Origin of the sequence: Actinophytocola sp. (assembly GCF_050699935.1) — a bacterium.
Lineage (GTDB): Bacteria > Actinomycetota > Actinomycetes > Mycobacteriales > Pseudonocardiaceae > Actinophytocola.
The window spans coordinates 1-43,837 of the sequence record NZ_JBOHGB010000052.1 but is presented as its reverse complement, the minus strand read 5'-3'; the positions used below and the strand labels follow the sequence as shown (position 1 = coordinate 43,837).

Genomic DNA, 43,837 nt, shown 5'->3' with positions numbered 1-43,837 from the left:
GTCCGGCCGGCCCCGCCGTCCCGCCGGGCTGCGCCGGCCGGCCACCGCGGTCGCCGTGTCGCTCACGCTGTCCGACGCCGAGCTGCCGCCGGGGCTGCGGCCCTCGCCCCGGCCCAGACCCTCGCCGGTGCCGCGCGACGGGACTCCGGTCGCGCGTCCGGACCTGGTGCTCGTGCGGGTGGACCGGGCCCGGCTCGCGCGTCAGGTGCTGCTGTCGCCGCCGGTCGTGCTGGTGGTGACGCTGCTCGGGCTGGGCCTCTGGCTCAACTCCGCGCGGCTGGGCACGGACCTCGCCGGCGGCCGCCTGCTGCCGGTGCCCGGCCTCGCCGAGATCTGGTCGGCATACCTCGCCACCTGGCACCCGGTCGCCGGCGGCACCGCGGCACCCGCCCCGGCCGCGCTCGCGGTCCTCGGCGGGCTCGGCGCGGTGCTCGCTCCGCTCGGTGGCGTGCCGGCGGCGGTGGCGGTGCTGCTGATCGGCGACCTGCCGCTGGCCGGGCTCGCCGCCTACGTGGCCACCCGCGGCCTGCCGGTGGACCGCTGGGTGCGGGCGCTCGTCGCGGCCGCGTACGCGTTGCTGCCGACCGCCACCGCGGCCGTCTCGCAGGGGCGACTGGACGTGGTGGTCGCGCACATCCTGCTGCCGCTCGTCACGGCCGGCGTCGTGTCGCTGCTCGGTCGCTCGCCGGCCGACTCCACCCGCTGGCTGTCGATCGCGGCGGCCTCCGCGTTCGGGCTCGCCGTGCTGGGGGCGTTCGCGCCGCTCGTGCACCTGCTGCTCGTCGGTTACGCGCTCGCGGGGTTCGTGCTGGTGCCCGGCCGGCGCGGGGACGGTCGGCGGCGGGTGACCGCGCTGTTCGTGCTCGTGCTGATGCCGCTCGCGCTGCTGTTGCCCTGGCCGGCGGTGCTGATCCAGCATCCGGGCGTCGTGCTGCACGGCGTGGGCGCGCGGGTCGGGCCGGTCGGCACGTCGCTCGTGGAATTGCTGACCCTCGACCCGGGCGGGCCGGGGGCGTGGCCGTTCGTCGGGCTGCTGGTCGTGGTCGCCGCGCTCGCCGGTCTCGTGATGCGGCCGCGGCGGGCCGTGCTGCCGGGGCTGGCGCTCGCGTTGCTCGGCGGGCTGGCGGTCTGGTTCGTGCGGCAGGTCCCGGCGGTGCCGCTGACCGGTGGGCCGGCGGAGGTCGGGTGGGCCGGGGCCGGGCTGCTGGTCGTCGGCTGGGGGTTGCTGCTGGCCGTGCTGGGTGCGTGCCGGACCGGCTCCGTGCCGCGGTCGGGCCCGCACGCGGGCGGGCGTGCGGATGGGCGCGCGGGCGGGGGCTGGGTCGGCGTGCGGATCGCGGCCGGGCTTGGCGTGCTCGGGGTCGTCGGGCTCGCGGCGGGCGCGCTGGTCGCCGGGCCGGCCGGGCCGCTGGACGACGAGCGGGAGCCGCTGCTGGCCACCACGCTCGTCCGCGAGCTCGCGGTGACCGGCCGCTCGGTGCTGGTGCTGCCGCACGGGGACGAGCCCGCCCGGATGGCCGCCGGCCGCCTGCCCCGCCTCGGCGACGACGACCTCGCGCCCGCGAACGCCGGCGCGAGCCTGGCCCGGCTCGCCGAGAGCCTGGGGGCGGCTCGGGACGCGGGCGGGTCGGGGCGGTCCGGACCGGGTGCGGACCAGGTGCGGACCGCGGTGGCCGAGGCCGCGGCGGCGGGCGTGCTGTTCGTCGTGGCGCCGTCCGTGGACGAGGGTGCGCGGCTGGCCGGGGCGGCCGGCGACCTCGTGGCGGCCGCGCCGCCGGCGACCGACGGCCGGCCTGTGCTGCGGCTGCAGCCGGCGGCCGGTCCGGTCACGCTGCTGTCCCCGGAGCAGGCGCGCCGCGCGATCACCGCGAGCCCGCCGCCGACCGAGCTCGGCGCACCGGGGATCGTGCCGGTCGAGGCGTCCCCGCCGGCGGTCGCGGTCCGGGTGTCCGACGGGCCGGCCGGCCGGCTGCTGGTGCTCGCCGCCGAGGAGGAGCCGGGCTGGCAGGCCACTGTGGACGGTCGGCCGGTGCCCGTGGTGCGTGCGTGGGGGCACCTGGTGGGCGTCTCGGTCCCGATCCGCGCGGCGGACGTCCGGGTCGAGCAGCCGACCGCCCTGCGCAGCGTCCTGCTGCTCACCCAGGCGGCGATGGTCCTGTTCGTGCTGCTGACCGCCATCCCCGGCCGCCGCCCCCACTGACTCCGCGAGTCCAACGCCGGGAACCCGCGAGTCCAACGCCGGGAACCCGCGAGTCCAACGTTCGAGACCCGCGAGTCCAACGTTCGGAACGTTGACCTCGCCGGTCCGGAGTGTTGGACTCGCGGGTTCGGAGTGTTGGACTCGCGGGTTCGGAATGTTGGACTCGCGGGGTCAGTCGCCTTCGATGACGCCGGGGTCGAGGTTGAGGTAGCTGGCCACCTGCTCCACTAGGACGTGGTGGACGAGGTCCACGAGGTCGGCGCCGTCGCGGGCGCGGGCCTCGAGCGGGCGGCGGAACAGCACGATGCGTGCCTTCGTCGGCATCCCGCGCCGGTCCATGCCCGCCGGCACCAGCCGGGCCAGGGGCACGCCCGCGTCCGCGAGCAGGCCGTCGAGCGGCAGCTGCGTCCGCTCCGCGCCGCGCACGTCCGGCACGTCGTCCACCGCGATGTCGAGCTCGGTCAGCTCCGTGCGCCACCGGGCCTCGATCGGCTCGAGCGCCCCCAACACCAGCGCGTCGAACCGCTCCGAGCGCGTGGAGGCGGCCGGCAGGGTCGACGGGTACAGCGATCCGCGCAGCCCCCTGCCGTGCCGGTCCCGGTTGGGCCGGCGCCGGTGCCGCTCCCGGTGGCGGCGTGTGGTGGTCACCTGCCGAGGGTACCGGGGTGCGGCCCGCGGACCCCTGGCCGCGCGCCCGCGCGGCCGTCCCGCCCCGCCGGACACGAAAACCACAACGGTGCGCCTACCTGCCACGAAGCCGGTGAGGCGCTATCGTCCTCGATCGTGCGGAGCGTGCGGAAGTGTTCGCGGACCGGGTGCGGTAACCCGGCGGTGGCGACGCTGACGTACGCCTACGCCGACTCGACCGCGGTCGTCGGCCCGCTCGCCACCTACTCCGAGCCGCACAGCTACGACCTCTGCGAGGAGCACGCCCTGCGGCTGACCGTGCCGCGCGGCTGGGAGGTCGTCCGGCACGACGGCGAGTTCGCCGCTCCCGAGCCGTCGGTCGACGACCTGACCGCGCTCGCCGAGGCCGTCCGCGAGGCGGGCCGCCCGGACCGGCCCATCGAGCCGCCCGAGCCGGCGCCCGCCGGCCGCCGCGGGCACCTGCGTGTCCTGCCGGACCCGGTCACCGAGTAACGCCCCGAGCTACCCCGGCCGCCTCGCCGGTAGGCTGCGAGCCACATCCGTTGACCGTCCCGGGAGCTCTGGTGCGTGACCTGTCCGGCGTCTTCAAGGCCTACGACATCCGCGGGATCGTCGGCGAACAACTCGACTCGGACCTCGTCCGCAACACCGGCGCCGCGTTCGCCCGACTCGTCGGCGGGTCCGCGATCGTCATCGGCCACGACATGCGGGCCTCCTCGCCCGACCTCGCGGGCGCCTTCGCCGACGGCGTGCTGACCGAGGGCGTCGACGTCATCATGATCGGGCTCGCCAGCACCGACCTGCTCTACTACGCCTCCGGCAGCCTCGACCTGCCCGGCGCCATGTTCACCGCGAGCCACAACCCCGCCGAGTACAACGGGATCAAGCTGTGCCGGGCCGGCGCCTCGCCCGTCGGCCAGGACACCGGGCTCACCGACATCCAGCGCGAGGTCGAGGCGGACACACCGCCGTCGGTGGGCCGGACCCCCGGCACGCTCGAGACCCGCGACCTGCTCGCCGGCTACGTCGGCTACCTGCACGAGCTCGTGGACCTCACGTCCAGCCGGCCGCTGAAGATCGCGGTCGACGCCGGCAACGGCATGGGCGGGCACACCGTGCCGGCCGTGTTCGAGGGGCTGCCGATCGAGGTCGTGCCGATGTACTTCGAGCTCGACGGCACCTTCCCCAACCACGAGGCGAACCCGCTCGATCCGAAGAACCTCGTGGACCTGCAGGCGAAGGTGCGCGAGATCGGCGCGGACGCGGGCATCGCGTTCGACGGCGACGCCGACCGCTGCTTCCTCGTCGACGAGGTCGGCGAGCCGGTTCCGCCGAGCGCGATCACCGCGCTGGTCGCCGCCCGCGAGCTCGGGAAGGAGCCGGGCGCCACGGTGATCCACAACCTGATCACGTCCAAGGCCGTGCCGGAGATCGTCGCCGAGCACGGCGGCAAGCCGGTCCGTACCCGGGTCGGCCACTCGTTCATCAAGGCCGAGATGGCGCGCACCGGCGCGATCTTCGGCGGCGAGCACTCCGCGCACTACTACTTCCGCGACTTCTGGCGGGCCGACACCGGCATGCTCGCCGCGCTGCACATGCTCGCGGCGCTGGGCGAGCAGGACGGCCCGCTGTCCGAGCTGACCTCGGCGTACACCCGCTACGCCGCGTCCGGGGAGATCAACTCGACGGTCGGGGACCAGGCCGGCCGGATGGCCGCCGTCAAGGACGCGTTCGCCGGCCGCGACGGCGTGCACGTCGACGAGCTGGACGGTCTCACGGTCGAGCTGCCCAGTGGTGGCTGGTTCAACATCCGCCCGTCGAACACCGAGCCGCTGCTGCGCCTGAACGTCGAGGCGGCCGACGCCGCCGCGGTGGCGGCGTTGTGCGACGAGGTGCTGGGGATCGTCCGGGCCTGACACAGCGGCTTGACACAGCGGCCTGACACAGGAGGAGAACGCGATGGCAGTCCAGCTGGACCCGCAGCTGCTCGAGATCCTGGCGTGTCCGTCGGACGACCACGCCCCGCTGACCGTGGGCAGCCCCGGCGATCCCGAGGCGGACGTGCTGACCTGCACCTCGTGCGGGCGCCAGTTCCGCGTCGAGGACGGCATTCCGGTGCTGCTGCTCGACGAGGCGATCGAGCCCGGCGGTGGTGGGAAGGAGTCGTGAGCGGAGCGAACCATTGAACACAGTCGACGACACGCTGCTCGACGACCTCGACCGGATCGCCGAGGTCGACACCGACGGCCTGCTGCACGCCGCCGCGATGGCCGGTGCCCAGGTACGCGCCACCAGCGAGGCCGCGCAGGAGGCCGGCATCGCCCGGCTGGCCGGCGGGATGCCCCGCGCGCTGGTGCTGATCACCCGGCCCGGGCTCAGCCCGGTGGCCGCGAAGCTCCTGCACACGCTGCTCGGCCGGGCCTGCCCGGTGCCCGTCGTGCTCACCGACACCGCGCCGACCTGGCTCGGACCGCTGGACGTCGTGGTCGCGCACACCGACGACCCCGGCGACGGGATGCTCGCCGAGTCGATCGACCGCGCCCGCCGCTACGGTGCGGGCGTGGTGCTGACCGCGCCCGAGGAGGGTCCCGTGGCCGCCGCGGCGGCCGGCCAGTGCGTGCTGGTCCCGCCGCGGGTGCCCGTGCCGCCCCCGTTCGGCTTCCACCGCGCGCTCGCCGGCGGGCTCATCACCGCCACCACGCTGGAGCTGCTGCGCACCGACCTCGACATCGTCGCCGACGAGCTGGACCGCGAGGCCGAGCGGGACCACATGCAGCACGAGACGTTCGTCAACCCGGCCAAGTCGCTCGCGCTGCGGCTCGCCGAGCGCTCCCCGCTGCTGTGGGGGCTCGACGACGTGGCCACCGGCGTCGCGTGGTACGCGGCCCAGGTGCTCGCCACGCACACCGACCTCGTCAGCGACGTCGCCGCCTACCCGCAGGCGGCCAGCCGGACCGCGCTGCACCGGGCGGCCACCCGGGCCTCGGCCGGTACCGACATCTTCGCCGACCCGGACGACGTCGACCCCGCGCAGGTCTCGCCGCTGCGGGTGTTCCTGCTCGCCATCTCCGCCAGCGCGAGCGACCCGGTGCGCCGGCTCGCGGTCGACACCTTCCCGGCCGCGGACCTGCTCGTCCCGGCCGAGGAGATCACCGCCGACGAGACGACCTGTGCCGCCGTGCTCGCGCTGCGGTTCCAGCTCGCCGCGCTCTACCTCGGGCTCGCGGCCGGCACCACCGGGGGCACCACGACCTACGCACCGGCCAGGCCGCGGGAGTGAGGGCCCGATGGAGCTGCTGAACAACCGGGTCCGCCCCTACGCCTGGGGTTCCCGCACGACGATCGCCGCGCTGCTCGGCCGCGAGGTGCCGGCGCCGCATCCGGAGGCGGAGCTGTGGCTCGGCGCGCACCCGGGCGACCCGTCCTCGGTCGTCGGCGACGACGGCGCGGAGCGGTCGCTGCTCGACATGCTGGCCGAGGATCCGGCGGGCCAGCTCGGCGCGACGGTCGCCGCACGCTGGGGCGACCGGCTGCCGTTCCTGCTCAAGGTGCTCGCCGCGGAGGAGCCGCTCTCGCTGCAGGCGCACCCGTCGGCGGGCCAGGCGGCGGAGGGCCACGCGCGCGAGGAGCGGGCCGGCATCCCGCGGGAGGCGGCCAACCGCAACTACCCGGACCCGGCCGCGAAGCCCGAGCTGCTGTGCGCGCTGACCGAGTTCCACGCGCTGGCCGGGTTCCGCGACCCGGCCCGGACCGTCGAGCTGCTGCGTGCGATCGAGACGCCCGCGCTGTCCGCGCACGTCGACCTGCTCGCCGGGGAGCCCGACGGGGAGGGCCTGCGGGCGCTGTTCACCACGTGGATCACGTTGCCGCAGCCGGCGATCGACGCGCTGCTGCCGGACCTGCTTGACGCGTGCGTGGCGCACGTAAGGGCCAAGGGCGAGTTCGAGCGCGAGTGCCGCACGGTGCTCGAGCTGGGCGAGCGGTACCCGGGTGACTGCGGGGTGCTGGCCGCGCTGCTGCTCAACCGGCTGGTGCTCGAGCCGGGCGAGGCGATCTTCCTGCCGGCCGGGAACCTGCACACGTACCTGCACGGCACCGCGGTGGAGGTGCTGGCGAACTCCGACAACGTCCTGCGCGGCGGGCTGACGCCCAAGCACGTCGACGTGCCGGAGCTGTTACGGGTGCTGGACTTCTCCTACGGCGACATGGCGGTCTGCACGGGCGAGGTCGCCGGGCCGCGCCGGGTCTACCGGACGTGCGCGCCCGAGTTCGAGCTGTCCCGGATCGAGTGGGACCCCGCGAGCTCCGGCGCCGGCGACCCGCGCGCGGAGGTGAAGCTCGAGGGCGGGGCGCCGCGGATTCTCGTGTGCGTCGACGGGGGCACGCGGGCCGCGTCGGTCGACGGCCGGGAGCTGACGCTCACGCGCGGCCAGTCGATGTGGCTTCCCGCGGCCGACCCCGACGTCGTGCTCGCACCGGCGGGAGACGGGCGGGTCCGGTTGTTCGCCGCGACGGTGGGCAGTATCGACGGGCGCTGAGCCGGCGGGCGTGGCGAGTCTCTAAGCTCGCGCAGGCATTAGGGACAAATCCGACTCTAGGGAGTTGCCGTGGCTGCAGGCGGCGGAACCAGGGCGATCATCGCGGCGCTGTTGGCGAACGCGGGGATCGCGGTGGCGAAGTTCATCGGCTTCCTGATCACCGGGTCGTCGTCGATGCTGGCCGAGTCGGTGCACTCGGTCGCCGACACGTCCAACCAGGGCCTGCTGCTGCTCGGCCAGAAGACCTCGCGACGCAGCGCGACCCGCGAGCACCCGTTCGGTTTCGGCCGGGACCGGTACTTCTACTCGTTCATCGTCGCGCTGATGCTGTTCAGCCTCGGCTCGGCGTTCGCGATCTACGAGGGCGTCCACAAGCTGCAGCACCCCGAGGCGCTGACCTCGCCGATGGTGGCGGTCGTGATCCTGGTGGTCGCGATCATCCTGGAGACGTTCAGCTTCCGCACCGCGATCGTCGAGTCCCGCAAGGTCAAGGGTGACGTCTCGTGGTGGGGCTTCATCCGCCAGTCCCGCAGCCCGGAGCTGCCGGTCGTCCTTCTCGAGGACGCGGGCGCGCTGTTCGGTCTGGTGTTCGCGCTCTTCGGTGTCGGCCTCTCGGTGATCACCGGTGACGCGGAATGGGACGCCGTCGGCACGCTCATGATCGGCGCGCTGCTCGGCGTGATCGCGATCATCCTGATCATCGAGATGAAGAGCCTGCTGATCGGCGAGGGCGCCACCCCGCGCGAGTCCGACGCGATCGCCGCGGCGGTCGTCGACGGCCGGGTGGAGCGGCTGATCCACATCCGCACGCAGTACATCGGCCCGGACGAGCTGCTGGTGGCGGCCAAGATCGCGCTGGCACCGGGCCTCCCGCTGACCGAGGTGGCGACGGAGATCGACGCGGCGGAGCGGCGCATCCGCGAGGCGGTGCCGGCCGCCCGGCTGATCTACCTCGAACCGGACCTCGACCGCACGCCCGCCGCGACCTGACCATCCGCCTCCTCGTCGTGCGAACCCGGCTCACCGATCCCACCATGGACTGAGCTTGGCACTAGCGATGGAGTGAGGACGAGTCGTGCCCGGCAACGGTCTGTGGCGTACCAAATCGGTCGAGCAGTCCATCGCGGACACCGACATGCCGGAGTCCAGGCTGCGCAAGAACCTGAGTGCCTGGGATCTCACGGTCTTCGGTGTCGCGGTCGTGATCGGCGCCGGCATCTTCACCCTGACCGCGAGCACGGCGGGTGACCTCTCCGGGCCGTCGGTGTCGCTCGCGTTCGTGCTCGCCGCGGTCGCGTGCGCGCTGGCCGCGTTGTGCTATGCGGAGTTCGCCTCGACCGTGCCGGTCGCCGGCAGCGCCTACACGTTCTCCTACGCGACGTTCGGCGAGTTCCTGGCCTGGATCATCGGCTGGGACCTGGTGCTGGAGTTCGCGGTCGGCGCGGCGGCGGTGGCCACCGGCTGGTCGGAGTACCTGCAGACCGTGCTCGGCTACCTGTTCGGGGAGGGGGTCAGGACCTCCGCGGACGTCGGCGGCCTGTCGGTGAACTGGGGCGCGCTGCTGCTGATCACCGTGCTGGCCGTGCTCCTCGTGGCCGGCACCAAGCTGTCCTCGCGGGTGAGCATGGTGATCACCGCCATCAAGGTCGCCATCGTGCTGTTCGTGATCCTCTTCGGGCTCTCGTTCGTCACGGCCGCGAACTACTCCCCGTTCATCCCGCCGGGGCAGTCCGCCGAGTCGGCGGCGACCGGCGTGGACCAGACGGTCTTCTCGTGGCTCGCGGGCGGGGCGAGCAGCGCGTTCGGCGTCTTCGGGTTGCTCGCGGGCGCGTCGCTGGTGTTCTTCGCGTTCATCGGGTTCGACGTCGTCGCGACCACCGCCGAGGAGACGCGGGAACCGAAGCGCGCCGTGCCGCGCGGCATCCTCGGCTCGCTCGCGATCGTCACCGTGCTGTACGTGGCGACCGCGCTCGTGGTGACCGGCATGGTGCCCTACACAGACCTGGCCACGGCCGAGGACGGCACGCGCCAGACGCTCGCCACGGCCTTCGCCCTCAACGACGTCGACTGGGCGGCGAACGTCGTCTCGGTCGGCGCCCTCACCGGCCTCACCACGGTCGTGATGGTGCTGATGCTGGGCCAGGTCCGGGTCCTGTTCGCGATGTCCCGCGACGGCCTGCTCCCGCGCGGGCTGGCGCGCACGGGCGAGCTCGGCACGCCGGTCCGCGCGACGATCCTGGTGGCCGCCCTGGTGGCCGCGGCCGCGACGTTCTTCCCGGCGGGCAAGCTGGAGGAGATGGTCAACGTCGGTACGCTGTTCGCGTTCATCCTCGTGTCGGCCGGCGTGATGGTGCTGCGCCGTACGCACCCCGACCTGCGCCGGGCGTTCCGGGTGCCGGCGCTGCCGGTCGTCGGCCCGGCGGCGATCCTCGCGTGTCTGTGGCTGATGCTGAACCTGACGATCCTGACGTGGGTGCGGTTCGTCGCCTGGATGGTGCTGGGAATGGTGATCTACTTCCTGTACGGCCGGCGGCACGCGCTGCTCGGGCTGCGGGGCGCCACGCCGACCCAGCTGCCGGTGGAGGGTGCCGACCCGAAGGCCACCCCGCGGTGACGTTCCGCTGCCTCGACGTCGGGTCGACGTGGACCAAGGGCGTCGTGGTGTCCGCGGACGGCGCGGTGCTCGGGGTCGCCCAGCACCGCACCACGCCGCCGGAGGTCCTGGACGGGATCGCCGCGGTGACGGCCGCCCTGCCGGCGGCGTCGACGGTGCTGGCCTGCTCGTCGGCGGGTGGCGGGCTGCGGCTCGCGGTCGTCGGGCAGGAGCGGCTGGTCAGCGCGGAGGCCGGGTACCGGGTGGCGCTGTCGGCCGGCGCGAAGGTCGTCCACGTGTCCTCCGGCCCGCTGGACCCGGCCGCCGTGCGGGCGCTGCGGGCCGCCGCGCCGGACGTCGTGCTGCTGGTCGGCGGGACCGACGGCGGCGACGAGAAGGTGTTGCTGCACAACGCCTCCGGCCTGGCGCGGGCGCGCCTCGCGGTACCGATCGTGCTGGCGGGCAACGCCGCCGCGCGGCCGGCGGCGCTCTCGGCGCTCGCCGGACGGCGGGTCATCGCCGCGGCGAACGTGCTGCCGGACGTGGGCGAGCTCGCGCCGGAGCCGGCCCGGGCGGCCATCCGCGAGGTGTTCCTGCGGCACGTGATCGGCGGCAAGGGCCTCTCCCGCGGGCCGCGCCTGCGCCGTCTGGTGCGCGCGGTGACCCCGGACGCGGTGCTGTCGGGCGTGTCCCGGCTCGCCGGAGTCCTCGCCGCGCGGGAGGACCGGCCGGGCGCGGTCCTCGTCGTGGACGTCGGCGGCGCCACGACCGACGTCTACTCGGCGGTGTCCACAGTGGAGTCCACAGTGGAGTCCGAGGAGCATGCCGTCGCACTGCCCCCGGACCGCAGAACGGTCGAGGGCGACCTGGGCATGCGGGTCAGCGCGCCGGGCGTGGTCGCCGAGGCCCGGGTCGAGCGCCTGATCGACCCCGGCCACCTGGCGGCCGAGGCGGCCCGGCGCCACGAGCACGTCGACCTCGTACCGTCCACACAGGACGAACACGAGGTCGACCTAGCGCTGGCCGGGCTGGCGGTGGTGCTGGCCGTCCGCCGCCATCTCCGCATGGTCGACGGCCGGCTCGGCCCGCGCGGCGCCGGCGTGCTCGTCCTGTCCGGCGGCGTCTTCCGGCACGCCACGGACCTGACGGACCTCGAGGCGGGTCTGCGCCGCCACCTCGGCCCGGTCCTGCGCGACGCGGAGGTGCTCGTGGACCGGCAGGGTCTCCTGGGCCCGGCGGGCCTGCTGACCCAGGCGGGCCACCCCGACACCGCGGACGCCGTGCTGGGGGCGCACTTCATCGTGTGAGGTCTTGCGCCGACCAAAGTGACCTCAGGGGACCGTGACGCCACCCAGCCACAATCAACTGAACATCCGCACCATCCGCTGGAACGCAACCAACACTTTTAATTTCGGGGAGGCGGACTGGGGAACAGCAGGTCCAGCTGGCCCAGCGTCGGCTCGGCCGGGTCCAGGCCCGCGGCCATCGCGATCGCCCGGTCCCACTCCGGGTTCGCCGGGTAGTTCGCGTGCCGCTGCACGCCCGGCGTCCACCGCCGCCCCGCGACCGGGCCCGGTGCGGGATCCCGCAGCCAGTGGTCGAGCCCCAGCACGAGGGCACCGGACGGCGCCCGCGTCGCCGCCGCGAGCGGCCCGATCGTTCCGTCCGCTCGGAAGCCGACACCCAGCAGGTTCTCCTCGCACACCTGCTGGTCCCACGTGGTGACCCCGCCGCCGAGCGGGTCCGTGCCGCGGCACAGCGACCGCCACCGCGTCCCCAGCTCGCCCGCCAGCGTGCCCAGCGCCGGCAGCGGCAGCACCGCCGGGAACGCCCGGCAGTACGCCCAGCGCAGCTGCGAGCCCGCCGTCACCAACCCGATCCGCCGCCGGTCCGGCTCGTCCATCGAGTTCAGCAGCCGCGCCGCGGCGACCGCGACCAGCAGGCTCCCGTGCGAGTCACCGATCAGCACCACCCGGGTGCCCGGGTCGCGCAGGTGCTCGGCCGTCCGCGCGGCCAGCTCCGGCGCCACCTTCATCGCGTAGCACGGCGGCACGATCGGGTGCGCCTCGCGCGGCCAGAAGCACGCCAGGTCCGTGATCACCCCCAGCTGCCGGCCCGCGGCCGGGGCCCGTGCCGCGTTGTACACCGCCCGCAGCAGCGCACCCGCGAGCACCCCGAGCGAGAGCAAGCCGACCGTCGACAAAGGATCCGTCCACGCCGGCAGCGACAACCGCCATACCCGGACCACGAGCACCACCAGCGCGCCGACCATCAGCACGAACGCGCCCGCCAGCAGGACGTGGTGCAGGTGCGCCCGCCGCCAGCCGGCCGACCGCCAGGCCCGGACCGCCTCCGGCAGGTCGCGGTCGTGCAGCAGCCGCACCATCGCGTCGGCCTTCGTGAACCGCCCGGACCGCAGCCGCAGCGACGCCACGCCCACCGCCACGCCGAAGCACGCGGCCGCCACCACGCCGAGCGCCGCGGCCGCGCCCCACAGCAGCGTCACCGGTTGGTAGCCGTCGGGCAGGTCGCCGGACGCGCCGACCAGCTGCTGCACGGCGACCGCCAGCCCGACCCCGAACCCGCCGCCCAGCACTGCCGCCACCGCCACGGTCGGCGCCGACATCCACCCGCCCGCCCACGGCCGCAGCGACCGCGGCCGCCCGCGCCACTCCTGCCGTGCGACCAGCGCGGCCGGCACGAGCAGCAGGCCGAACAGCACCACCAGCACGATCAGCGCCGCCGCCAGCGCCTCGACCGTCGAGTCGGTCCCGGCCAGCTCCCCCGGCAGCGGGTCCTGCGCCGCGGCGGCGGCCGCCACCAGCCCGCAGCCGAGCGCCAGCAGCACCCGGCGGGTCACCGGCCCCAGCGCGGCCCGAAGCCACCGGCCGGCCCGTGCCGGGTGCACGCCCCGCGGGTCGTCCAGCAGGAGCACGCCCAGCACCGCCACCACGAGCAGCGCCAGCGCCAGCCCCCACAGCACCGACTGCGCGCCGCCCGGTGCGGCGAACGGGCCGCCGAGCGGCAGCAGCGCCACGGTCGACAGCGCGGCCAGCAGGTGCAGCGCGCGCAGCGTCGGCGTGTCCGGATCGGCCACCAGGTTCGTGCCCGGCAGCAGCACCCGCGCGTTCGGCGGCGTGGGCGGCGGGTTCGTGGCGTGGGCGCCGGCCTCGGCCTCCCACGCCACGCACGAGATCCAGTACAGGACGTAGATCAGCGCCAGCACGGGCACGAGCCCGATGAGCGGGCGCACCAGGTAGACCTCGCGCAGCCAGTCCGGCACCGTGCGGGCCAGGCACGGCGAGCCGGGTGCGAGGCACTGCGCGGCGATCAGGTCCAGGCTCACCACCGCCGCCTGGGTGACCAGCAGCATCGTCAGCAGCACGGCCGCGAGCCGCAGCAGCGACCGGTTGACCAGCCCGAGCCACCGGGCGAGCCGGTGCCCGGACGGGATCGGCGGCAGCATCCAGTGCGCCACGTTGGCCAGCGCGAAGGGAAACAGCAGCGCCCAGGCCGCCTTCGCCGCACCGCCCGAGGTCATGCCGCCCCACACGTAGCCCTCGACCACACGCGGGATCGACTGCCCCTCGGCCCGCAGCATCGGCCCGGGCGCCGGGCGCAGCAGCCGGTCCGCGGGCTGCACGATCCGCCCGATCCCGTCGCCCGCGACGTCCACGGCGGCCACCGAGGAGACGAGGGTTTCCGGGGCCGTGCCCATCAGCCCGTGGACGCGCAGCTCCACCACGCGGGTGCCCGGTCCGGCGGTTAGCACGCCCCGTTCCCCCTCACTCCATGACTACTCAACTCGATCAATATCGGGTAACGGTAGTGTTCCGGCGAAGGCTTTGAATTTGGAGGATGCACGGGATGACCGCAGTAAACAGCCAGGACGCGACCGCGGCTCGGTACGCCAGGAAGGTCGGTGACCTGGACTTCGCGGTGGCCGACCTTTCGCTGGCCGAGTTCGGCCGCAAGGAGATCCGCCTCGCCGAGCACGAGATGCCCGGCCTGATGGCGTTCCGGCGCGAGTACGCGGAGGTCTACCCGCTGCGCGGGGCGCGGGTCTCGGGATCGCTGCACATGACCGTGCAGACCGCGGTGCTCATCGAGACGCTGGTGTCGCTGGGTGCGGAGGTCCGCTGGGCCTCCTGCAACATCTTCTCCACCCAGGACCACGCCGCGGCCGCCGTCGTGGTCGGTCCGCACGGCACGCCCGAGGACCCCAAGGGCGTCCCGGTCTACGCCTGGAAGGGCGAGACGCTGGAGGAGTACTGGTGGTGCACCGAGAAGATGCTGACCTGGCCGGGCGGCAGTGGTTCGGGCGCTGGGTCGAGCGCGGCGCCGAACATGTTGCTCGACGACGGCGGTGACGCGACCCTGTTGGTGCACAAGGGAACCCAGTACGAGGCGGCCGGCATCGTGCCGCAGGCCGAGTCGGACGACCCCGAGGAGTGGAAGGTCATCCTCGACACGCTGCGCAACTCGCTGGCCGCCGACGCCCAGAAGTGGACCCGCGCGGGCAACGAGCTCATGGGCGTCACCGAGGAGACCACCACCGGCGTGCTGCGGCTCTACCAGCTGGCGGCCGCGGGTGAGCTGCTGTTCCCGGCGATCAACGTCAACGACGCGGTCACCAAGTCGAAGTTCGACAACCGCTACGGCATCCGCCACTCGCTGATCGACGGCATCAACCGCGGCACCGACGTGCTCATCGGCGGCAAGGTCGCGGTCGTGTGCGGCTACGGCGACGTGGGCAAGGGCGCGGCCGAGTCGCTGCGCGGCCAGGGCGCGCGGGTGATCATCACGGAGATCGACCCGATCTGCGCGCTGCAGGCGGCCATGGACGGCTACGACGTGCAGCGCCTGGAGTCCGTGCTGGGCAGGGCGGACATCCTCATCACCACCACGGGCAACAAGGACGTGGTGATGGCCGAGCACATGGCCCGGATGAAGCACCAGGCGATCCTGGGCAACATCGGCCACTTCGACAACGAGCTCGACATGGCCGGCCTCGCGCGGTACCCGGGCGTCAAGCGGATCAACATCAAGCCACAGGTCGACGAGTGGGTGTTCCCGGACGGTCACTCGATCATCGTGCTGTCCGAGGGCCGCCTGCTGAACCTGGGCAACGCGACCGGCCACCCGTCCTTCGTGATGTCGAACAGCTTCTCCAACCAGGTGATCGCGCAGATCGAGCTGTTCACGAAGAACGAGGAGTACGACAAGGAGGTGTACCGGCTGCCCAAGAAGCTCGACGAGAAGGTCGCGCGCATCCACCTGGAGGCGCTCGGCGGCGAGCTCACCAAGCTGACCAAGGAGCAGGCCGAGTACATCGACGTGGACGTCGAGGGCCCGTTCAAGGCGGAGCACTACCGGTATTGACAGGGCCAGGAAGGACGCCTTGCTGACGTTCAGCGTCCGCAAGGCGTCCTTCCTGTCTCAGTAGTGGACGCGGGCCATGACCGCGCGGTGGTCGGAGTAGTCGCGGTCGGCGCGGTCCGTGCCGGTCTCGGCCCGGTCGGCCGCGTCACCCTCGTTGAACGTGATCGTGTGGAACCCGGTCACCCCGGGCAGCCCGCCGGCGGGCTTGCGGGCGAAGACGAAGTCGATCCGCCGATTGCCGCCGATCGTCCAGTTGTCGCCCAGGCACGCCAAGCTGCCGCCGCAGCCCGCGTAGCCGGCGTCGCGGTAGCCGAGGCCGCCGCCCTCGTCGCCGTTGAGCAGGCGGTGCCAGGAGCGGAACGAACCGCCACTGAGGTCGGAGATGTTGACGTCCCCGCCGAAGATCAGCAGGCTGCCGCCGTAGCCGTCCTCGGTCATCTCCGTGGCGGTCTCGCGGGCGTTGGAGTCCGCGCACGCGGTGCCGCCGGAAGCGGCGGTCGGCCAGTGCACGGAGGCGACCGTCAGGTCCTTGTTCGCGATCTTGTCGTGCAGCATGACCTTGACCGCCTTGGTCCGGGCCTGGTCGTTGCTCGCGCACGAGCCGCTCTCGTCGCTCTGCGCCTGCCAGGTCCGGGCGTCCAGGCCGCGGTCGGTGAAGCGGGCCTTCCGGTAGATCACCGCGTTGGTCTGGTAGTCCTTCGGCGGGCCGCACGGGCTGTTCATCGCGGCGGGCGAGGCCTCGGCGATGACGCCGGCGTAGTCCTCGCCGAGGTCGTTCGACAGGCGGGCGAGGTAGAAGTCGAGCTGTGAGCGGTTGCTGATCTGCTGGATCGTGAAGATGTCCGGCTTGAGCGGAGCTCGTTTGAGGTAGTAGACGAGGTCCTGCCAGTCGCCGGGACAGGCGAGGTCCACGGTCGGCAGGTTCTCCACGTTGTCGTTGTAGACCTGGACGAACGCGGGGTCGTCGTTCGCGGCCGCGACGGTCACCTGCTCCCGCGGGGCGGCCAGGGCGGGCGCGAGGCCCGCGGCGGCGACCGTGAGCGCCGCTAGTCCGCCAATTCCTACCCACTTAGCGCGCATGTCCGTCAGTGAAACACAATCAGTGCAGGGATTCGCCTCTTTCGAGCATGGCGACGAACTTCTCGATCCGGCGGGCTCGGGTCTCCGGCCGCTTGGCCTCCTCCACCCGGTAGAGGAACGCGTAGCGGTTCTGGCCGGTCAGCGTCGCGAAGAACGCGGCGGCCTTCGGGTTGGCGTCGAGCGCCTCGCGGAGGTCGTCGGGGACGACCGAGTTCGCCGGGCTCGCATAGGCGGCGTCCCAGCGCCCGTCCGCCTTCGCGGCCTCGACCTCAAGCATGCCCGCCGGGGTCATCTCGCCCGCCGCGATCATCCGCTCCACGGACGCGCGGTTGATCTTCGACCACCGGCTGCGTTTGGTCCTCGGGGTGAACTTCTGCACGTAGTAGGTGTCGTCGACGCGCTGGGCGGTCCCGTCGATCCACCCGTACCGCAGCGCGATCTCCAGCGCCTCGGCGCGGTTCACCGACGGGATGCCGGTGTCCTTCTTGGCGACCCGGATCCACACGCCGCTCGTCTCGTGGCTCTCGGCGAGCCACGCCGCGAACTCGGCCTGGTCGCGAAACGACAGGATCGGCAGACCGTTCTTCTCGCCATGCTCATTCGGCACGTAGCTCGAGTCCCTTGCCCGACGGTTGGGTCATGCGCAGCCGGTCGGCGTCGATCTCGAACGCGACCTCGTCGTGGACCACGTCGAGCACCGCCGCCTCGAGCCGCATGATGTCAGGCTCGCACGCCTTGAGCGTCAGGTTGGCGGCCTCGAAGCGGATCGTGTCGCCGGACATCGTGTAGCCGGCGGACCCGCTGTTGCAGCCGCCGAAGATGTCGACCCGGCGCTCGCCGAACACCAGCGTGGCGGTCGCGCCGGCCGGCGTGCTGCTCGCGGTCTGTCCGTCCAGGATCGTGACCACGACCCACTTCGTCTCGGCGAGCGACAGGTCGGGCTCGGCGATCTCACGGTCGACGAGCACGAGCTCGGTGGCGCCGGTGCGCACCGTCAGCTCCGGTCCGTCCAGCCGCCAGGAGGGCTTGGCGCCGAGGACCTCCGCGAGCCACTCGTCGCGCGCGTGCCCCGGCGGTGCGCAGCCCGCGCCGGTCATCGCGAGCTCGTCGACCTCCAGCGTGCCGCCGTCGGTACGGACGTCCCCGCCCATGGTGTTGCAGCCGGCCCTGGCCGACAGCCGGCCGTCGTCGGTGAACAGCAGCGACACCTCGGCCCCGGCCATCAGCTCGTGGGACTTGCCGTCGACGGTGATCTCGCTAGACACGAACGTGACCCCGCGCAGCGGGTCGGGCGGCGGGCCGATCCGCTCACCGGCCCCGGCCCCGCACCCGGCGAGCACCAGCAGCAACAGTGGGCTCGTGAGGCGCAGAAGTCTCATATCCGCAGGACGTACTGGCACCCGGACATCGTTGCACCCCGTGTCTCTACACTCCGGAACGTGGTGGTTTGCGATCATGTCGAGGGGGTAGTCAGCAGCCCCGCGGGCCCGTACTACGGCCCGCTGGCACACGGTTTCGCGTGTGGGGCGCACATCCCCGTGCACGTGTCGAACCCGTGGAACGCCCTCGACGACCCGGTTCGCGACTACCAGGACAACCGCGAGACGCTCGCGGACGGCTGGGGGGTGACCACCGCGGAGGACTGGCAGCGGCAGGTCGACCAGCTGCTCCAGGGCCTCAACGTCGGCACGGAGATCGACGCCGTGCTGAACGTGCGGCGCCAGCTGCTGCGCCAGGACGGGGGATGGGACCTGCCGACGTGGCGCACGGCCACGGAGAACCGGGCGCGCTGGCAGGACGTGCCCGACATCGACGCGATGGTCGCGTCGGTGGACCTGATCACCCGCTACGAGGCCAGGTTCCAGGCGGACGGCATCCTGCCGCCGAACGGGGTCGTCAACTCGGTGTTCGGCTACGACTTCGGGCGCGCGGTGAACATGGCGCGCTGGGGCTACGGCGGCCGGTTCTGCGACCTGCGTACGGCGGAGTCGATCGTGCTGCGCGCGGGTGAGCTCTGCCGCCAGCACTACACGTCGTGGCCGGACTTCAGCGCCGGCTACGCCCTGGGCCGGGTGATCCGGTTCGACAACGAGTCCTACGGCCACATGTACGTGTCCGTCCGCGGCCCGCACCACCTGCTGACGTCCGACCGGGCCAGTCCGTGGTGGCACATCCCGTTCGCGTAGGGCGGTCTCGTAGGGTTCCTGCTCGTGGGACGGCTGATCGTGATCGAGGGCCTGGACGGGGCCGGCAAGCGCACCGTGGCGTCGGGCCTCACCGGGGCATTCGAGGCAGTCGGTGCCGCGGGCGGCCGCGTGGTGCGGCTGGCGTTCCCGCGCTACGGCGAGTCGGTGCACGCGGACCTGGTGCGCGACGGGCTGCACGGCCGGCTCGGCGGTTTCGGCCACGAGGTCTACGGCATGGCGATGCTGTACGCGCTGGACCGGCACGGCGCCGCCCCGTCGATCCGCTCGGCGCTGGCGTCGCATGACGTCGTCCTGCTCGACCGTTACGTGGCGTCCAACGCGGCCTTCGGTGCGGCCCGCCTGCACCAGGACGCCCGCGGCGAGTTCGTCGACTGGGTGCGGTCGCTGGAGATCGACCGCCTGGGGCTCCCGGTCCCCGACGCGCATCTGCTGCTGAGGGTGCCGGTGGAGGTGGCCGCGTCCCGGTCCGCGCACCGCTCCCGGACGGAGACCGGCCGCGAGCGTGACACGTGGGAGTCGGACGAGGCCCTGCAGGCGCGCGTGGCGGCCGTGTACGACGGCCTGGCCAAGGACGACTGGCTGGCCCCGTGGCACGTGGTCGACGGAACGTCCACTCCGGACTATCAGGCGCTGGCCGAGCTGCTGGTGCACTAGGGAGGTCTAGGGTGCGCCGACCAGATCGGCGCCCCACCGCTCGATCTCCGCGCGGATGTCCAACCGCCCGATCGTCGGGCTCGCCGTCATCTCCGGCGTCACCCGGTCCCGCGGCACGAACCACGAGATCTCGAACTCCAGCCCGTCGGGGTCCTTGCCGTACAACGACTTCGACACCGCGTGGTCGGAGGACCCCACGAGCGCGCCGGCCCGCTCGAGTCGTTCGGCGAACCCCGCCAGCTCCGGCAGCGTGTTCACCGACCACGCGAGGTGGTAGAGCCCGACGGCCGTCCCGCCGGCCCGCGGCGCGTTGCCGCGCACGCCGAACAGGCCCAGGTCGTGGTCGTTGTCGGAGTCGGCCGCGCGCAGGAACGCCGCCGTCGGCCGCTCGTGCACCACCTGGAACCCGAGCACGTCCCGGTAGAAGGCGACGCTGCGGCCGACGTCCCGCACGTAGAGCACGGCGTGGTTGAGCCTCCGGATGCCCATCTACCACCTCCGTGGCGGCCCCTTGGTTCAACCTTCAACGTGTAGAGCGTCAGACCGTATGCTGTTGTTACAACGTCCATCACTCGGGCGAGAAAAAACGATCAGCGGGTCCCACGCGGACAACACTCACGAAGTGCGACGATGTACCCATGAAGGCACGTGTGCTGGTAGTGGACGACGACCCGGCCCTGGCCGAGATGCTGACCATCGTGCTGCGCGGCGAAGGCTTCGACACCGCGGTGGTCGCCGAGGGCAGCCGGGCGTTGCCCGCGCTGCGCGAGCTGAGGCCCGACCTGGTGCTGCTCGACCTGATGTTGCCCGGCATCAACGGAATCGACGTGTGCAAGGCGATTCGCGCCGAGTCGGGCGTCCCCATCGTGATGCTGACCGCCAAGAGCGACACGGTCGACATCGTGCTGGGGCTCGAGTCGGGCGCGGACGACTACGTGGTCAAACCGTTCAAGCCCAAGGAGCTCGTGGCGCGGGTCCGGGCGCGGCTGCGCCGCACGGACTCCGAGCCGGCCGAGATGCTCTCGATCGGCGATCTCACCATCGACGTGCCTGGGCACGAGGTGACCAGGGACGGCGTCGCGATCCAGCTGACGCCGCTGGAGTTCGACCTCCTCGTCGCGCTCGCCCGCAAGCCGCGCCAGGTGTTCACCCGCGAGGTGCTCCTGGAGCAGGTCTGGGGTTACCGGCACGCCGCGGACACCCGGCTGGTGAACGTGCACGTGCAGCGGCTGCGCTCCAAGGTCGAGACCGACCCGGAGCACCCCGAGGTGGTGTTGACCGTCCGCGGCGTCGGGTACAAGGCTGGCCCGCCGTGATCGTCAGGTGAAGCGCAACGTACGGGCGGTCGTGGCGGCCGGCGCCCGGGCCGTCGAGTTCTGCCGCCAGCGGGTCGCCTACTTCGGCGAGCTGTGGCGACGCTCGCTGCAGGTGCGCGTCGTCGTCAGCACGCTCGCGCTGTCCTCGGCGGTCGTCTTCGTGCTGGGCATGGTGCTACAGAACCAGATCACCGACCGGTTGCTGGAGACCAAGGAGCAGGCCGCGATCGCGGCCACCCGCGACGCCGTCCAGGTCGCGGAGACCCAGCTGGCCGGCGTCAACCCGACCGCCGACGCCGTCCGCAACCGGCTCACCAGCGCGCTCAACCGGCTGACCAGCTCGTCACCGAACAGCAGCACCGCGAGCTCCGCGGCCGGCGCGTTCGAGCCGGTGCTCGCGAGCGACTCGCCGGGGCTGGCCGAGTCCGGCGACAGCATCAGCGTCGGGGCGTACGCCGACGTGCCCGACAGCCTGCGGCACTTCGTCCAGGCACACGAGTTCGCCGTGCAGAACCACACCGTGGACCGCGCGTCCGGCCGCACCACGTTCCTCCTGGTCGGCGCCCCGTTCGGCACCGCGAACCGGCCGATGCAGCTGTACATGCTGTTCCCGCTCACCGCCGAGCAGCACACGATCAGCGTCGTGCAGAGCACGCTCATCGTCGGCGGCCTGGTGCTGCTGCTCCTGCTCGCCGGCATCGCGAACCTGGTGACGCGCCAGGTCGTCCGCCCGGTGCGCAGCGCCGCCCAGGCCGCGGCCCGCTTCGCCGGCGGCGAGCTCGACCAACGCATGCAGGTGGTCGGCGAGGACGACGTCGCCAAGCTCGCCGAGTCCTACAACCTGATGGCCGAGAGCATCCAGCGCCAGATCCGCCAGCTGGAGGAGTTCGGCACCCTGCAACGCCGGTTCACCTCCGACGTCTCCCACGAGCTGCGCACGCCGCTGACCACCGTCCGGATGGCCGCGGACGTCCTGCACGCCTCCCGCGAGCAGTTCCCGCCCGGCCTCGCCCGCTCCACCGAGCTGCTGGTCGACGAGCTGGACCGCTTCGAGTCGCTGCTCGCCGACCTGCTGGAGATCAGCCGGCTCGACGCGGGCGTCGAGGAGCTGGTGGCCGAGCCGATCGACATGCGGGCGATCGCCGTGCGCGCGGCCCGGGCGGTCGCCACGATCGCCCGCAGCGCCGGCAGCGAGATCATCCTGGATCTGCCCGAGGAGGAGGCCGTCTCGGAGGTCGACGCCCGGCGCATCGAGCGGGTGCTGCGCAACCTGCTGGCCAACGCCGTCGACCACGGCGAGGGCCGGCCGGTGCGGCTGCGCATGGCGTTCGACGACCAGGCGCTCGCGGTCACCGTTCGGGACTACGGCATCGGCCTGCGGCAGGGCGAGGCGGAGCTGGTGTTCAACCGGTTCTGGCGGGCCGACCCGTCCCGCAACCGGCACACCGGCGGCACCGGGCTCGGCCTCGCGATCAGCGTCGAGGACGCCCGGCTGCACGGCGGCGGGCTCGACGCGTGGGGCGAGCCGCACAAGGGCGCCTGCTTCCGGCTGACGCTGCCGCGCCGCCTGGACGTGACCTACGCCGAGAGCCCGCTCGAGCTGCCCCCACCCGACGCCCATCTCGAGGTCGCCGCGGCGGTCGGGGCCCCGGTCGCCGGTGACGTGTACCGGGTGACCGTGCCCACCGAGTCCGGGCCCGACGGGGTGGGGAACGGCTCGGCGCCGGCGCAGACCGACGAGCCGCCGTCCACACCGGCCCCGCCGAAGGCACCCGAGTGGGAGGAGGTCCGATGACCCGGCGGCGCGCCTTCGTTCTGTTCCTGCTGTCCGTGCTGGTGTTCTCCGGCTGCGCGAACATCCCGGAGGAGACCACACCGCGTGCGGTGCGCGACGACAACGACCAGCCGACGGGCACGATCGACGGGCCGACGAAGGGCCTGGACGCGTTCGACCTGGTGCGCGAGTTCATCCACCGGTCGGGCAACCCCGAGGCCGCGGCCATGTACCTCACCGACAAGGGCAAGCAGGGCTGGAACGGTGAGGCCGCGCCGACGATCATCCTCGACACGTTCGACACGGTCCCGGTGCGCACGCCGGCCGTCGAGGAGGATCTGGGCGCGGCGTCGAGCGAGGTCGAGACGGTCGTGCTCGAGGTGACCCCGGTGGGCCGGCTCGGCGCGGACCACGCGTTCGTGCCGACCATCGAGGACAAGGAGTACAACGTCACGGTCCGCAAACGGCCCGACGGGCAGTGGCGGATCGACACGCCGCCGCCGACCAGGTTCGTGCCGCTGTCCGACTTCGAGGCGAGCTACCGCGCGGTCACCGTGTACTACTTCGACCCGGACCTGCGGATCACCGTGCCGGACCTGCGCTACGTGGCCGCCGAGCCGAACAGCGGGCTGCCCGCGCGGGTGATCAACGTGCTGCTGTCGGGTCCGTCGGACACGATGCGCCGGTCGGTGCGCTCGCCCCTCGAGGGCATCGGTACGAGAACCAACGTGGTCCCCGACCCGGACGGGACGCTGGTCGTGGACCTCAAGGAGCTCGGCGACAAGTCCACCGAGCAGCGCGAGCAGATCGCCACCCAGATCGTGCTGTCCCTGCAGACCGTCACGTCCAGCCGGCTGCGGCTGCGGGCCGACGGCCAGGACCTGATCCCGGGCCGCCGCGACTGGCGACCGGGCGACCTGAAGGTCTACGACGCGCCGACCAAGCCCGACTCCGACCAGCCGGGCATGGTCGCGGCTGACGGCAGGCTGACCTCGCTGCGCCACGGCCGCCCGATCGCGGGCCCGGCCGGGAACGGCGAGTACGAGGTGCTGACCGCGGCGCAGTCCATCGACGGCGGCCAGCTCGCGGCGGTCGTGCAGACGTCGGCCGGGCCTCGGCTGCGGGTGGGTCCCGTCGGCGGGCCGTTGGAGCTGGTCGACCTCGAGGCGCGGGAGATGACCAGGCCGACCTGGCTGGTGAGCACGTCCAACGAGGTGGCGACCAAGGAGGTCTGGACGGTCGCCGACGGGAACGTCGTGCGCGTGGTCCGCGGCAGCGACGGCACGTGGAAGGCGTTGCAGGTCAACGCGTCCGAGCTGACCGACTTCGGCCCGATCACCGAGCTGCGGCTCTCCCGCGACGGCACCCGGGCGGCCGCGGTCGCCCGCGGTCGGCTCGTGGTGGCCTCGGTCGTGCGCGACAAGGACTCGGTGTCGCTGCGCACGCCGCGGCGGCTGCAGCCGATCAACGTCGTGCAGGCGATCGGCGTCGACTGGCTGAGCCAGGACACCCTGGTCGTGGCGACGACGCAGGGCTCGCTGCCGGTGGCCAGCCTGTCTGTCGACGGTCTCAAGCTGGAGGTGTTCGACCGGAACAACCTGCAGCTACCGATCAAGTCGATCGCCGCCGCCCCCGACCGGGACGTGATCGTGACCGACAGCGCGGCGGTGTCCAGCGTGCCCGGCGTGGGCCAGCTGTGGCGCCAGCACCCGCACGGCAAAGGCCCGAACGCCATCCCGTTCTACCCGGGCTGACCGGCGTTCTGCCCGAACCTGACCTGCGGTTCCCGAAATTGTCAGTGGGGCGTGCCAGTATTCGCCCATGCGTTCGTTTCGGCTGCTCGACCTGATCATCCCGCAGCGCTGTGCGGGGTGTGCCGCGCCCGCCACCGCGTGGTGCACATGGTGCGCCCGCACGCTCGGCCGGCCCGTGCCGGTGTCGCGTCCCGGCCTGTCCGGGGCCTACGCGCTGGCCGGCTACCGAGGCCCCGCGCGCGGGGCGGTCCTGGCGTACAAGGAGCGGGGGCGCGGAGACCTGGCCGACCACCTGGCCCGTGCGCTGGCCGCGGCCGTGGTCTCGATCCGGGCGGGCCCGGTGGTGCTGGTCCCCGCGCCGTCTCGACCCGCGGCGGCCCGCTCCCGCGGTGGTCAGCACATGACGACCGTCGCCAGACGCTGCGCGGCGAACCTCCCCGGAGCGACCGTCGTGCCAGCGCTACGCCTGGACGGCCGAGCGGCGGACTCGGTGGGCCTCGACGCCCGCGCCAGAGCGGCGAACCTGCTGGGCCGCCTGCGCCCGGACCCTCGCCACCCCGTGCCCCCGGGCTTGCCGGCGATCGTCCTGGATGACGTGATCACCACCGGCGCCACCGCAACGGCTTGTCTAGCCGCCCTGAAGTCGATCGACGTTCCCGTAGCGGCGTTCCTGGCCCTCACGGCCACCACCTGACCCCACGCAGGAGACCAGCTGGCACCCGACCCCGCCATGCCCACCGTCCAAACCTCCCGCGCCGTCCGCGTGATAGGGCCGTGATCAGGACGTGATACCGAAATGCCACCAATAACTACCCGCCAGTACACGCCTCGATTCACGTTTTTCCGCGTCCCGATTGCGTTATCGATCTACTTCGCGCGCTCGGCGGAGGCCATCGTTTCATCGTGCAGATACCTCCGTCCGAGTGAATTATCGGTGGGAACTCAGACTCGAAGGTGATCGTTGGCCGGGTATGGGAGACCGGCCCGACCGTGGTGTCGAACCGCTGCTACGAGCGGCGATGTCTCTGGGTATGCCTGGTACGACCGGACGATCGGCGATCCGGTCGGCCGGGGGGATGATCATGCGCAGCCGGCGGAGGTCACGGCCGCGGCGGTTGCTCTCCGTAGGCGAAACGGGGCTGCGAGGTTCCCCCGTCGAGGGGGCTTTTGCAAGCGCACAAGCCAAGCTAACGTGCCGGCTATCAGCTTTCCCGGTTCGCAGGGAGGAGGCGAAGAGCCCATGACCCTGGCGCCGGAGGAGCGTTGAGGCGGGGTGTCCTCAAGCCCTTCAACGGCCTGGCCGGTCCACCAACCCGGATCCCAGATCTACGGCGCCCGAAGTTCGCTCACTAGCTCGCTCAGGCGAGGGAGGTCGTGTATGGACATCGTCGTTAAGGGCCGCAACGTCGAGGTGCCCGCTCACTACCGCGTGCACGTCGAGGAGAAGCTGGCTCGGCTGGAGCGCTACGACCGCAAGGTCATCCGCTTCGACGTGGAGCTGTTCCACGAACCAAACCGTCGGCAGGCGAAGAACTGCCAGCGCGTAGAGATCACCGGCAAGGGCAGGGGCCCGGCCGTCCGATCCGAGGCATGTGCGGGCGACTTCTACGCCGCACTCGACGCCGCGGTCACCAAACTTGAGAACCGACTTCGTAGGCTGCACGACCGCCGGCGCGTGCACTATGGGCGCCGCAGCCCGTCCTCCGTCGCGGAGGCCACCGCCACCATGCCGAAGATGCCCATGACCAACGGCCGCGCCAGCACGGCCGTACTACCCGCCCGCACCGAGGAACTCGAGGGCACCCCCGAGGTACCCGCCCAGCGCTGGGACGGCGCCGAGGACGACAACCTGCCCGGTCGCGTCGTACGGGAGAAGGAACACTCCGCCGAACCCATGACCGTCGACGAAGCCCTCTACCAGATGGAGCTGGTCGGCCACGACTTCTACCTCTTCAACGACTCGAGTTGCGGCCGGCCCAGCGTGGTGTACCGCCGCAAGGGATTCGACTACGGCGTGATCCGCCTGGTCTGAAGCGAACCCACGAACCAATCACGGACCTGACGAGGTGCCCCCGAGCCACCGCTCGGGGGCACCCGTTCGCATGCCCACCAGCCCATCCGTGCACAACCCGTCCGGCCGGTCGGGGCAAGCCACGGTGACGCCGATCCGTAACCGCCTACGATGGCAGTGACGAGGTGCCCGTGGCGGGCGCGACAATCCAGCTAGCGAGGTTGACCTGATGGTGCTGTCCCGGATACTCCGCGCCGGCGAGGGCAAGACGCTCAAGACGCTGCGCAAGACCGTGGGTGAGGTCAACGATCTCGAGAGCTCCGTCGCCGACCTCACCGACGCCGCGCTGCGTGCGAAGACCGAAGAGTTCCGCAGGCGCTACGACGAGATGCGCGAGGTCGACCCGGACGACCCGGAGGCCACCGACTTCGACGCCCTGGACCTGCTGCTCCCGGAGGCGTTCGCGGTCGTCCGCGAGGCCGCCCGGCGCGTGCTCGGCCAGCGGCACTTCGACGTGCAGATCATGGGCGGCGGTGCGCTGCACCTCGGCAACGTGGCCGAGATGAAGACCGGTGAGGGCAAGACGCTCACCGCGGTGCTCCCGTCCTACCTCAACGCGCTCTCCGGCAACGGCGTGCACGTCGTCACGGTCAACGACTACCTGGCCAAGCGCGACGCCGAGTGGATGGGCCGGGTGCACCGTTTCCTCGGCCTCGAGGTCGGCGCGATCCTGTCGGAGTTGACCACCGAGCAGCGCCGCCGCTCGTACCGGGCCGACGTCACCTACGGCACCAACAACGAGTTCGGCTTCGACTACCTGCGCGACAACATGGCCGGCAGCCTCGACCAGATGGTGCAGCGCGGCCACAACTTCGCCATCGTCGACGAGGTCGACTCGATCCTCATCGACGAGGCCCGCACGCCGCTGATCATCTCCGGCCCGGCGGACCAGTCGTCCCGGTGGTACACCGAGTTCGCCCGGATCGTCAGGCGCATGTCGGGCATCGACGTCACGGCGCTGACGCCGCGGGACCGCGAGGCCCGCGCCGCCGAGATCGCCAGCAAGCACTACGAGGTCGACCGCAAGCGGCGCACGATCGGCGTCAGCGAGCGGGGCGTCCAGTTCGTCGAGGACCAGCTCGGCATCGACAACCTCTACGACGCGCAGAACACCCCGCTCGTCGGCTACCTCAACAACGCCGTCAAGGCCAAGGAGCTGTTCCAGAACGACAAGGACTACCTGATCCGCGACGGCGAGGTCCTGATCGTCGACGAGTTCACCGGCCGCGTGCTCGCGGGCCGGCGCTACAGCGAGGGCATGCACCAGGCCATCGAGGCCAAGGAAGGCGTGGAGATCAAGGCCGAGAACCAGACGCTCGCCACGATCACCCTGCAGAACTACTTCCGCCTGTACACCAGGCTCTCCGGCATGACCGGTACGGCCGAGACCGAGGCCTCGGAGTTCTGGAACACCTACAAGCTGCACGTGGTGCCGATTCCGACGAACCGGCCGATGGTCCGCGACGACCGCACGGACCTGATCTACAAGACCGAGGAGGCGAAGTTCGAGGCGGTCGCCGAAGACATCGCCGGGCGGCACGAGGATGGCCAGCCGGTGCTGGTCGGCACCACCAGCGTCGAGCGTTCGGAGTACCTGTCGAAGCTGCTGGTCAAGCGCCGCATCCCGCACAACGTGCTGAACGCCAAGCACCACGAGAAGGAGTCGGCGATCATCGCCGAGGCCGGGCACCGCGGTGCGGTCACCGTCGCGACCAACATGGCTGGTCGCGGTACCGACATCATGCTCGGCGGCAACCCCGACCACCTGGCAGAGGAGTCGTTGCGCGCCAAAGGCTTGGACCCGGTCGAGACGCCGCACGAGTGGACCGTCGCGCTGCCCGAGGCGCTCGAGCGCGCTCAGGAGGACGTGCGCGCGGAGGCCGAAGAGGTCATCGAGGCCGGCGGGCTCTACGTGCTCGGCACCGAGCGCCACGAGTCCCGGCGCATCGACAACCAGCTGCGCGGCCGCTCCGGCCGGCAGGGCGACCCGGGCGAGTCCCGCTTCTACCTCTCGCTCGGCGACGAGCTGATGCGGCGGTTCAACGCGCAGTTCGTCGAGCGGGTCATGGTCACCATGCGGGTGCCCGACGACCAGCCCATCGAGGCGAAGATGGTCACCCGGGCGATCAAGAGCGCGCAGACGCAGGTCGAGCAGCAGAACTTCGAGGCACGCAAGAACCTCCTCAAGTACGACGAGGTGATGAACCAGCAGCGCAAGGAGATCTACGCCAACCGCATGCGCGTGCTGCAGGGCGAGGATCTGCGCGAGCAGATCGACCACATGATCTCCGACGTCGTCGGCGACTACATCGAGAAGGCGACGGCCGGCGGGTACGCGGAGGACTGGGACCACCGCAAGCTGTGGACGGCCCTCAAGGAGCTGTACCCGATCTCGCTGAAGTGGGACGAGCTCGTCGAGGAGGTGGAGGACCGCGGTGACGACCTCACCGCGGAGAACCTGCTGGACGCCGTGCTCGCCGACGCCCGCCGCGCGTACGACGAGCGCGAGGCGTACGTGAACAGCCGCGTCCTCGGCCCCGACGGCCGCTCGACGGGCGACGGCATGCGCCGCCTCGAACGGCTGGTGATGCTCGATGTGTTGGATCGCAAGTGGCGCGAGCACCTCTACGAGATGGACTACCTCAAGGACGGCATCGGCCTGCGGGCCATGGCGCAGCGCGACCCGCTGATCGAGTACCAGCGGGAGGGCTACGACATGTTCAACACCATGCTCGAGGCCCTCAAGGAGGAGTGCATCATGATGCTGTTCCGCGCGCAGGTCGCGGAACCGGAGTCCCAGCAGGCGCCCGCCGCGGGCGGCCCCGCGGCACCGCCCGCGACGAGGGTCCAGCAGGCGGCCGCCCGCGCTGCGCAGCCGGGCCAGCGCAAGGCACCCGCGCAGCAGCAGCAGCCGCCGCCGCCGCAGGAGCAGATCCCACCGGCGCTGCGCGGCAACCGCCCGCAGACCGAGCAGCAGTACACGTACTCGGGCCCGGCCGAGGGCGGCGGCGTCCAGTCACGCGGTGATCAGAGCGGCGGCAACGGCCAGAAGCCCAACACCGGCGGTTCCCGCCGCGAACGCCGAGCCGCGGCCCGCGATGCTCAGCGGCGGGGCAAGAAGGGCCCGCGCCGCTAACCGGCAACCACCCGCAGCACGGCACCGATCGAGGTGCCGTGCTCCGTCGTGCCATGCCTGTTCCCGTTCACCCGCAAGTACTCCACAGCCACACCGCGCGACGGCCAAAACCGTCAGGGGCCGCGACTAGGATGGAAACAGGGGGACCCCCTCGCGGTTGTCCACAAGTCGAGCGGCTGTCCACAGATTCGTGTGCGTACGCCAGACTCGTCGGTGTCCGCCCGTACGCTGGATCTCGGGGGCCGGAGGCCGCCCTCCACGCGGCTCGACCTCGTCCGTGGATGGTGGTGCCCGCGGACGGCGGCACACCTGGCAGCGTCGGCCGCCAGGTGTCGGCGGGCCAGCGGGCGATGCCCCGGGGTGCACGCGTAGTGCGGAGAACCCCGTGCCTCATCCGGAGCGCGAGCCGGCGCCATCCAAGCCGCCCGCCCGTTGTGGGACCGCCGACGCCGTGTGGAAGTCAGAGCAGGCGTAGCACGGAGCAGTGCCAGGTGCCGTCGACGTGATCCAGGCGGGCGGCCAGTGCGCACACCCGCCTCGCCGCGGCCGGGCCGGGACCGATGTCGATCACCGCCGCGATCTCGACGGCTGCCGGGGACGGGTAGCACGCGCGGAGGCGGCGCAGCCGGTGCGGCCGGCCCGGCGTGGTCGTGCGCAGGCGGGTCAGCAGCGCCTCGTACGCCGCGTCGGACAGGAGGGTGCGTAGCTGCCCCACCGCCCGCCGGCCCTCCAGCACCTCCAGCACCCGGACCAGCAGCCGCCACAACGCATCGGGGGTGACCTCCGGCTGCCGGGGCGGGGCGACCAGCGCGAGCTGCGGCCCGCTCGCCGGGCGCAGGCTCGACCACCGGCGCGGCTCCTCCTCTCCGGGCGCGTGCGACGGCTCGTACTCGGGCAGCGCCCGCAACACCGGGCGTGGCGCGGGCAGGTACCGAACAGGTGCGGTCATGCCCTACAGAGCCGAGAACCCATGACATCCGGACAATGATCACCCCAACGTGTCCGTTCGGACACGAGGTGTCAGCGGTGGCGAGCGATCTCGAAGCAGAGCACCGCTGCCGCGCTCGCGACGTTCAGCGACTCGACCCCGCCGCTCATCGGGATCGACAGCGACCCGGTGACCGACGCCCGCACCTCGTCGCCGACGCCGCCGGTCTCCCCGCCCAGTACGTACGCCGCGCGCCGCGGCAGGTCCACCGAGAACAGCGACGTCCGGGCCGACCCCTCCAGTGCCAACAGCGGGAAACCGGCCGCGCGCAAGGCCGACGCGGCCTCTCCGGCGGTGTAGCAGCGCAGTACCGGCGCGTGGAAGGCCACCCCCGCCGACGCCTTGACCACCAGCGGGTCGAGTGACGCCACGCCGCGCCGCGGCACCACGATCCCGTCGATCCCGGCGGCCGTCGCGGTGCGCAGGATCATGCCGACGTTCGCGGGCGTCGTGATCCCGTCGAGCAGCAGGACGGTCGACAGCGTGCCGGACGCGAGCGCGTCGGACAGCCGGCGCATCCGCGGCGCGACGACGTCGGCGAGCACGCCCTGGTCCTGCTTTCCGTTGCCCGCCAACACCTTCACCCGATGCGCGCTGGCCCGCTCCACCCGCACCGACCGGGCCGACGCCGCGTCGAGGATGTCCCGTACGGGCGTGCCGCGGGCGTTGTCGGCGAGGATCACCTTGTCCACCCGCAGGCTCCGGTCGACCAGCGCCTCGAGCACCGGCTTGCGGCCGAACACGGTCACGAACCGGTCCTTGGGTGACGACGCGTCCACGAGGTGGAGCATTCCACGTCCGCGCGCGCCCGGTGTGTCAGGATCTAACCCTGCCCGTTGCACAGGGAATGGGAGTGCGGTGAGGGTCTACATTCCGGCCACGGTGACCATGTTGCGTGCACTGAACGTGAAAGGTGAGGTGGCCGCGGTCGGCGACACCGCCTTCGCCCTGACCCCCGCGCTGCGCGAGTCGTACGCCACGGGCACCGCGGAGGAGCTCGAGTACGCCGCCATGCTGGAGGCCGCCCGGGCGTCGCTGCGGCTGCTCGCCGGCGAGCTGGCCGACGACGCGGAGGGCACACTGCCCCGCCGCGCGGTGATCTCCGCCGACGTCGAAGGGGTGACGCTGCGCCCGGATCTGGACTTCGCCGTGGTGCGGCTGGCCGAGTCGGTGCCGGCGACGCTGGTGGCCGCCGTGCACCTGGACACCGAGAACGCCGAGCCGGCGGTGCGCGCGGCCGCGAACGTCATCGACGCCGCCGACCTCGGCGACCCGGACGCGCAGTTCACGCTCGGGGACGCCGAGGACCACGAGCTGGCGTGGTACGCGACCGAGGAGCTGCCGTTCCTGCTGGAGCTGCTGTAAGGCGCGCCGCCGGCCCCCGAAAAGTCAACACAGCGGGGCGTGTCAGACGTAAGCCGGGTCTCGCCGTCAGGATTGCGTCAAGACAGTGCCCTCGCGGTCAGCTGGCCGCCTATCGTCTGGCCGAGGCGCGTGGGTCTGGCTCTCGCGATCGCGTGCGCGCCGGAACGAGTACGTCTGGCAGGAGGCGCGCAGTCCGTGGAGTCGGGGCTCACGAGCTCGACATCCCCCTGGGGCCGTTCCGGCAGTAGGCACGCCAGTGGTGCGGGAGGGGACGCACGTGGTGATCTCGCGGCGTAGGCAGCCGCGAACGACCGCGGAGCGGTTCCGCCATCCGGCGCGGGTGGTGGCGGCGGGGTTCGGCAGTGCGATCGGGATCGGCACCGTGTTGCTGCTGTTGCCGGTGGCCACCGAGTCCGGGCAGGGCGCCGGGCTGGTCGACGCGGTGTTCACCGCCACCTCGGCGGTGTGCGTGACCGGGTTGATCACCGTGGACACCGGTGGTCACTGGTCGACCTTCGGCGAGGTGGTCATCCTCGCGCTGATCCAGACCGGCGGGCTGGGTCTCATGACCCTCGCCGCGCTGTTCACCGTGCTGGTGGCGCGCCGGCTCGGGCTGCGCCGACGGCTGCTCGCCCAGGCCGAGACCAAGGCCCAGGGGCTGTCCGGCATGGGTCGGGTCGTGCGCAACATCGTGCTGTTCAGCCTGGCCAGCGAGGCCGTCGTGGCCGTGGTGCTCACCGTCCGGTTCGCCACGGGCTACGCCCGACCGCCCGATGAGGCGCTCTACCACGGGGTTTTCCACGCGATCTCGGCATTCAACAACGCCGGCTTCTCCCTCAACAGCGACAGCCTCATCGGCTACGCCACCGACCCCTGGGTCAGCCTGACCGTCGCTGTCGCGGTCATCGTCGGCGGGCTGGGCTTCCCGGTGGTGTTCGAACTGGCCCGCCGCTGGCGCAAGCCGTCGACCTGGTCGGTGCTCACCCGACTCACCGTGTGGCTCACCGCGGCGCTGCTCCTGGTCGGCATGGTTGTCACCGTCGCGGTGGAACGGTCCAACCCGGACACCCTCGCCCCGCTGTCGGGCCCGGGCAAGCTGCTGGCCGGGTTCTTCCACTCGGCCATGGCCCGCACCGCGGGGTTCAACAGTGTGGACACCTCCGCCATGCGACCGGAGAGCCTGTTCGCGACCGATCTGCTGATGTTCATCGGCGGTGGCAGTGCGGGCACCGCGGGCGGGATCAAGGTCACCACGTTCGGCCTGCTCGCATTCGTGATCTGGTCGGAGATGCGCGGCGAGACCCAGGTCAGCGTGGGCCGCCGCCGCGTTCCTGAAGCCAACCAACGCCAGGCCCTGGCCGTCGCCCTGCTGGGCATCGGCGCGGTGGCGATCTCCGTGTTCACCCTGCTGGCGCTGACCCAGCACACCCTCGACCGGGTGCTCTTCGAAGCCATCTCCGCGTTCGGCACCGTGGGGCTGTCCGCCGGCATCACCCCCGACCTGCCCGCGGCCGCCAAGATCCTGCTGATCATGCTCATGTTCGTCGGCCGTGTCGGCCCCCTCACCCTGGCTTCGGCACTGGCGCTGCGCCAGCGGACTCGACGCTTCGAATACCCCGAGGAAAGGACCATCGTTGGCTAGGACATCGACGCGGTCATCCGGACGGTCACACGCCGGCCTCGACGACGAAACCGTCGTGGTCATCGGACTCGGCCGATTCGGCGGCGCGCTCGCCCTGGAACTGGTCGCCCTGGGCGGCAACGTCATGGCCATCGACACCAATCCCAAGATCGTCCAGGCCTTCGCCAACCGGCTGCCGCACGTCGTCGCCGCCGACACCACCGACATCGAGGTACTGCGACAGCTCGGCGTGGCCGACGTCGACCGCGTCGTCGTCGCGATCGGCACCGACATCGAAGCGAGCCTCATGACCACCTCACTCCTGGTCGACCTCGACATCCCCGACATCTGAGCCAAAGCGATCAGCCGGGACCACGGCACCATCCTGCGCCGCGTCGGCGCCCACCACGTCGTGCTCCCCGAACACGAGATGGGCGAACGCGTCGCGCACCTGCTCTCCGGCCGCATGCTCGACTACGTCGAGGTCGACACCGACTACGCCGTGGTCAAGACCAAACCGCCCCACGACGCCGTCGGCATCCCACTGGCCGAGTCCCGTATCCGCGGCAGGTACGGCGTCACCGTCGTCTCGGTCAAGAGGGAAACCGACGGGCCCGACGCCACGTTCACCTACGCCACCCCCGACACCACCCTCATGTACGGCGACCACATCCTCGTCGTCGGCACCATCCACGACCTGGAACGGTTCGCCAACGCCAACTGATTCGCCGGTCGGTCCGTCACGGCAGGTGGGGCGGGCGCGGCCTCCGGCCCCGGGATCCAGAGTAGTGCTCGGGTCTGACGATTTCGGGCCGCGTCGGGTCCGGTGTGGACAACCGGCGCGGGAACGCGCACCGCGTCAGGGCTTCTCGACGTCACGACCCGGCCGACGCGGTCGAGACCGCGCTCGGTGGGATCGATCCGGTCCCGCTGTTCAAGGCCGAGGTCGACGCACTGGCGGCCGGGTGGCCGGCCGATTCGTGACAGGATGTCGGTAACCGCCGCCACCGGTCACAAGCCGGGAACGGCCCGACCAGAACCAAGGAGGCGAGCCACAACATGGACGCCATTTCGTCCGTGCCCGAGCCGGTCAACGAGCCCGTGCGGTCCTACGCGCCGGGCAGCGCCGAGCGCGAGTCGCTGCGGCACCGGATCGCCGAGCTGGAAGGCGAGCGGCACGAGCTGACCATGACCATCGGCGGCGAGCGGCGGATGGCCGGCGGCGAGGCGATCAACGTCGTCCAGCCGCACGACCGCGCGCACGTCCTCGGGGTCAGCGCGCAGGCCACCACCAAGGACGTCGCCGACGCCGTCAGCGCCGCGAAGCTGGCCGCGCCCGCGTGGCGCGAGCTGCCCTTCGACGAACGCGCCGCGATCCTGCTGCGCGCGGCCGACCTCGCGTCCGGTCCGTGGCGGGACACGCTGAACGGCGCGACGATCCTCGGCCAGTCGAAGTCCGTGCAGCAGGCCGAGATCGACTCCGCCTGCGAGCTGATCGACTTCTGGCGCTTCAACGTCGGCTACGCCCGCCGGGTCCTCGCTGAGCAGCCGCAGTCCAGCGCCGGCTTCTGGAACCGGTTCGACCACCGGCCGCTCGACGGGTTCGTCACGGCGATCACCCCGTTCAACTTCACCGCGATCGCCGGCAACCTGCCGACCGCGCCCGCGCTGATGGGCAACACGGTCGTCTGGAAGCCCTCGCCCACCCAGCAGCTCGCCGCGTACTACACGATGCGCGTGCTCGAGGCGGCCGGTCTGCCACCCGGCGTGATCAACATGGTGACGGGCGACGGCGCCGCGGTCAGCGAGGTCGCGCTGGCGGACCCGGACTTCGCCGGGCTGCACTTCACCGGCTCCACGCGAACCTTCAAGTACCTCTGGCGCACGATGGCCGAGCGGCTCGACACCTACCGGTCCTACCCACGGATCGTCGGCGAGACCGGCGGCAAGGACTTCGTCGTCGCGCACCGCTCCGCCGACCCCGCGGCCGTCGCGACCGGGCTGGTGCGCGGCGCGTTCGAGTACCAGGGCCAGAAGTGCTCGGCGGCCTCGCGTGCCTACGTCTCCCGCTCGCTGTGGGAGTCCGGCCTGCGCGAGCAGCTCGTCGACACCACGAAGTCGCTGTCGTTCGGAGACGTCACCGACTTCGGCCACTTCGGCGGAGCGGTGATCGACAACCGTGCGTTCGCCAAGCACAAGGGCGTGCTGGAGATGGCCGCCGGCACGTCGTCGCTCGAGGTGCTGACCGGCGGCGGCTGCGACGACTCGGTCGGCTACTTCGTCGAGCCGACCATCGTGCTCGGCAGCGACCCGATGAACGACCTGTTCACCACCGAGTGGTTCGGCCCCATCCTCGCGGTCCACGTCTTCGACGACGCCGAGTACGCCAAGGTGCTCGAGCTCGTCGACGGCTCGACGCCGTACGCGCTGACCGGTGCCGTCTTCGCCACCGACCGGGCCGCGATCGAGGAGGCGCACCGTGCGCTGCGCTTCGCCGCCGGCAACTTCTACGTCAACGACAAGCCGACCGGCGCCGTCGTGAGCCAGCAGCCGTTCGGCGGCAGCCGCGGCTCGGGCACCAACGACAAGGCCGGCTCGATCTACAACCTGCAGCGCTGGGTGAGCCCGCGCTCGGTCAAGGAGACGTTCGTCCCGCCGACCGACCACATCTACCCGCACATGGGTTGACCCGCGAACGGGCCCGGCCGCGACGGCCGGGCCCGTTCCGGCTGAGTCCTCGGCGACCGGTGTGCCCAGTGCGTCGGGAGTCGCTCCTCCCGGTCGGGCCGGCTGGCGCACCGAGAACGCCGCGACGCCGCCCAGTTGGTTCCGGCGGCCAACCTTCTCGCCGCAAGCGCTTGCTCCCAGCTCGGTGATCTTGGCAGGCAACCTCGCGGGCCAGGTTTGTGTATTTACCACTGGGTGGAGCGGCAGCCGGTGAGGTGCTGCCGCGCTCTTGTTGGAGGGTGGATGAGCCACGACAAGGCCCGCGTACGCGTCGCGGGCTTACTCGCCGTGGCGACCGCCGCCGCGGGCACGCTGGTGCTCGGCGGGTCGGGGGTGCCGCAGGCGCGAGGGGAATCGGGGGCCGGGCCGGTCGCGGCCGAGACGAGGACGGTCACGCTGCTGACCGGCGACCGGGTCGTGCTGAACGGTCCGCGGGTCAGCGTGCGGCCGGCGTCGGGGCGCGCGCACGTCACGTTCCTGCGCAGCACGGACGAACGCGGCGACGTGCACGTCGTGCCGCGGGACGTGGCGCGGCTGGTGTCGTCGGGCACGCTCGACCCGCGGCTGTTCGACGTCACCGGGCTCGTCCGCGCCGGGTACGACGACGCCACGCGCGACGACCTGCCGCTGATCGTCGACTACCCGGGTGCGACGCCGCGTGCGGCCGGGGCGAAGGTCACGCTGAACCTGCCGGCCGTGAGCGCGGTCGCGGTCCGGGCGGACAGGTCCCCGGCGTTCTGGGCCGGCGCGGGCAGGTCCGCCAGCAAGATCTGGCTGGACGCCCCGGTGCGCGTGAGCCTCGACCGCAGCGTGCCGCAGATCGGCGCGCCCGAGGCGTGGTCGGCGGGCCACACTGGGAAGGGCGCCACGGTCGCCGTGCTCGACACCGGCGTCGACGCCACGCACCCGGACCTCGCCGACGCGGTCGCCGGGGCCCGCGACTTCACCGGCAGCGAGACCGGCGCCGAGGACCACTTCGGGCACGGCACGCACGTCGCGTCGATCATCACCGGCAGCGGCGCGAAGTCCGGCGGGAAGTACCAGGGCGTCGCGCCCGACGCGAAGCTGCTGAACGGCAAGGTGCTCGACGACTCGGGCGGCGGCAGCGAGTCGGGGATCATCGCCGGCATGGAGTGGGCCGCGAACAACGGCGCCGACGTGATCAACATGAGCCTCGGCGACCCGTTCCCCAGCGACGGCACGGACCCCATGTCGCAGGCGGTGAACAAGCTGACCGCCGACACCGGCGCGCTGTTCGTCGTCGCGGCCGGCAACTCCGGCCCGTCCGACGAGTCCATCGGCAGCCCCGCCGCCGCGGACGCGGCACTCACGGTCGGCGCGGTCGACCGGGACGACAAGCTGGCCGAGTTCGGTCCGCACACCGATCACGGTGAACCGGGAGGTGGAGAGCTACGACGTCACGGTTCGCTCGCTCGACCACGACGGCAAGCCGACCCCGGAGTACTTCCTCCGGTTCGTCGACATCGACGAGCGGAAGGCGTACGTGCCCTACGACGAGTCGGGCACGGTGGTCGCGCGCGTGCCGAAGGGCCGGTACTACCTCGACGGGTTCGTGCAGACCCAGCGCGGCGAGAACGCGTGGCCGTCGACCGAGTTCGCCGAGGCGAACCATGTCGTGGACGGCGACGCCGAGCTCGTCCTCGACGCCCGCAGGGGCAAGCAGGTCGACTTCACCGTCGACGAGCCGAACGCCGAGGAGGGCGCCACCGTCCTGCAGTTCGCCATGCGGACCGAGTGGGGGTCGACCGGCAGCACGCTGATCGGGGCCGGCTTCGACGACCTGTTCGTGGCGCCGTCCAGGACGTCGGGCGAGGGGTTCACGTTCATGGTCGAGGCCGAGCTCGCCGAGCCGGACGGGTCCGGCGGGCAGTGGGGCTTCCACGGCAGCCCGTACATGTACCACCTGCGGTGGCACCAGGACGGCCGCGTGCCGGAGAAGCTGGCCCGGACGGTGCGCAACAAGCAGCTGGCGAAGGCGGTCACCGAGCACGCGGTGTCCGAACCTGGCCTGCTGGGCATGCGCAGCGGGTTCCTGACGGGCGACCTGCCGTTCCGGCTCACGGAGTACTACACGCCGGGCGAGCCGTGGTACGACACGTTCGAGGAGACCGCGGACCCGCAGGACCTGCCGGTGACGTTCCAGACCACGGCGACCGGGCGGGAGTACCGGAAGGGCGAGGTCACCCGGCAGCGGTGGAACGTCGGCGTGTTCGGGCCCGCGTTCCCGGTGTCGGACTTCGACCCGGCGACCTACGCGGGGCGGCTCGGCGACGAGGTCCGCATGGCCCTGCCGTTGTTCGCCGACCAGGCCGCCGACCACGACGGGTTCTCGTTCGGGGCGAGCGGCACGACCGAGCTGTTGCGGGACGGCCGGCCGGTGGGCTCGAGCGACTTCCCCGGCGGCGGCGACTTCGTGCTGCCCGCGGACACCGGCACGTACACGCTGCGCACGACGGCCGAACGGGACGCGCCACTGTCCACATCGGTCAGCGGCGAGTGGACGTTCTCGTCGTCGCATGTGGACGGTGAGGAGCCGGCCGCGTTGCCGCTGCTGGCCGTCCGGTTCGCGCCGGCCCTGGACGACGCGAACACCGCGCCGGCGGGCCGCTTCCAGTTCCCGGTGTACGTGCAGCGCAACGGCTCGGCCACGCCGGGCCGGATCCAGAAGCCGACGGTGGAGGTCTCCTACGACGACGGCACGACGTGGGCGCCGGTACGGCTGTCCTGGCACGACGGCCGGTGGCTGGCGACCGTGGACTAGCCGGCCGGGGCGTTCGCGTCGCTGCGGGCGTCGACCGCCGACCGGGACGGCAACACGGTGACGCAGACGATCACGCGGGCGTACCGGGTGGGGTAGGGGTCGGTGGGGCGGGGCAGGAGCGGGCTCCGCCCCACCGCTTTGTCCACAGGCCCCCGTTCGGCCCGCCGGTTCTGTCGGTGCACGCCGATAGGCTGGAAAGCGGGGGGCCCCCGCGTGGCCGGAGGTGTCCACAGGCGGCGGCTTCGGTGCGCGGTTTTGTCGGGGGTGCTCGGTACGCTGGTTTCCGGGGCCGGAGGCCAAGCGACTGTCGTGGAAAGCGGCGTCAGCGGGGCAGCTCGCCCACCTGGCCGGCCGGCGGGGCCTTGATGTCCACCGGCTCACCCCACTTCGTGTAGTCCACCTGAACCTTCACCGGCGTGGTCTTGCCGGTCGACGGGTCGGGGGTCGGCATCTCCACGGTCATCCGGGCCGGCAGGCCCTCGCCGTCGACCCACAGCTCGACCGGGAAGTCCTGCAAGCCGGACTTGATCGCCTCCTGCATCGCCTGCTTGAGCTGCGGGTCCTGCTGGGTGTCCGCGAGCTTCTGGACATCGACCGTGATCTTGTAGTGCGTCGTCTCGACGCCGTTCAGGTCCTCCTTCGCCGAGGACGTGATCGTGCCGGCCTTCTGGAACTGCTCCAGCATCTGGCGCGGGTCGGCGTTCTGGCGCATCTGGTCGGTCAGGCTGCCGAGCGCCTGCGCCATGGGGTTGCTCTGGTCCTTGGAGTCGATCTTGATCCACGGCTTGCCACCGGTCGACAGTCCCGGCGGCAGCTTCATGTACAGCACGCCGTCGAGGAAGACCATCGACATCTTGCCCTGGCCGGTGTCCATGTCCATCGACACCGCCGGGTCGGTGCCGCCGAGCTCGAGGTCGCCCTCACCCTTGACCTCGAAGCCGCCGGCCCCGCCGGTGAACACCATGTGCGCGGAACTCGACTCCGCGGTCTGGTCGCCGACCTGCTTCGCGAGCGCGACCAGGTTGGTCGCGGCCTCGGCCCCACCCTCGGCCTGCCCGCCGCCGCCGTCCACCTCGTCGGCGCACGCGGTCAGCGAGACGGCCAGCGCGAGCGCCGACAACGACGCTGCGATCCTGCGCATCCCTTTGCTCCCCTCGGAAGAACTCGTTGGGACAACGAGACTAGCGTTCACCCGTTCAGGTCGGTCAGTCACCGTACTCGTCGAGCCGTGCGCGTGAGGCCAGAAGCCGACGCAGTGACGCGAGCCGGTCAGACGAGGCACGTCCCTCGGCGGTCACCACGTCGAGCATGCAGTCCGGGTCCTCCGGTGGACCCAGGTGCCCGCATCCGGACGGGCACTCCTCGGCCGGCTCCACGAACTCGTCGAACGCCGCGACGATGTCGTCCGGCTCCACGTGCGCGAGCCCGAACGAGCGGATACCCGGCGTGTCCACCACCCAACCCCCATCGGGCAGCGGCAGCGCGACCGCGGTCGTCGAGGTGTGCCGGCCCTTGCCGACCGCGCTCACGTCCGCGGTGGCGCGCATGGCATCCGGCACCAGCTTGTTGACCAAAGTGGACTTTCCAACGCCGGAATGCCCGACCAGCGCGGAAACCTGGCTGGTGAGCCGCTCGCGCACCTCGTCGGGCTCGCGGTCGCTGCGGGTCACGAGCGTCGGCAGGTCGAGGTCGGTGTAGGCGGCGATCACCTCGTCGGGGCTCGCCAGGTCCGACTTCGTCAGGCACAGCACCGGATGCAGCCCGCCCGCATACGCCGCGACGAGGCAGCGGTCGATGAAACCGGTGCGGGGTGGGGGATCCGCGAGCGAGCAGACGATCAGCAGCTGCTGCGCGTTGGCCACCACGACCCGCTCGTACGGGTCGTTGTCGTCGGCGGTGCGCCGCAGGACGCTGCTCCGGTCGGCCACGCGCACGACCCGGGCCAGCGTGTCCGGCCGGCCGGAGGTGTCGCCGACGAGGTCGACGAGGTCGCCGACGACGATGGGGGTCCGGCCCAGCTCACGGGCCCGCATGGCGATGACCTGGCGGTCCGGCCTGCCGTCCAGCGCACACGTCCAGCGGCCGCGGTCGACGCCGACGACCATGGCCGCGCGGGCGTCGGCGTGCTCGGGGCGGCGCTTGGTGCGCGGCCGGCTGCCCCTACCGGGCCGCACCCGGACGTCGGACTCGTCCAGGCGCGCCCAGTCCGACCGCCGGCGACCGGTCACGACCCGCGGCCCGGTCGCTCGGGTCGCCGCCCACCCGGCTGTGGACAACCGGCCCACGGCGCGCGAAAACCGTCGGTGCCCGCACGTAGGCTCGAACCCGGGGGGCCCCCGGGGCGATTGAATGGACCGTTCAATCGCCCCGCCACGACGTCCGGCACGCCGACCGCGAAGATCGCCGCGGCCTCCTTGCCGGCCAGGCCGTCCAGCCGGGTACGCCAGCCGTCCATCAGCCGGACCCCGCCGGCCCGGCTCTGCTCCGTCCACAGTGGAACGCCGACGGCGAGCGGCGCGTTGATGTCGCGGTAGATGGTCCGCTCGGACACCGAGGGCGCTTCGGCCGGCTTTGTGTGCTTGGTGTGCTTGGCCAGTTCGGTCGGCTTGGCCGGATCGCCCGGCTTGGTCAGTTCGGTCGGCTCGCCCGGCGGCGCCGACTTGGCCAGTTCGGTCGGCTTGGCCGGATCGCCCGGCTCGGTCTGCTTGGTCGGATCGGCCAGATCGGCCGCGGTGGCCCGGCGCTGCCGAGCCGTCCGGACCGGCGCCACGGTGGCCTGGCAGCGCCGTGTCGGTTGTCCACAGGGGCCGCGCACGCGCCCCGGAATGTCGGTCCCACCGTCTAGCGTGGATTCCGGGGGCCGGAGGCCGGCCCAGAGCTCGCGCCCGCCGGCCCGCGTCGCCTGCGCTCCCGTCATCACCGTGTCGCGCCGCCCAGCATCGTCCGCCACATGGCCGGGAAGTCGGGCAGCGTCTTGGCCGTCGTGGCGATGTCATCCACCTTCACACCGGGCACGACGAGGCCGACGATCGCGCCCGCGGTGGCCATCCGGTGGTCGGCGTAGGCGTGCCAGGTGCCGCCGTGCGGGGTGGCCGGGCGGATCGCCAGCCCGTCCTCGGTCTCGCGGGCGTCCCCGCCGAGCCCGTTGATCTCCGCCGCCAGCGCGGCGAGCCGGTCGGTCTCGTGCCCGCGCAGGTGCGCGATGCCGCGCAGCACCGACGGACCGGCCGCGAGCGCGGCGAGCGCCGCCACGGTCGGCGTCAGCTCGCCGACGTCGTGCAGGTCGATGTCCACTCCGGACAGTCGGGCCGGGCCGGTGACGGTCAGCCCGGCCGCGCTCCGCTCGACCTCGCAGCCCATCCGCCGCATGATCTCGCCGATCGCGTCGCCCGGCTGCGTGGTGCGGGCCGGCCAACCCGGCACGGTGACCGTGCCGCCGGTGACCGCGGCCGCGGCCAGGAACGGCGTCGCGTTCGAGAGGTCCGGCTCGACCCGCCAGTCCAGCGCGGCCACCGGCCCGGGCTCGACGCGCCACGTGTTCGGCTCGCCGGGTCCATCGGCGCTGACCGCCACCCCCGCCTCGCGCAGCATCTGGACGGTCATGTCGATGTGCGGCATGGACGGCACGGGCTTGCCGTCGTGGTGCACGGTGAGGCCCTGGTCGTAGCGCGCGCCGGCGAGCAGCAGGCCGGAGACGAACTGGGAGGACGCCGACGCGTCGATGGTCACCGTGCCGCCGGGCAGGCTGCCCTTGCCGTGCAGGGTGAACGGCAGCGTGTCGCCGTCGATCGCGGCGCCGAGCGCGCGCAGCGCGTCCAGCACCGTGCTCATCGGCCGCTCGCGGGCGCGCGGGTCGCCGTCGAAGCGGATCTCGCCGTCGGCGAGCGCGGCGGCCGGCGGCACGAACCGCATGACGGTGCCGGCGAGCCCGCAGTCCACGGTCGCCGGGCCGGACAGGCCCGCGTGCGGCGCGACCGTCACGCCGTCGCCGTCGACGGTCACCGGCACGCCGAGAGCACCCAGCGCGGTGATCATCAGGTCGGTGTCGCGGCTGCGCAGCGCGCCGGTGAGGGTGCCGCCACCCTCGCTCAGCGCGGCCAGCAGCAGCGCCCGGTTGGTGATCGACTTCGAGCCGGGGACCGTCACGGTGGCGCTAACGGCCTCGGTAGCGACGGGTGCCTGCCACAGGTTCATGCGTCGATGATCCCGCATCTCGGGCTCGGCGATGCACACTGTCGGTGCGACGTGCCACGATGCGGCGTGGGAAGGAGTGGTGCAGGTGTGCGGTAGGTATGCCGCGGCGAAGGATCCGGCCACGTTGGCGGCGGAGTTCGACGCGTACGACGCGACCGAGGACCACGCGCCGCCCGCCGACCACAACGTCGCGCCGACGAAGGACGTGGTGGCCGTCGTGCGGCGGCACCCGCGCGACGCGGACGGCAAGGCCGACGAGAGCCGCACCGAGCGCAGTCTTCGGGTGATGCGCTGGGGACTGATCCCGGCCTGGGCCAAGGACCGCTCGATCGGCGCCCGCATGATCAACGCGCGCTCGGAGTCGGCGGCCACGTCGAACGCCTTCAAGACCTCGCTCGCCAAACGGCGCTGCCTGCTGCCGGCTGACGGCTGGTTCGAGTGGAAGCGGGAGGGTGGCCACAAGCAGCCGTTCTTCATGACCCAGCCGGACGGCGCGAGCCTCGCGATGGCCGGGCTGTGGACGGTGTGGCGTGACCCCAAGGAGTCCGACGGCCCGCCGGTCGTCAGCACCGCCGTGCTCACCACCGCCGCGCAGGGCCGGCTTACCGAGATCCACGACCGGATGCCGCTGCTGATGGCCCCCGAGCGCTGGGCGGCCTGGCTCGACCCGGATGCCGAGGACCCCGGTGACCTGCTGACCCCGTCGCTAGAGCTGGTCGAGGCGTTGGAGCTGCGGCCGGTGTCGAGCAAGGTCAACAACGTCCGCAACAACGGACCCGAGCTCATCACCCGCGAGGAGCCGGTCGT

The 43,837-nt window shown here is 72.3% G+C and carries 39 protein-coding genes and 2 pseudogenes; 27 read left to right on the top strand and 14 right to left on the bottom strand.

The window, feature by feature from the left end; all coding sequences use genetic code 11:
* Window positions 1-2,200: pseudogene (locus ACRDTB_RS18400) on the top strand (glycosyltransferase); the annotation flags it as partial.
* A 171-nt stretch (window positions 2,201-2,371) separates the two neighbouring features.
* Here the strand turns inward: ACRDTB_RS18400 and ACRDTB_RS18395 are convergent.
* Window positions 2,372-2,848: a metallopeptidase family protein gene (locus tag ACRDTB_RS18395; protein WP_431431826.1), complete on the bottom strand. Its 477-nt coding sequence runs from the start codon at window positions 2,846-2,848 to the stop codon at window positions 2,372-2,374.
* Window positions 2,849-2,983: 135 nt separating this feature from the next.
* On the opposite strand from ACRDTB_RS18395, the gene ACRDTB_RS18390 reads away from it, so the two are divergent.
* The 8 genes from ACRDTB_RS18390 (at window position 2,984) to ACRDTB_RS18355 (ending at window position 11,286) form a co-directional block, all read left to right on the top strand.
* Window positions 2,984-3,340: a DUF3499 domain-containing protein gene (locus ACRDTB_RS18390; RefSeq protein WP_431431824.1), complete on the top strand. Its 357-nt coding sequence runs from the start codon at window positions 2,984-2,986 to the stop codon at window positions 3,338-3,340.
* A 71-nt stretch (window positions 3,341-3,411) separates the two neighbouring features.
* The gene (locus ACRDTB_RS18385; RefSeq protein WP_431431823.1) at window positions 3,412-4,764 is read left to right on the top strand and encodes a phosphomannomutase/phosphoglucomutase; all 1,353 of its coding nucleotides are present in this window, start codon (window positions 3,412-3,414) and stop codon (window positions 4,762-4,764) included.
* A 43-nt stretch (window positions 4,765-4,807) separates the two neighbouring features.
* Window positions 4,808-5,017 (top strand): Trm112 family protein, encoded by a 210-nt coding sequence (locus tag ACRDTB_RS18380; protein WP_431431821.1) that lies wholly within the window; start codon window positions 4,808-4,810, stop codon window positions 5,015-5,017.
* Window positions 5,018-5,030: 13 nt separating this feature from the next.
* A complete protein-coding gene (locus ACRDTB_RS18375) occupies window positions 5,031-6,128 on the top strand; it encodes a hypothetical protein (RefSeq protein ID WP_431431819.1) in 1,098 nt (365 codons plus the stop codon).
* Window positions 6,129-6,135: 7 nt separating this feature from the next.
* Complete coding sequence (gene manA, locus ACRDTB_RS18370; RefSeq protein WP_431431817.1) at window positions 6,136-7,386, top strand: mannose-6-phosphate isomerase, class I; 1,251 nt, start codon at window positions 6,136-6,138, stop codon at window positions 7,384-7,386.
* A 69-nt stretch (window positions 7,387-7,455) separates the two neighbouring features.
* The gene (locus ACRDTB_RS18365) at window positions 7,456-8,376 is read left to right on the top strand and encodes a cation diffusion facilitator family transporter (protein WP_431431814.1); all 921 of its coding nucleotides are present in this window, start codon (window positions 7,456-7,458) and stop codon (window positions 8,374-8,376) included.
* A gap of 85 nt (window positions 8,377-8,461) precedes the next feature.
* Window positions 8,462-10,000 (top strand): amino acid permease, encoded by a 1,539-nt coding sequence (locus tag ACRDTB_RS18360; RefSeq protein WP_431431813.1) that lies wholly within the window; start codon window positions 8,462-8,464, stop codon window positions 9,998-10,000.
* Window positions 9,997-11,286, top strand: a complete 1,290-nt coding sequence (locus tag ACRDTB_RS18355; protein WP_431431811.1) for a glutamate mutase L — start codon at window positions 9,997-9,999, stop codon at window positions 11,284-11,286. Before ACRDTB_RS18360 ends, ACRDTB_RS18355 begins: the two co-directional genes overlap by 4 nt.
* 98 nt (window positions 11,287-11,384) lie before the next feature.
* Here the strand turns inward: ACRDTB_RS18355 and ACRDTB_RS18350 are convergent, their stop codons facing one another.
* On the bottom strand, window positions 11,385-13,751 hold the full coding sequence (locus ACRDTB_RS18350) for a hypothetical protein (protein WP_431431809.1): 2,367 nt from the start codon (window positions 13,749-13,751) through the stop codon (window positions 11,385-11,387).
* A 95-nt stretch (window positions 13,752-13,846) separates the two neighbouring features.
* On the opposite strand from ACRDTB_RS18350, the gene ahcY reads away from it, so the two are divergent.
* On the top strand, window positions 13,847-15,361 hold the full coding sequence (ahcY, locus tag ACRDTB_RS18345; protein ID WP_431431807.1) for an adenosylhomocysteinase: 1,515 nt from the start codon (window positions 13,847-13,849) through the stop codon (window positions 15,359-15,361).
* Between the two features lie 57 nt (window positions 15,362-15,418).
* Here the strand turns inward: ahcY and ACRDTB_RS18340 are convergent, their stop codons facing one another.
* From ACRDTB_RS18340 to ACRDTB_RS18330, 3 genes are read right to left on the bottom strand one after another with little or no spacing between them, the layout of a single operon-like run.
* On the bottom strand, window positions 15,419-16,441 hold the full coding sequence (locus ACRDTB_RS18340) for a hypothetical protein (protein ID WP_431431805.1): 1,023 nt from the start codon (window positions 16,439-16,441) through the stop codon (window positions 15,419-15,421).
* A 19-nt stretch (window positions 16,442-16,460) separates the two neighbouring features.
* Window positions 16,461-17,048 (bottom strand): YdeI/OmpD-associated family protein, encoded by a 588-nt coding sequence (locus tag ACRDTB_RS18335; protein WP_431431803.1) that lies wholly within the window; start codon window positions 17,046-17,048, stop codon window positions 16,461-16,463.
* The gene (locus ACRDTB_RS18330; protein WP_431431801.1) at window positions 17,038-17,820 is read right to left on the bottom strand and encodes an META domain-containing protein; all 783 of its coding nucleotides are present in this window, start codon (window positions 17,818-17,820) and stop codon (window positions 17,038-17,040) included. Before ACRDTB_RS18330 ends, ACRDTB_RS18335 begins: the two co-directional genes overlap by 11 nt.
* Window positions 17,821-17,880: 60 nt before the next feature.
* Here ACRDTB_RS18330 and ACRDTB_RS18325 point away from each other — a divergent pair, with 60 nt between their 5' ends.
* On the top strand, window positions 17,881-18,627 hold the full coding sequence (locus ACRDTB_RS18325; protein WP_431431800.1) for a DUF1266 domain-containing protein: 747 nt from the start codon (window positions 17,881-17,883) through the stop codon (window positions 18,625-18,627).
* A 24-nt stretch (window positions 18,628-18,651) separates the two neighbouring features.
* Window positions 18,652-19,302: a dTMP kinase gene (locus tag ACRDTB_RS18320; RefSeq protein ID WP_431431799.1), complete on the top strand. Its 651-nt coding sequence runs from the start codon at window positions 18,652-18,654 to the stop codon at window positions 19,300-19,302.
* A gap of 6 nt (window positions 19,303-19,308) precedes the next feature.
* Here the strand turns inward: ACRDTB_RS18320 and ACRDTB_RS18315 are convergent, their stop codons facing one another.
* A complete protein-coding gene (locus ACRDTB_RS18315; RefSeq protein WP_431431798.1) occupies window positions 19,309-19,791 on the bottom strand; it encodes a VOC family protein in 483 nt (160 codons plus the stop codon).
* A gap of 149 nt (window positions 19,792-19,940) precedes the next feature.
* Between ACRDTB_RS18315 and mtrA the strand changes: the two genes are divergently transcribed.
* The 6 genes from mtrA (at window position 19,941) to secA (ending at window position 29,353) form a co-directional block, all read left to right on the top strand.
* Window positions 19,941-20,618, top strand: coding sequence for an MtrAB system response regulator MtrA (mtrA, locus tag ACRDTB_RS18310; protein ID WP_431431796.1), 678 nt, complete (start codon window positions 19,941-19,943; stop codon window positions 20,616-20,618).
* 7 nt (window positions 20,619-20,625) lie between these two features.
* Window positions 20,626-22,413 carry an MtrAB system histidine kinase MtrB gene (gene mtrB / locus ACRDTB_RS18305; RefSeq protein ID WP_431431794.1) on the top strand — a complete coding sequence of 596 codons (1,788 nt, stop codon included), beginning with the start codon at window positions 20,626-20,628 and terminating at the stop codon, window positions 22,411-22,413.
* The gene (locus ACRDTB_RS18300) at window positions 22,410-24,146 is read left to right on the top strand and encodes an LpqB family beta-propeller domain-containing protein (RefSeq protein ID WP_431431792.1); all 1,737 of its coding nucleotides are present in this window, start codon (window positions 22,410-22,412) and stop codon (window positions 24,144-24,146) included. Before mtrB ends, ACRDTB_RS18300 begins: the two co-directional genes overlap by 4 nt.
* Window positions 24,147-24,213: 67 nt before the next feature.
* Window positions 24,214-24,840 (top strand): ComF family protein, encoded by a 627-nt coding sequence (locus ACRDTB_RS18295; RefSeq protein WP_431431790.1) that lies wholly within the window; start codon window positions 24,214-24,216, stop codon window positions 24,838-24,840.
* Between the two features lie 684 nt (window positions 24,841-25,524).
* A complete protein-coding gene (gene hpf / locus ACRDTB_RS18290) occupies window positions 25,525-26,178 on the top strand; it encodes a ribosome hibernation-promoting factor, HPF/YfiA family (protein ID WP_431431787.1) in 654 nt (217 codons plus the stop codon).
* Between the two features lie 208 nt (window positions 26,179-26,386).
* Window positions 26,387-29,353, top strand: coding sequence for a preprotein translocase subunit SecA (gene secA, locus ACRDTB_RS18285; protein WP_431431785.1), 2,967 nt, complete (start codon window positions 26,387-26,389; stop codon window positions 29,351-29,353).
* A 460-nt stretch (window positions 29,354-29,813) separates the two neighbouring features.
* Here the strand turns inward: secA and ACRDTB_RS18280 are convergent, their stop codons facing one another.
* Together ACRDTB_RS18280 and ACRDTB_RS18275 are read right to left on the bottom strand one after the other, a co-directional pair.
* Window positions 29,814-30,302, bottom strand: a complete 489-nt coding sequence (locus tag ACRDTB_RS18280) for an Rv3235 family protein (protein ID WP_431431784.1) — start codon at window positions 30,300-30,302, stop codon at window positions 29,814-29,816.
* A gap of 71 nt (window positions 30,303-30,373) precedes the next feature.
* Complete coding sequence (locus ACRDTB_RS18275) at window positions 30,374-31,132, bottom strand: TrmH family RNA methyltransferase (protein ID WP_431431781.1); 759 nt, start codon at window positions 31,130-31,132, stop codon at window positions 30,374-30,376.
* Window positions 31,133-31,199: 67 nt separating this feature from the next.
* On the opposite strand from ACRDTB_RS18275, the gene ACRDTB_RS18270 reads away from it, so the two are divergent.
* The 6 genes from ACRDTB_RS18270 to pruA all read left to right on the top strand — a co-directional run bounded on the left by ACRDTB_RS18270 (window position 31,200) and on the right by pruA (window position 36,015).
* A complete protein-coding gene (locus ACRDTB_RS18270) occupies window positions 31,200-31,706 on the top strand; it encodes a DUF6912 family protein (RefSeq protein ID WP_431431780.1) in 507 nt (168 codons plus the stop codon).
* A gap of 259 nt (window positions 31,707-31,965) precedes the next feature.
* The gene (locus ACRDTB_RS18265) at window positions 31,966-33,348 is read left to right on the top strand and encodes a TrkH family potassium uptake protein (RefSeq protein WP_431431778.1); all 1,383 of its coding nucleotides are present in this window, start codon (window positions 31,966-31,968) and stop codon (window positions 33,346-33,348) included.
* The gene (locus ACRDTB_RS18260) at window positions 33,341-33,679 is read left to right on the top strand and encodes an NAD-binding protein (protein WP_431431776.1); all 339 of its coding nucleotides are present in this window, start codon (window positions 33,341-33,343) and stop codon (window positions 33,677-33,679) included. Before ACRDTB_RS18265 ends, ACRDTB_RS18260 begins: the two co-directional genes overlap by 8 nt.
* A 60-nt stretch (window positions 33,680-33,739) precedes the next feature.
* Complete coding sequence (locus tag ACRDTB_RS18255; RefSeq protein ID WP_431431774.1) at window positions 33,740-34,051, top strand: TrkA C-terminal domain-containing protein; 312 nt, start codon at window positions 33,740-33,742, stop codon at window positions 34,049-34,051.
* 104 nt (window positions 34,052-34,155) lie between these two features.
* Window positions 34,156-34,311 carry a hypothetical protein gene (locus ACRDTB_RS18250; RefSeq protein ID WP_431431773.1) on the top strand — a complete coding sequence of 52 codons (156 nt, stop codon included), beginning with the start codon at window positions 34,156-34,158 and terminating at the stop codon, window positions 34,309-34,311.
* Window positions 34,312-34,386: 75 nt separating this feature from the next.
* The gene (gene pruA / locus ACRDTB_RS18245) at window positions 34,387-36,015 is read left to right on the top strand and encodes an L-glutamate gamma-semialdehyde dehydrogenase (RefSeq protein ID WP_431431772.1); all 1,629 of its coding nucleotides are present in this window, start codon (window positions 34,387-34,389) and stop codon (window positions 36,013-36,015) included.
* Window positions 36,016-36,239: 224 nt separating this feature from the next.
* Here pruA and ACRDTB_RS18240 read toward each other — a convergent pair whose 3' ends face one another.
* Window positions 36,240-36,632 carry a hypothetical protein gene (locus ACRDTB_RS18240; RefSeq protein WP_431431770.1) on the bottom strand — a complete coding sequence of 131 codons (393 nt, stop codon included), beginning with the start codon at window positions 36,630-36,632 and terminating at the stop codon, window positions 36,240-36,242.
* Between ACRDTB_RS18240 and ACRDTB_RS18235 the strand changes: the two are divergent.
* Window positions 36,559-37,365, top strand: a pseudogene (locus ACRDTB_RS18235) (S8 family serine peptidase); the annotation flags it as partial. The gene ACRDTB_RS18240 and the pseudogene ACRDTB_RS18235 sit on opposite strands and share 74 nt — an antisense overlap.
* A gap of 79 nt (window positions 37,366-37,444) precedes the next feature.
* On the top strand, window positions 37,445-38,836 hold the full coding sequence (locus ACRDTB_RS18230; protein WP_431431768.1) for a hypothetical protein: 1,392 nt from the start codon (window positions 37,445-37,447) through the stop codon (window positions 38,834-38,836).
* Here ACRDTB_RS18230 and ACRDTB_RS18225 read toward each other — a convergent pair.
* From ACRDTB_RS18225 to aroA, 5 genes are all read right to left on the bottom strand, one after another.
* Complete coding sequence (locus ACRDTB_RS18225) at window positions 38,833-38,970, bottom strand: hypothetical protein (RefSeq protein WP_431431767.1); 138 nt, start codon at window positions 38,968-38,970, stop codon at window positions 38,833-38,835. The two genes, ACRDTB_RS18230 and ACRDTB_RS18225, sit on opposite strands and share 4 nt — an antisense overlap.
* A gap of 188 nt (window positions 38,971-39,158) precedes the next feature.
* The gene (locus ACRDTB_RS18220) at window positions 39,159-39,977 is read right to left on the bottom strand and encodes a hypothetical protein (RefSeq protein ID WP_431431765.1); all 819 of its coding nucleotides are present in this window, start codon (window positions 39,975-39,977) and stop codon (window positions 39,159-39,161) included.
* Between the two features lie 64 nt (window positions 39,978-40,041).
* The gene (rsgA, locus tag ACRDTB_RS18215; protein WP_431431764.1) at window positions 40,042-41,064 is read right to left on the bottom strand and encodes a ribosome small subunit-dependent GTPase A; all 1,023 of its coding nucleotides are present in this window, start codon (window positions 41,062-41,064) and stop codon (window positions 40,042-40,044) included.
* Window positions 41,061-41,606: a hypothetical protein gene (locus ACRDTB_RS18210; protein ID WP_431431763.1), complete on the bottom strand. Its 546-nt coding sequence runs from the start codon at window positions 41,604-41,606 to the stop codon at window positions 41,061-41,063. The genes rsgA and ACRDTB_RS18210 overlap by 4 nt, the downstream gene beginning before the upstream one ends.
* A 146-nt stretch (window positions 41,607-41,752) precedes the next feature.
* Entirely contained in the window at window positions 41,753-43,030 is a 1,278-nt protein-coding gene (gene aroA, locus ACRDTB_RS18205; RefSeq protein WP_431431761.1) for a 3-phosphoshikimate 1-carboxyvinyltransferase, read from the bottom strand.
* Window positions 43,031-43,115: 85 nt separating this feature from the next.
* Here aroA and ACRDTB_RS18200 point away from each other — a divergent pair.
* Window positions 43,116-43,837 (top strand): SOS response-associated peptidase (locus ACRDTB_RS18200; protein WP_431431759.1); only part of this gene is annotated, 722 nt, incomplete at its 3' end.

Excerpts from the sequence above, each read along its gene's own strand:
- hpf (WP_431431787.1), top strand. The coding sequence starts at position 25,525 with ATGGACATCGTCGTTAAGGGCCGCAACGTCGAGGTGCCCGCTCACTAC.
- ACRDTB_RS18280 (WP_431431784.1), bottom strand. The coding sequence starts at position 30,302 with ATGACCGCACCTGTTCGGTACCTGCCCGCGCCACGCCCGGTGTTGCGG.
- ACRDTB_RS18220 (WP_431431765.1), bottom strand. The coding sequence starts at position 39,977 with ATGCGCAGGATCGCAGCGTCGTTGTCGGCGCTCGCGCTGGCCGTCTCG.
- ACRDTB_RS18275 (WP_431431781.1), bottom strand. The coding sequence starts at position 31,132 with ATGCTCCACCTCGTGGACGCGTCGTCACCCAAGGACCGGTTCGTGACC.
- ACRDTB_RS18300 (WP_431431792.1), top strand. The coding sequence starts at position 22,410 with ATGACCCGGCGGCGCGCCTTCGTTCTGTTCCTGCTGTCCGTGCTGGTG.
- pruA (WP_431431772.1), top strand. The coding sequence starts at position 34,387 with ATGGACGCCATTTCGTCCGTGCCCGAGCCGGTCAACGAGCCCGTGCGG.
- ACRDTB_RS18315 (WP_431431798.1), bottom strand. The coding sequence starts at position 19,791 with ATGGGCATCCGGAGGCTCAACCACGCCGTGCTCTACGTGCGGGACGTC.
- manA (WP_431431817.1), top strand. The coding sequence starts at position 6,136 with ATGGAGCTGCTGAACAACCGGGTCCGCCCCTACGCCTGGGGTTCCCGC.
- mtrA (WP_431431796.1), top strand. The coding sequence starts at position 19,941 with ATGAAGGCACGTGTGCTGGTAGTGGACGACGACCCGGCCCTGGCCGAG.
- ACRDTB_RS18340 (WP_431431805.1), bottom strand. The coding sequence starts at position 16,441 with ATGCGCGCTAAGTGGGTAGGAATTGGCGGACTAGCGGCGCTCACGGTC.
- ACRDTB_RS18295 (WP_431431790.1), top strand. The coding sequence starts at position 24,214 with ATGCGTTCGTTTCGGCTGCTCGACCTGATCATCCCGCAGCGCTGTGCG.
- secA (WP_431431785.1), top strand. The coding sequence starts at position 26,387 with ATGGTGCTGTCCCGGATACTCCGCGCCGGCGAGGGCAAGACGCTCAAG.
- ahcY (WP_431431807.1), top strand. The coding sequence starts at position 13,847 with ATGACCGCAGTAAACAGCCAGGACGCGACCGCGGCTCGGTACGCCAGG.
- ACRDTB_RS18380 (WP_431431821.1), top strand. The coding sequence starts at position 4,808 with ATGGCAGTCCAGCTGGACCCGCAGCTGCTCGAGATCCTGGCGTGTCCG.
- ACRDTB_RS18330 (WP_431431801.1), bottom strand. The coding sequence starts at position 17,820 with ATGAGACTTCTGCGCCTCACGAGCCCACTGTTGCTGCTGGTGCTCGCC.
- aroA (WP_431431761.1), bottom strand. The coding sequence starts at position 43,030 with ATGAACCTGTGGCAGGCACCCGTCGCTACCGAGGCCGTTAGCGCCACC.